This is a genomic window from Streptococcus oralis (assembly GCF_019929345.1).
Lineage (GTDB): Bacteria > Bacillota > Bacilli > Lactobacillales > Streptococcaceae > Streptococcus.
The window spans coordinates 1-57,671 of sequence record NZ_JAHZPJ010000002.1 but is presented as its reverse complement, the minus strand read 5'-3'; the positions used below and the strand labels follow the sequence as shown (position 1 = coordinate 57,671).

Sequence of the window (57,671 nt, the reverse complement as noted above, 5' to 3'; positions counted from 1 at the left end):
GGTCAACTACTAAATCTGAATAAATGAAAAAAAGAAGATCAACTGGTCTTCTTTTTGCTATTTTTACGAATAGATAGATGAGTAGCAAAAGAAATGGAGTTGTATATGAAGATCACAAACTATGAGATTTACAAATTGAGAAAAGCTGGCCTGACCAATCAACAGATTCTAACTGTCCTTGAATATGACGAGAGTGTTGATCAGGAGCTCTTGCTAGGTGATATTGCAGAAATTTCAGGATGTCGTAATCCTGCTGTCTTTATGGAACGTTATTTCCAGATAGATGATGCACAGTTGGAGAAGGAGTTTCAGAAATTTCCATCCTTCTCGATTCTTGATGACTGTTATCCTTGGGATCTGAGTGAGATTTATGATGCTCCAGCGCTCTTGTTTTATAAAGGAAATCTAGACCTGTTGAAGTTTCCAAAGGTTGCTGTTGTAGGGAGTCGTTCATGTTCTAGTCAGGGAGCAAAGTCGGTTCAGAAAGTCATTCAAGGTTTGGAAAACGAGTTAATCGTGGTCAGTGGTTTAGCCAAAGGGATTGATACGGCTGCCCATATGGCTGCACTCCATAATGGTGGAAAAACGATTGCAGTGATTGGAACAGGTTTGGATGTGTTTTATCCTAAAGCCAATAAACGTTTGCAAGACTACATTGGCAATGACCATCTGGTTCTCAGTGAATATGGACCTGGCGAGCAACCTCTGAAATTTCACTTTCCAGCTCGAAATCGTATCATTGCAGGACTTTGTCGTGGGGTTATTGTAGCAGAGGCAAGAATGCGTTCTGGTAGTCTTATTACTTGTGAGCGAGCTATGGAGGAAGGTCGTGATGTCTTTGCCATTCCGGGAAACATTTTAGACGGCCATTCAGATGGCTGTCACCATCTGATCCAAGAGGGAGCAAAGCTGATTAGCAGTGGCCAAGATGTGTTGGCTGAGTTTGAATTTTAAGGAGAAATTTGTTCACACAGATAAACTTTTCTTCTATATATAGGAGTTAAGTCTTGACAGCTATAGAAAAATGGTTTACACTTTATAAAGTTTATTACTTTGAAAAGGTGTGATAGTGTGGCTACGGCAACAAAAAAGAAAAAATCAACAGTTAAAAAAAATCTAGTCATCGTGGAGTCGCCTGCTAAAGCGAAAACGATTGAGAAATATCTAGGCCGAAATTACAAGGTTTTAGCTAGTGTCGGGCATATCCGTGATTTGAAAAAATCCAGTATGTCAGTCGACATTGAAAATAACTATGAACCGCAGTATATCAATATTAGAGGAAAAGGTCCTCTCATCAATGATCTGAAAAAAGAAGCTAAAAAGGCCAATAAAGTTTTTCTTGCGAGTGACCCGGACCGTGAAGGAGAAGCGATTTCCTGGCACTTGGCTCACATTCTCAACTTGGACGAGAATGATGCCAACCGTGTAGTCTTTAATGAAATCACCAAAGACGCGGTAAAAAATGCCTTTAAAGAACCGCGCAAGATTGACATGGACTTGGTCGACGCCCAACAAGCTCGTCGAGTCTTAGACCGCTTGGTAGGTTATTCGATTTCGCCTATTTTGTGGAAAAAGGTCAAGAAGGGCTTATCAGCAGGACGCGTGCAGTCGGTTGCCCTTAAGCTCATCATTGACCGTGAAAATGAAATCAATGCCTTCCAACCGGAAGAATACTGGACAATTGATGGTGTCTTTAAGAAGGGAACCAAGCAATTTCAGGCTTCATTCTATGGTATGAATGGCAAAAAGATGAAATTGACCACCAATGAAGAAGTCAAAGAAGTCTTGTCCCATTTGACTAGTAAAGATTTTACAGTAGACCAAGTAGATAAGAAAGAACGCAAACGCAATGCGCCCCTACCTTATACGACTTCAACCATGCAGATGGATGCTGCTAACAAAATCAATTTCCGTACTCGAAAGACTATGATGGTGGCTCAACAGCTCTATGAAGGGATCAATATCGGATCAGGTGTGCAAGGTTTTATTACCTATATGCGTACAGACTCGACTCGTATCAGTCCTGTGGCTCAGAATGAAGCGGCAAGCTACATTAACGACCGTTTTGGTAGCAAGTATTCCAAGCATGGTAGCAAGGTCAAGAATGCCTCAGGTGCTCAAGATGCCCACGAAGCCATTCGTCCATCAAGTGTCTTTAACACACCTGAAAGCATCGCTAAGTACTTGGACAAAGACCAGCTCAAACTTTATACCCTTATCTGGAACCGTTTTGTGGCTAGCCAGATGACAGGCGCTATCTTTGATACCATGGCTGTTAAGCTCTCTCAAAATGGCGTTCAGTTTGCGGCAAATGGAAGTCAAGTTAAGTTTGATGGGTATCTTGCTATTTACAATGACTCTGACAAGAACAAGATGTTGCCAGATATGGCAGTAGGAGATGTAGTCAAGCAGGTGAATAGCAAGCCAGAACAACATTTCACCCAACCACCTGCTCGCTATTCGGAAGCGACTCTTATCAAGACCTTGGAAGAAAATGGAGTTGGACGTCCGTCAACCTACGCTCCGACCATTGAAACCATCCAAAAACGTTACTACGTTCGTCTGGCTGCTAAACGTTTTGAACCGACAGAACTGGGAGAAATTGTCAATAAGCTCATCGTTGAATATTTCCCAGATATCGTAAACGTGACCTTCACAGCTGAGATGGAAGGAAAACTGGATGATGTCGAGGTTGGTAAAGAGCAGTGGCAACGTGTCATTGATGAATTTTATAAACCATTCTCTAAAGAGGTAGCCAAGGCTGAATCCGAAATGGAAAAAATCCAGATCAAGGATGAGCCAGCTGGATTTGATTGTGAAGTTTGTGGCAGTCCGATGGTCATTAAGCTCGGTCGTTTTGGTAAATTCTATGCTTGTAGTAATTTCCCAGACTGCCGTCACACACAAGCAATTGTCAAAGAGATTGGAGTCGAGTGTCCAAGCTGTCATCAAGGACAAATCATCGAACGCAAAACCAAGCGCAATCGTATCTTCTATGGTTGCAATCGTTACCCAGAATGTGAATTTACTTCCTGGGACAAACCAATTGGCCGTGACTGTCCAAAATGCGGACACTTCCTAGTGGAGAAAAAAGTCCGTGGTGGTGGCAAGCAGGTTGTATGTAGTAATGGCGACTACGAAGAGGAAAAAATTAAATAAAATGCAGAGTCCTGAAAATGAATTTCAGGCTCTTTTTTGTTGATGCTTGACAAATTTCCCCCTTGTATGCGAAACTAGAGGAAGAGTAATTTATCTAGGAGAAATCATGCGTATCATTTATCTCAGTATTGGCTTTATTTCACTGGCTTTAGCTGTTATTGGAGTTGTCTTACCACTTTTACCAACAACACCCTTTCTTTTGTTAGCTATCGCTTGCTTTTCAAAATCTTCTAAGCGTTTTGAAGACTGGCTTTATCATACAAAGCTTTATCAGACCTATGTAGCTGATTTTCGAGAAACCAAGTCAATCGCGCGTGAACGAAAGAAAAAAATCATCGTATCTATCTATATCTTGATGGGGATTTCTATTTATTTTGCCCCTCTTTTACCAGTCAAAATCGGTCTGGGAGCCCTGACTATCTTTATCACCTACTATCTCTTTAAAGTCATTCCTGACAAAGAATAGATAAAAATAGTAGTTATTTGCCTTGATAAAAATGAAAGCATATTTAAAACAATATGATATAATAAATTTAAAGAAAACATCAAGGAGAATCAAATGATTTACGAATTTTGTGCTGAAAATGTGACCCTGCTTGAAAAAGCGATGCAGGCTGGAGCTCGTCGAATCGAACTCTGTGACAATCTAGCAGTTGGTGGAACAACACCAAGCTATGGAGTGACCAAGGCAGCGGTTGAACTGACAGCTAACTACGATACGACCATTATGACGATGATTCGTCCACGTGGTGGCGATTTTGTCTATAATGATATGGAAATTGCTATTATGCTAGAAGATATTCGGATGACTGCTCAGGCTAGAAGTCAGGGGGTTGTATTTGGTGCTTTAACTGCTGATAAGAAGTTGGATAAGCCTAATCTTGAGAAGCTGATTGCCGCATCTAAAGGAATGGAAATTGTCTTTCACATGGCCTTTGATGAATTGAGTGATAAAGACCAGTTGGAAGCCATTGACTGGCTCAGCCAAGCCGGTGTCACTCGTATCTTAACTCGTGCTGGTGTGTCTGGTGATTCGCTAGAAAAACGTTTTGCCCACTATCATAGAATTTTGGAACATGCTGCTAGTAAAATTGAAATTCTACCAGGTGGGGGGATTGACTTGGACAACCGTCAAACCTTTATCGACCAACTTGGTGTGACACAGCTTCACGGTACCAAGGTTGTCTTTTAAAAAAATAGAAAGGAACTGCTAGCTTTTGGTAGCAGTTTTCACTTATGTTTGAAATTTTTAAATCCTATCAGTTTAATCGAGAAAAGGCACGTGTCTATGGTTTTGTAGAAAATGAGGAAGTCTGGACCCACAGTTTCCAAATTTTGGATGGAGACTTTGCCATGACTGTGTCCATCACGACGGATAATGTAAGCTTTCAAGTTTTTGATCAAGAGACGGGTGACCTCTATCCTCAAGTCCATATGGAAAGTATGAGGGGAAGTTTTGTCGGAAGTGTCCGTGAGGCTTGTTTGGAGATTCTTTACCAGATTCGCAAGGCCTGCTTTGATGTACAGGATTTTATCTGCCCTCAGACTAAGCGTATCATGGCTCAAGTTCAGAAAAAATATGGTAATCAATTGGAGTATCTTTGGGAGAAATCGCCTGATACTGCTGTATTGCGCCATGAAGGCAATCAAAAGTGGTATGCTGTTATGATGAGAATTCCATGGAATAAGCTGGAAAAGGGCAGAGAAGGGCTAGTCGAAGCAGTTAATATCAAACACGATCAAGTGGCTGACTTGCTTTCACAAAAGGGCATTTATCCAGCCTTTCATATGAACAAACGCTACTGGCTTAGTCTGGCACTTGATGATAGTTTGCAAGATGAAGAAGTGATAGAACTCATCGAAAGAAGTTGGAACTTGACTGTGAAAAAATAAAGAAATTCGCTTGAGTTTTCAAATACTTTCAATTAGCAAAATATTCTTTACTGAAGAAATTTTCAGAAAATAATGGATTTTTTCTTGACAAGTGTTTTTAGCTATGCTAAAATACTAAACAAGATATCAAACGAAGGAGAAAGTCAAACATGAAAACAGCTAAGTTTAATCAATTTGCTTTGTTGTTGAGGTACTCGGGCTAGTGCAAAAGCATTAGTCCTGTTTGGCTTACCAAGCGGGAGTAAATCAACATCTCGCTTGGGCTTCTGAGCGAGATGTTTTTTTAAAACCACATTTGGAAAAGGGGAAATCTTATGCGTAAAGTTGAATTTTTTGATACAAGCCTTCGTGATGGGGAACAAACACCTGGTGTTAACTTCTCAATAAAGGAAAAAGTTTCCATTGCAAGGCAGCTGGAGAAATGGGGAATTTCTGTAATTGAAGCTGGTTTTCCGGCTGCTAGTCCAGATTCATTTATAGCTGTTCAAGAAATTGCTAAAGCCATGAAAAAAACAGCAGTGACAGGATTAGCTCGTTCTGTAAAATCTGATATTGATGCTTGTTATGAGGCTCTTAAGGATGCCAAGTATCCACAGATTCATGTCTTTATCGCTACCAGTCCGATTCACCGCAAGTATAAGCTCAATAAAAGCAAGGAAGAGATTTTAGAAGCTATCAAGGAACATGTTTCTTATGCTCGTTCTAAGTTTGAAATCGTCGAATTCTCTCCTGAAGATGCGACTAGAACAGAGTTGGATTTCCTCTTGCAAGTCGTTCAAACAGCGGTTGATGCAGGTGCATCTTATATCAATATCCCTGACACTGTTGGCTTTACGACTCCAGAAGAGTTTGCACGTATCTTTGATTACTTGACTGAAAATATTAAATCAGATCATAAAGTTGTCTTTGGTGTCCACTGTCACGATGATCTCGGTATGGCAACTGCAAATACTTTGACAGCAATTAAACACGGTGCTGGACGTGTCCAGGGAACTATTAATGGTATCGGTGAACGCGCAGGTAATGTTGCTCTTGAAGAAGTAGCTGTTGCTTTGAAGATTCGTGAGGATTTCTTCCAAGCAACTAGTGATATTGTTTTGGATGAAACAATGAATACGTCTGAAATGGTTTCTCGCTTCTCGGGTATTCCAGTTCCTAAAAACAAGGCTGTCGTTGGTGGTAATGCCTTTTCTCACGAGTCTGGTATTCACCAAGATGGAGTTCTTAAGAATCCTCTCACTTATGAGATCATCACACCTGAATTGGTCGGTGTTAAGAGTAATAGCCTTCCGCTTGGAAAATTGTCTGGACGTCATGCTTTTGTTGAGAAACTAAGAGAATTAGCCCTAGATTTTACAGAAGAGGATATCAAACCACTCTTTGCTAAGTTCAAGGCACTAGCGGACAAGAAACAAGAAATTACAGATGCAGATATTCGAGCTCTGGTAGCTGGAACCATGGTTGAAAATCCAGAAGGCTTCCACTTTGATGATTTGCAACTTCAAACCCATGCAGACAATGAAATTGAAGCGCTCGTTAGCCTAGCCAATATGGATGGTGAGAAAGTCGAATTCAATGCGACAGGGCAAGGTTCCGTTGAAGCGATCTTTAACGCTATCGATAAGTTCTTTAACCAATCTGTCCGCTTGGTGTCCTATACCATTGATGCTGTGACAGATGGAATTGATGCTCAAGCTCGTGTCCTGGTTACTGTTGAAAACAGAGATACAGAAACGATCTTTAACGCAGCAGGTCTCGATTTCGATGTATTGAAGGCTTCGGCTATTGCTTATATCAATGCTAATACCTTTGTTCAAAAAGAGAATGCAGGTGAGATGGGGCATAGCGTTTCCTACCGAGACATGCCTAGTGTGTAAAGGAGTTGGCTATGACAAAGAAAATAGTAGCTCTAGCAGGGGATGGAATCGGTCCAGAAATCATGGAAGCTGGTTTAGCAGTTCTAGAAGCCCTAGCTTCAAAAACAGGTTTTGACTATGAGATAGATAGATGCCCCTTTGGAGGTGCAGGTATTGATGCTGCAGGGCATCCCTTACCTGATGAAACCCTCAAGTCATGTAGAGAAGCAGACGCTATTCTCCTTGCGGCTATCGGTAGTCCTCAGTATGATGGGGCAGCGATTCGGCCTGAACAAGGCTTGCTAGCTCTTCGTAAGGAACTCAATCTCTATGCCAATATTCGGCCTGTGAAAATCTTTGATAGTCTCAAGCATTTATCACCACTTAAACCAGAACGAATTGCTGGTGTAGACTTTGTCGTGGTGCGTGAGTTGACAGGTGGGATTTACTTTGGAGATCATATCCTTGACGAGCGAAAAGCGCGTGATATCAATGACTACAGCTATGAGGAAGTAGAGCGGATTATTCGCAAGGCCTTTGAAATTGCAAAAAATCGGAGAAAAATCCTTACTAGTATCGATAAGCAAAATGTTCTAGCGACATCAAAACTCTGGCGCAGAGTAGCTGAGGAAGTCGCGCAAGATTTCCCAGATGTGGCCTTGGAACACCAGTTGGTGGACTCAGCTGCTATGCTTATGATTACCAATCCTGCCAAGTTTGATGTCATTGTGACGGAGAATCTTTTCGGAGATATCTTATCTGATGAATCAAGCGTTCTATCAGGCACACTTGGGGTTATGCCATCAGCCAGTCATTCTGAAAAGGGACCAAGTCTTTATGAGCCTATTCACGGTTCAGCGCCTGATATTGCTGGTCAAGGAATTGCCAATCCTATCTCCATGATTTTGTCAGTTGCCATGATGTTGAGAGATAGTTTCGGACGTTATGAGGATGCAGAGTGTATCGAGCGTGCTGTTGAAGCTAGTTTAGCGGCTGGCATTTTAACGAGAGATATTGGAGGACAGGCTTCGACCAAGGAAATGACAGAAGCTATTATCGCAAGGTTATGAAGTTAGACGAAAAAATTACTCTAGCCCTCTTGATTTGGAATCTGCTGATTTTCTTGATTTATGGCATTGACAAATCCAAGGCAAGAAGAGGTGCTTGGCGCATTCCAGAGAAAATATTACTCATTTTAGCCTTTACTTGTGGTGGTTTTGGTGCCTGGTTGGCAGGAATCACCTTTCACCACAAGACTAGAAAATGGTATTTTAAAACAGTTTGGTTTCTCGGGATGGTGACCACACTAGTGGCCTTATATTTTATTTGGAGGTAATGGATGGCAGGAAAATCGATTTTTGATAAATTATGGGACCGCCATGTCATCACAGGAGAAGAGGGGCAGCCCCAACTCATGTATGTGGACCAGCACTATATTCATGAGGTGACCAGTCCCCAAGCTTTTCAAGGATTACGAGATGCAGGTCGCAGATTGAGACGACCAGACTTGACATTTGGAACCTTTGATCATAATGTTCCGACTGTCAATATCTACGATATTCGAGATGTCATTTCTAAGGCTCAAATTGATAAGCTAGCTGAAAATGTTGAGGAATTTGGGATTGAACATGCTGCCCACGGTTCTGAAAAGCAGGGTATTGTTCACATGGTTGGTCCAGAGACAGGACGGACCCAACCAGGAAAATTCATCGTCTGTGGAGACAGCCACACAGCTACTCACGGAGCTTTCGGAGCTATCGCCTTTGGGATTGGGACCAGTGAAGTCGAGCATGTTTTTGCTACCCAGACCCTCTGGCAAGTTAAACCTAAGAAAATGTTGGTAGAATTCACTGGTGTTCCTCAAAAAGGAGTTTATTCTAAGGATTACATTCTCGCCTTAATTGCCAAGTACGGCGTTGCTTGTGGTGTTGGCTATGTGGTGGAATATCGAGGACAGGCGATTGATGCTCTGACCATGGAAGAGAGAATGACCATCTGCAATATGTCCATCGAGTTTGGCTCCAAGATGGGGATTATGAATCCAGATCAGACTACCTATGACTATCTCAAGGGACGAGAATGTGTTCCAGAGGACTTTGAGGAGGCAGTTTCCGACTGGAAGACGCTTGTAAGCGATAGTGATGCCGTTTATGATAAGGTTATCCAGATGGATGTCTCTGGCTTGGCTCCTATGGTGACCTGGGGAACCAACCCTGCTATGGGCGTTGACTTTGACAGTAGCTTCCCAGAAATTAAGGATATGAACGATGAACGAGCTTATCATTACATGGACTTGGAACCAGGTCAAAAGCCAGCGGACATTGAACTAGGCTATATTTTTATCGGGTCTTGTACCAATGCTCGGCTCAGTGACTTGCAACTGGCTGCGCGGTTTGTTGAAGGGAAGAAAATAGCTCCCAATCTAACAGCAATCGTAGTACCGGGCTCTCGTCCTGTGAAACGAGCTGCTGAGAAGTTGGGCTTGGACAAAGTCTTTCTAGATGCTGGTTTTGAGTGGAGAGATCCAGGTTGCTCCATGTGTTTAGGGATGAATCCAGATAAGGTACCTGATGGTGTCCACTGCGCTTCAACTAGCAACCGTAACTTTGAGGACAGACAAGGTTTTGGTGCTAAGACCCATCTCTGCAGTCCAGCCATGGCAGCTGCGGCAGCTATCGCAGGGCGCTTCGTAGATGTTCGACAGATGCCAGAAGCCCAGTAAGGAGAGGATATGGAGAAATTTACAGTTTATACGGGAACGACCGTTCCTCTTATGAATGATAACATTGATACTGACCAAATCCTTCCCAAGCAGTTTCTCAAGTTAATTGATAAGAAAGGTTTTGGTAAGTACCTTATGTACGCTTGGCGTTATCTGGACGACAAGTATACTGAGGATCCAGACTTTGTCTTTAACCGACCAGAATACCGTACAGCCAGTATTCTCATCTCAGGGGATAACTTTGGGGCAGGTTCTTCGAGGGAACACGCAGCCTGGGCTTTAGCTGACTATGGTTTTAAAGTCGTGATTGCAGGTTCTTTCGGGGACATTCATTACAATAATGAACTCAATAATGGCATGTTGCCTATTGTCCAGCCCAGAGAGGTTAGAGAGAAACTAGCTCAGCTACAACCAACTGACCAGGTAACGGTGGACTTGGAACAACAGAAAATCATCTCACCAGTTGGAGAATTCACTTTCGGAATTGATAGCGAATGGAAACACAAGCTCTTAAATGGTTTGGATGATATCGGTATTACGTTGCAGTATGAAGATTTGATTGCTGCCTATGAAAAACAACGTCCAGCCTACTGGCAGGATTAGAAAAAATAGAAAAGGAAATAGAACTATGACAAAACACATTCAATGGAACGGAACACTTTCACAAGAAGGCTATGATATTTTAAAAGGTGAGGGCGGTTGTATCGTTTGTCCTACCAAAGTTGGTTACATCATCATGACTAGCGATAAGGCAGGACTTGAACGCAAGTTTGCAGCCAAAGAGCGTAACCGTAACAAGCCAGGTGTTGTTCTCTGTGGTAGCATGGATGAGCTTCGCGCTTTGGCACAACTCAATCCAGAAATTGAAGCCTTCTACCAAAAACATTGGGATGAAGATATTCTTCTTGGTTGTATCCTTCCTTGGAAACCAGAGGCCTTTGAAAAACTCAAAGCTTATGGTGATGGCCGTGAAGAACTTATGACAGACGTTCGTGGTACTAGTTGTTTTGTCATCAAGTTTGGGAAAGCAGGAGAACAATTGGCTGCCAAACTTTGGGAAGAAGGAAAGATGGTCTATGCTTCATCAGCTAACCCATCTGGAAAAGGTAACCGTGGTAAGGTAGAAGGTATCGGAGAACGAATCGAAGGGGCAGTGGACCTTGTCATTGAAGCAGACGACTATGTGGCATCCATCCAACCTGACAAAACGATTGAAACCCGCTACGAGCAAGGTGTGATGGTCTCTATGGTTGATAAAGACGGCAAACTAATCCCAGAACAAGGAGGAGCACGTTCAACTTCACCAGCACCAGTCGTTATCCGTAAAGGGCTTGACATTGATAAAATCATGATGCACTTGTCAGATACCTTTAACTCATGGGACTACCGTCAGGGTGAGTATTATTAAGATAAAAAGAGTCTAGTGTTATGAGGTAATAAAGCTCTCTACACTGGGCTTTTTCTTTAGAAATTCTTTTCTTTTTTAAATAGATATGATATGCTAGATGCAGAATATATTAATAGAATGTAGTTTCTGCAAAGTAAAATATCTTACTTTGAACGAAACAAATATAATTTAAGTCTAACAATAAATTTTTTATAAGCAAGGAAAACACAATGGTTTCAAAACAAACTTTCATTGACAAGATAAAAAAAGAATTCCCAGATGCAATTGAAAATAAAACAAAAAGTTATATTTCTTTTCAGGTTATGAATAGAAAAGGGAAATTACAAAATTTTATAGAGATCAATTTTCAGAATAAAGGAATAAAGATCGCTGTTCTTTCGAAGAGCCTTTGTGATTCAGATATATTGTTGTTTAATAAGAAACCTGATTCATTTGGTTGGACACTTGATGCTGAGTATTTTATTAAGGACGAGAATTCATTGAATGAGATTTTACCTTTTGTAAATAAATCTTATGAGTTTGTAAAAGGTGGAAATAACTCAGAGTGTTATAAAGTCTTCAGAGAATTTTTGGCTAAATTTGTGAATCAAGCAAATATCTATAATTCGAAAGATATAAAAATTAAACGTTCTCAAAAATTAGATGGAGCTAAACTTATTTATCCTGCTGTTACAATTGAGGATATTCCATACAAAGTTGAAATGCTTAACACAGGTCAGTGTGGTCCAAAAAATGGTGAAGGATATAGAAAACTACCTTACTTTGGTTATCAATTAAATAAAATTGATAATTCATGGATAAATATAAGGTGTGGTTTTGAGAGATTTAAACTCACAGAATTTAAAATTGTAAAATGGTATAGTAATAATCTAGATGAAGATTTAGGGTATAAATACCTTGTCAAGGACTTAGAGTTGGAATCAACTGCTGAACCCAATGAAATTTTAAAAGACTTTTATGACAATTTTACTAGTTTTTATAGAGAAGCAGAAAAGGAAGATATAAACATGTTAGAAAATATCAACGAGTATAAAAATATCTTATTAAAATCCAAAAACCTCATCCTTCGTGGTGCTCCTGGCACAGGAAAAACTTATCTTGCTAAAGAAATTGCCAAAGAATTAACGGATGGCAACGAAGACCAAATCGAATTTGTACAGTTTCACCCTTCCTATGATTATACGGATTTTGTAGAGGGGCTGAGACCAATCCTAGTAAATGATGGACAGATTAACTTTGGCTTACAGGACGGTATTTTTAAGAAATTCTGCCAATTAGCTAAAGAAGCTCAGAAAACTGGAGGACAAGATAATTTTGATGAAGCTTGGGATCTTTATCTTGAATATGTAAATAGCAGAGATGAAAAAGAATATTTGACAGAATTTTCCTATCTCACAGTAAATAGTAGAAATAATTTTAATATCAATTATGAAACTAAAGCTCAAGGAACTTGCTTAACAAAATCTTATGTTTATGAACTCTATAAAGATGAAAAATATCTGAAACAGCCCTATTATCGTAATCAAGGAAAAAAAGTCCTAGAAACTTTAAAGAAAAGATTTGGTCTGAAAGATTATATTTCTCCAACAGAAATTAACACAGACAAGAAATTCGTTTTCATCATCGATGAAATCAACCGTGGGGAGATTTCTAAGATTTTTGGGGAACTCTTTTTCTCTATCGACCCTGGTTATCGTGGTGAAAAGGGGAGTGTTTCTACTCAGTATGCTAATTTACATGAGACTGATGACAAATTTTATATCCCTGAAAATGTCTACATCATCGGAACAATGAATGATATTGACCGTTCAGTGGACACCTTTGATTTTGCTATGCGTCGTCGTTTCCGTTTTGTTGAAGTTACTGCTGAAAGCCAAGTTGCTATGTTGGATAAAGAACTAGATATCCATGCAGAAGAAGCAAAACTTCGTCTAAGAAATTTGAATGCAGCTATCGAAAACGTTCAGGAGCTAAACAGTCATTATCATATCGGACCAAGTTATTTCCTTAAGTTGAAGGATGTAGATTTTGACTATGAATTACTTTGGTCTGATTACCTTAAACCGCTTTTGGAAGATTACTTACGAGGTTCTTATGAAGAGACTGAAACTCTGGATACATTGAAAAAAGCATTTGATCTGACAAATAACGGGGAAACAGATCTGCAAGATACTGGTGATGATAATGCGAATAACTGATAATCAGCATAGAATTGCTAAAGAGGACTTTGTCGTAGAATATCCCAACCTAAGTCAAGCACTTCTTGATAGAACACTAGATAGCCTTTCTCGAGAGGACCGTATCTTTATTTTCCCAAATGATTTGATGAATTCTCCTGATTTAGACAAGGACCAAAAGATTTTTGAAACAGTTAATCAGAAAATCAAGACAGGAAATGTGATTGGTTTTCTGGGCTGTGGTCAGGAAAGATTGACGATTTCCTCTCGTTTTTCTGATGAAAGTAACGACCATTTTTTGCATTATCTCTTACAAAAAGTTCTCAATATCAATCTGACTAGTTTGGATGTCGGTCTATCTCCTGAAGATAAACTCTATCAACTCTTGGTTTACCTCTTTCCCAAATATCTGCATGCTGCTCTCCGAAAAGGTCTGTATAAGGAATACCAGCGATTTTCTCATAACGACAGTCATGTAAAGGGAGTGTTAGATGTAGGAAACCATCTGAAAAAAAATCTTCCTTTTACGGGAAATATTGCCTATACCACTAGGGAGTTTACCTATGATAATCCACTCATGCAATTGATTCGGCATACGATTGAGTACATAAAGATTCAAAAAAGTTTTGGAGCACTACTCGATAGTAATCGTGAAAATGTATCTGAAATCGTACGTGTAACGCCCTCTTATAAACTAGCTGATCGTGCCAAGATTATTCGGGGAAATCAATCTAAACCTGTACGTCATGCGTACTTTCACGAGTACAGGAAGTTACAAGAACTTTGCCTGATGATCCTAAACCAAGAAAAGCACGGTTTAGGGTATCAGGAACAAAAAATTCATGGTATTCTTTTCGATGTTTCCTGGCTCTGGGAAGAGTATATTTACACCCTGTTGCCAAAAGATTTCATCCATCCACGAAATAAGGTTAAGACGGACGGAATTTCAGTATTTTCTAATCGTGAAAGAAAAGTATTTCCAGATTTTTATCATAAAGAGTTAAAAATAGTTCTAGATGCAAAATATAAAAAACTGGAGTTTACTGAAAAAGGGATCAATCGCGAGGACTTGTTCCAGTTGATTTCCTATTCTTATATTTTAGAAGCTGGGAAAACTTGGAAAGCAGGATTGATTTTTCCTAGTATGGAGCAGTCAGTAAATAGTGAAATAGGAAAACTAGCTGGCTATGGAGCTCAATTGAAGAAGTGGTCTATCCAAATTCCTCAGAAGGCTTTATCCTACAGTGTGTTTTGTAAAATAATGGAAAATTCTGAAGAAATTTTTAAAAGGAATATTGATAATGAAGTGGAGTGAAACTACTCTCTCCACTTTACTTCTCGATTCCTCAAGTAAAAACCGAACGATATAATTTGATTATTAAAAATATTTGACAAAAACTGTACTTTGGTTTATAATAAATTAAGGAAACGTCGGAAAAAGGCGTAGGGATGCGCAAGCATAGGTAGGTCATTACAAAAGAAACGAGACATCGATATGTTAAATGAATTTCCAATTTTTGATTACGAAGATATTCAGCTAATCCCAAATAAATGTGTCATTAAAAGCCGTGCAGAAGCAGACACGAGTGTCACACTTGGAAGTCACACTTTCAAACTACCCGTTGTACCTGCAAATATGCAGACGATTTTGGATGAGAACGTAGCAGAGCAACTTGCTAAGGGTGGGTACTTCTATATTATGCATCGTTTTGACGAGGCTGGGCGCATTCCTTTTATCAAACGCATGCACGATCAAGGGCTCATTGCTTCCATTTCTGTTGGTGTCAAGGATTACGAGTATGACTTTGTTAGCAAGCTCAAGGCTGATGCTCCTGAGTATATCACGATTGATATTGCCCATGGTCATGCGGATAGCGTGATTTCTATGATTCAACACATCAAGAAAGAGTTGCCAGATACTTTTGTCATTGCTGGAAATGTGGGGACACCAGAAGCTGTGCGTGAATTGGAAAATGCTGGAGCGGATGCTACTAAGGTTGGAATCGGTCCTGGTAAGGTTTGTATCACCAAGGTCAAGACTGGTTTTGGTACAGGCGGTTGGCAATTGGCTGCCCTACGCTGGTGTGCCAAGGCTGCGCGTAAACCTATCATCGCTGATGGAGGGATTCGTACACACGGTGACATTGCCAAGTCTATCCGTTTCGGTGCTAGCATGGTCATGATTGGTTCCCTTTTTGCTGGACACATCGAAAGCCCAGGAAAGACGATTGAAGTCGATGGGGAACAGTTCAAAGAATACTATGGTTCAGCTTCCCAATACCAAAAGGGTGCTTATAAAAATGTAGAAGGAAAACGCATTTTGCTTCCTGCTAAAGGACATTTGCAAGACACCCTTACTGAGATGGAGCAGGATCTGCAAAGTGCCATTTCCTACGCAGGTGGACGCAAGGTTGCTGACCTCAAGCACGTTGATTATGTTATCGTGAAAAATTCTATCTGGAACGGGGATGCGTCCCACTAGTGGACGCTTAGTCTACCCATAAAAAACTTGTTATTAGAGCAAATTTCTGTTATAATAAAACAAGTTTCCACCCTTAGTGTAATGGATATCACGTAAGATTCCGGTTCTTAAGATGGGGGTTCGATTCCCTCAGGGTGGATGTAAACAGCCTAAAAAGCCTTTAAATAAGGCTTTTTTCTTTATATTTCCTCCAAAATTGGAAATCTTTTTTCAAAAACTACCCAAATCTTTCCTAGTCCCGTTTTAAAGTGACTCAGAGGGCTTTTTTTGTTATAATAGAAAGGATCGTAATTATTAGAAAGAGGTCAGTATGAAAGAATTACAAACTGTACTGAAGAAGCGTTTTGCAATCGAATTTGCAGACAAAAACTTACTGGAAACGGCCTTTACTCATACGAGTTATGCCAATGAGCACCGCCTCTTAAAAATTTCACACAATGAGCGCTTGGAATTTTTAGGAGACGCTGTTCTGCAATTATTGATTTCGGAATATCTGTATAAAAAATATCCTAAGAAACCAGAGGGAGATTTGTCTAAACTCCGTGCCATGATTGTCCGTGAGGAGAGTTTGGCTGGTTTTGCGCGTGATTGTCAGTTTGATCAATTTATCAAGCTAGGAAAAGGGGAAGAGAAGTCTGGTGGGCGCAATCGTGACACCATTCTTGGAGATGCCTTTGAAGCCTTTTTGGGAGCGTTGCTTTTAGACAAGGATGTTGCTAGAGTAAAAGAGTTTATCTATCAGGTCATGATTCCCAAGGTTGAGGCAGGTGACTTTGAGATGATTACGGATTACAAGACACACTTGCAAGAGTTGCTCCAGGTCAATGGAGATGTGGATATTCGCTACCAGGTGACTTCTGAGATGGGACCTGCCCATGATAAGGTTTTTGATGTAGAAGTTCTGGTTGAAGGCAAGAGTATCGGAAAAGGACAAGGACGATCCAAAAAATTAGCAGAGCAGGAAGCCGCGAAAAATGCAGTTGAGAAAGGGCTGGATTCATGTATTTAAAGGAAATTGAGATCCAGGGATTCAAGTCCTTTGCTGATAAGACCAAAGTCGTCTTTGACCAAGGTGTGACAGCTGTCGTTGGGCCAAATGGTTCTGGAAAGTCAAATATTACAGAAAGTCTGCGATGGGCCTTGGGAGAGTCCAGTGTCAAAAGCCTCCGTGGTGGCAAGATGCCCGACGTTATCTTTGCTGGAACTGAAAGCCGCAAACCACTCAATTATGCCTCTGTTGTCGTGACCTTGGACAATGAAGATGGTTTTATCAAGGATGCAGGGCAAGTCATTAAGGTAGAACGTCATATCTATCGTAGTGGGGATAGCGAGTATCGAATTGATGGCAAGAAAGTGCGCTTGCGTGATATTCATGACCTCTTCTTGGATACCGGTTTGGGACGGGATTCCTTCTCCATCATTTCCCAAGGGAAGGTTGAGGAGATTTTTAACTCCAAGCCTGAAGAGCGCCGTGCTATTTTTGAAGAAGCTGCTGGAGTTTTAAAATACAAAACACGCAGAAAAGAAACAGAGAGTAAACTGCAACAAACTCAAGACAATCTAGACCGCCTAGAAGACATTATCTATGAGTTGGATAATCAAATCAAGCCCCTTGCAAAACAAGCCGAGAATGCCCGTAAGTTTTTAGACTTGGATGGTCAACGTAAGGCAATTTACTTGGATGTACTGGTTGCCCAAATCAAGGAAAACAAGACTGAACTAGAGCTAACAGAAGAAGAGCTAACGCAGGTTCAGGAACTCTTGACTAGCTATTACCAAAAACGTGAAGAGTTAGAAGAGGAAAATCAAACTCTTAAAAAGAAACGTCAGGATCTGCAAGCTGAAATGGCCAAGGATCAAGGAAGTTTGATGGATTTGACTAGTTTGATCAGTGACTTAGAGCGAAAACTAGCCCTATCCAAACTGGAATCCGAGCAAGTAGCCCTCAATCAACAAGAAGCGCAAGCCCGTTTAGCGACTCTGGAAGATAGAAGAAAGGCTCTAAGTAAGGAAAAGGCTGAAAAAGAAGCGAACTTGGAACAGTTAGAGAAAAGTCTAGCTGAAAACAACAAGGAACTCAATCGTTTAGAAGCAGAATTGTTGGCATTTTCAGATGATCCTGACCAGATGATTGAGCTCTTACGTGAACGTTTTGTGGCGCTCTTACAAGAAGAAGCGGATGTCTCAAACCAACTGACCCGCATCGAGAATGAACTGGAGAACAGCCGTCAGCTGTCTCAAAAACAAGCTGATCAACTTGAGAAATTGAAAGAACAACTGGCTACAGCTAAAGAGAAGGCCAGTCAACAGCAGGATGAGCTTGAAACTGCCAAGGTGCAGGTTCAGAAATTATTGGCAGACTATCAAGCTAGTGCCAAGGAACAAGAGGAGCAGAAAGTTTCTTACCAAGCCCAGCAGAGCCAACTCTTTGATCGTCTAGACAGTCTCAAAAACAAGCAGGCTAGAGCCCAGAGTTTGGAAAACATCCTAAGAAATCATAGTAATTTTTATGCGGGTGTTAAGAGTGTTCTTCAAGAAAAAGCCCGTCTTGGTGGGATCATTGGTGCAGTCAGTGAACATTTGACCTTTGATGTGCATTATCAAACTGCCCTAGAGATTGCGCTTGGAGCTAGCAGTCAGCATATCGTCGTAGAAGATGAAAACGCGGCAACCAAGGCGATTGATTTCCTAAAACGTAACAGAGCTGGTCGTGCAACCTTTCTTCCATTGACGACTATCAAGGCTCGTACGATTTCTAGTCAGAATCAAGATACTATCGCAGCAAGTCCAGGATTTCTGGGAATGGCAGATGAGTTGGTGTCGTTTGACAAGAGACTAGAAGCCATTTTCAAGAACTTGCTAGCAACGACAGCAATTTTTGATAATGTAGAACATGCGCGTGCAGCGGCTCGTCAAGTTCGTTATCAGGTTCGTATGGTGACACTGGATGGGACAGAGTTGCGTACAGGTGGTTCCTACGCGGGTGGTGCCAATCGTCAAAATAACAGTATTTTCATCAAGCCAGAGCTGGAGCAATTACAAAAAGAAATTGCTGAAGAAGAAGTTGACTTGCGGTCAGAAGAAGCGAGTTTGAAGACCTTGCAAGATGAGATGGCGGTATTGGCAGAAAGGTTAGAAGCTATCAAATCTCAGGGTGAGCAAGCTCGTATTCAGGAGCAAGGCTTGTACCTTGCTTATCAACAAACCAACCAGCAAGTGGAAGAGTTAGAAACTCTTTGGAAACTTCAAGAAGAGGAATTAAATCGTCTTTCTGAAGGAGATTGGCAAGCGGACAAGGAAAAATGCCAAGAGCGTCTTGCTACCATTGCCAGTGAAAAGCAAAATCTGGAAGCTGAAATTGAAGAAATTAAGTCTAACAAAAACGCTATTCAAGAACGTTATCAAAACTTGCAGGAACAGATTTCTCAAGCGCGCTTGCTTAAGTCCGAACTGCAAGGACAAAAGCGGTACGAAGTGACTGATATTGAACGCTTAGGCAAGGAACTGGATAATCTGGATATCGAACAAGAGGAGATTCAGCGCCTTCTCCAAGAAAAGGTTGATAATCTTGAGAAAGTTGATACGGATTTGCTAAGTCAGCAGGCAGAAGAAGCCAAAACTCAGAAAACAAATCTCCAACAAGGTCTGATTCGCAAGCAGTTTGAATTGGATGATATTGAAGGTCAGCTAGATGATATTGCCAGTCATTTGGATCAGGCTCGTCAGCAAAATGAGGAGTGGATTCGCAAGCAAACACGTGCTGAAGCTAAGAAGGAAAAAGTCAGCGAACGCTTGCGCTATCTACAAGCTCAATTAACAGACCAGTACCAGATTAGCTACAATGAGGCTCTAGAAAAGGCTCATGAACTGGAAAATCTCAATCTGGCGGAGCAAGAGGTTAAGGATTTAGAGAAGGCTATTCGCTCACTGGGACCTGTCAACTTGGAAGCTATTGACCAGTACGAAGAAGTTCACAGCCGTCTGGATTTCCTCAATAGCCAGCGTGATGATATTTTGTCAGCGAAAAATCTGCTTCTTGAGACCATCACAGAGATGAATGATGAGGTTAAGGAACGCTTTAAATCAACCTTTGAGGCTATTCGTGAATCCTTTAAAGTGACCTTTAGACAGATGTTTGGCGGTGGTCAGGCAGACTTGATTTTGACTGAAGGAGACCTGCTGACGGCTGGGGTTGAGATTTCTGTCCAACCACCAGGTAAGAAAATCCAATCTCTCAACCTCATGAGTGGTGGGGAAAAAGCCCTATCAGCTCTGGCTCTGCTCTTCTCAATCATCCGAGTTAAGACCATTCCTTTCGTCATCTTGGACGAGGTAGAGGCGGCGCTGGACGAAGCCAATGTCAAACGTTTTGGGGATTACCTCAACCGCTTTGACAAGGATAGTCAGTTTATCGTCGTAACCCACCGTAAGGGGACGATGGCGGCAGCGGACTCTATCTATGGAGTTACCATGCAAGAATCAGGTGTTTCTAAGATTGTTTCGGTTAAATTAAAAGATTTGGAAGAAACAGTAGACTAGTTACCAAATGATAGCATCTCTTAGGAGGTGCTATTTTTTAAAACTAAAGTGCTAAATTTTCTCTTAAGGTCAGTTCAGGCGCAAAAAACGACATTTGGGATTTCCTCTTAGCGAAAAGACTTGCTCTATGATATAATAGTTTCATGATTACAACAGTACCTATTAAGAACGAAAAAGATATTGCAGTACCGAGTAAAACAGTCCTTGTACTAGGTTATTTTGATGGCATCCACAAGGGGCATCAGAAACTTTTTGAAGTGGCCAGTAAGGCTTCTATGAAGGATTATCTGCCAGTTGTCGTGATGACCTTTACAGAGTCGCCAAAACTTGCCTTACAACCTTACCAACCTGAGCTCATGCTTCACATCGTCAATCACGAAGAACGGGAGCACAAGATGAAGTGGCACGGAGTAGAGGCTCTTTTCTTACTGGACTTTAGTAGCAAATTTGCTAGTTTAACGGGTCAAGAGTTCTTTGATACTTATGTTAGAGCTTTAAAACCAGCAATTATCGTAGCAGGATTTGATTATACATTTGGTTCAGATAAGAAAACTGCGGATGACCTGAAGGATTATTTTGATGGAGAGATTATCATTGTTCCTCCGGTTGAGGATGAGAAGGGCAAGATCAGTTCCACACGGATTCGCCAAGCTATTCTTGATGGAGATGTCAAGGAAGCCAATCATCTACTCGGCACACCGCTTCCAACCCGTGGGATGGTCGTTCACGGAAATGCCCGCGGGCGCACTATCGGGTATCCAACAGCTAATCTGGTTCTAAGAGATCGAACTTATATGCCAGCAGACGGTGTTTACGTAGTCGATGTAGAAGTACAACGTCAGAGATTTCGTGGCATGGCAAGTGTTGGAAAAAATGTTACTTTTGATGGAGAAGAGCCGCGTTTTGAAGTCAATATTTTTGACTTTTCAGATGATATTTACGGAGAGACAGTCATGGTCTACTGGCTAGACCGTGTCCGCGATATGGTCAAGTTTGACTCTGTAGAGGAACTGGTAGACCAACTCCAGAAAGACGAAGAGATTGCTCGAAACTGGAAGGATGAAGATTCTGTCATTCAAAGGTCTCAGGTATAGAAAACGTCTGAATAAGCTAATGGAAGGTTTAGTTTATTTGATTGTAGTTTTGAAAGAGTGATATATTTCTCTTTCAGTTCCCATAATTCCCAATTTTAGCAACTATATATGTTCAGAATATAGACGAGGATTTATTATGCAAACACAAGAAGAAATGAATGTTCTGGTACCTGAAAAATTAGCAGAAATTGAGCGTGATTATGGTGTCACAGTTTTGTGGGCTATCGAGTCTGGTAGTCGTGCATGGGGTTTTGAGTCTCCTGATAGTGACTTTGATGTACGATTTATCTACAAACACAAGCGAGATTTTTATCTCCGTTTAAATGAACAGCGTGATGTTATCGAGTTACCAATTGACGATACTTGGGATGTGAATGGTTGGGATTTAGACAAGACTTTAAAACTCCTTTATAAGTCGAATCCAACACTGTTTGAATGGTTACAGTCACCAATTGTCTATCAACAAACGGATTTTATTGAACGCCTACGTCCTCTTGCCAACCAGTATTTTTCTGAGAAAAAGATGCTCCACCATTACTTGAACACTGCTAGAACTCAAATGAATAAGTATCTTTCAGGAGACAAGGTCAAACCTAAAAAGTATTTCTATGCGCTGCGTCCTATTTTGGCTTGTCGTTGGATTGAAAAATACCATTCTATTCCGCCGATTTTATTTGATGATTTGGTCAAAGAATTACTTCCGTCCCAAATGCAGGAGCATGTTTCAAAATTGCTAGACATTAAAATAAACGGACCTGAAGACATGGAAATTGAGCCTATAAAGCCAATTCAAGATTATATTTTAGATAATATCCAAGAGCTCGATGCCTACATCCAAAACGTTACTGAGGAGAAAAAAGAGTGGGAAACCCTAAATCAATTTTTCGTTGAAGAATTGAGAAAATGATGCATTGGTATGATCAATTAATAAATGCTAACCCGTTATTAATTAAATAAAAATTTTAGAAGCATTAGCATTTTAATCTAATTGAAAAGAGACTAAAGATTTTGATTTTTAAAAATAATTTTCAATGTAAAGAAAATAGTGAATACCATATACCTTTTGGAAATATTACTAAAGACCACTATCAGGCTGAAGCAAAATTTCGTGAAAATACTGATTTTGAACTAGCTACAATTGTATTGACGGGGGAGAAGCGCAGACTACGGATACGGTTTCTTTTTAGTCATTGTTATCAAATTATAGATAGAAATTTAGCTTCGGTACTTTAGGATATTCCACTCATTCCAAGAAAAGGCGGTGAATATCCTCTCTACAGAATTGGAAATAGTTTTTTAATTGAGCAAATTGTTCATAGAGCAGGGGGAATATTAGCTAAAGAAGAACTTGAGCACTATCGGGTTCTTACTAAAAATTTACTTATTGACATCATTCTCTATGAAGATCAAAGTCGTGAAATCCAGATAGAAGCGGTGGTGAAAAATGAAGTGGAACAAGATTGATAATGAGATTGAGTATGATTGGTATGAATTGCGATGTCAACTATCCCTAGACAATCACCTCGCAGTTTACTTATATGGTTTAAAAAATCAAAAGAATATTTATTATCTTGATTTTGGAAAAGTATTATTTTGCAGAGCAATAGATGAGGGATGGAATTTGAATCCCTATGAAAAAAAGTTTGAAAGTGATGAAAAACAGTCTCATATATCTGATGGAGTTTTGTTGGAAGTCACTAATAGCAATTTTAAGAGGCACATTAAAAGGCACTGTACTCAATCGATTCATCATTTTCAAATTCTTGGTATTAATTTTGGGCTGGATGTAATTTCAGAAAAACTTCCACTTGTTATAAAAGAATGACTGTAAGTATTTTGTAATTCTTACAGTCTTTTTCTTGCTAATATAGTATAATAGGTTTGAATCCTTATTCTACAAATTACTCATATTTCTAGTAGAGAATGAATTATTCTTCTTAGCTGTATGTAATTCATTCTCTAAATTACTAGTTAAAAAATTCAAAAAGGAGAATTGCATGAAACGAACGAGAAAAGTAGTAGCCTTGGGACTGTGTTTACCCTTATTACTTGGATTGGCTGCTTGTCACCAAAATAATACGAGGACTGAAGCTACAAATCAAGCACAGACCAGTTCAGATAAAGTTCCTTGGATAGCTTCATATACCAATCTAAACAATCAGATAAGTACCGAAGAGGTCAAATCTCTCTTATCAGCTCACTTGGATCCAAATAGTGTTGAGGCATTTTTCAATCTTGTTACAGACTATAATGCGACTGTCGGCTCCACCGGCTTAAGTGGTGATTTTGCCTCCTTTACAAAAACGGAATACGACGTAGAGAAAATCAGTAATCACTGGAATCAAAAAAAGGGTGACTTTGTCGGGACCAACTGCCGTATCAATAGTTATGCGCTATTAAAAAATTCAGTCACAATCCCAAAAATTGAAAAGAATGATCAGCTACTTTTTGTGGATAATGACGCTATTGATAAGGGAAAGGTGTTTGATGCAAAAGATAAGGAAGAGTTTGATATTCTTTTTTCTAGAGTAGAGACGGAAGCAACGACGGATGTAAAAATTCACGCGCAGAAGATGGAGAAATTCTTCTCCCAATTTCAATTCAATGACAAAGCTCGAATGCTGTCAGTTGTGTTGCATGATAATTTGGACGGAGAGTATCTTTTTGTCGGGCACGTTGGTGTTTTAGTGCCAGCTGATGATGGTTTCTTATTTGTAGAGAAACTGACTTTTGAAGAACCTTATCAAGCTATTAAGTTTGCGAGCAAGGAAGATTGTTACAAGAATTTATCCACCAAGTATGCGGATTACACAGGTGACGGCCTAGCTAAGCCTTTCATCATGGATAATGAAAAGTGGGTTGAAGGTTATTAAGCTGGGAAAAGGAGAATCAAATTGGAAACAGTAATAGCGCTTTTAGTTGTCATTCTTATCGGATTCTGGGCTGTAAGCATTCTCAAGCCTCGTAAGTCAAATAAAAAGGAAAGATTTATGGGCTATACTCAGCGCTATGATATTGACGGCGAGGGCTATCAGTCAGAAGTTTGGGAAGCGACAGAAGACGATGATTAGAAATAAGGAGGAGAGTCCAAAAACAGTATTATGCCTTTTCAAGAAAGGTAACTAGTAAAATCAGTGTTATCCTAAGAAATGAATAGGAGGAAACATTATGGGAATGATTGCAAATTATCGATATTTAACTGACAAAGAATTAAGCCAAGTAATGCGAGCTTCTCGGCAGGAAGGGGATTTGCTTGACGTAGTAGAGGATTCAACTATGGAAAATGATACGTCAATAGATATTGACAAAATGTGGGACGCCTTACTCTTTGTTATGACGGGCTTTAGTAGTTCAGAATTTATGGATGACGATCCTTTGAGAGAAGCTGTCTTGGGAGTGACCCCTTTAGAAAATGTGTCAGAATATATAGCCTATACTGAAAAGCCAAAGATAGCTGAGATTGTTCAAGCTTTAGATAATTTTGACATGGATAGGGCTCTGGCAGACTTTAGCATGGAAGCATGCAAGAAGGCAGATTTATACCCCGATATTTGGGATTATCTTGATGAAGAGGAAGAAATCAAGGATGATATTCGAACCAGCTTTATAAAAATGAAAGACTTTTACAAGAAAATCTTAACTCTCAGAGGGAATGTCTTAGTGACTATTTGCTAAGTGCTTTTACCAACTGTTAGTCAGGTGCGTGATGAATGCACATCTAGAAAATCGTACACCCGATGATTTGTCTGGTGAAGGAAATATTCCACCGTGTAGTCGGACGGGATAGATAGAAATTGGTTATAGAATTTGTGATCTTAATAAATTTTAAATATTTAACATGGAGGTTTTAAGAGATGGAAAAAATTGAATGGGACAAGGTTAAGACTCGCTTAGATGCTTTGCTCGTCATTGATGAGTATCGAACAGATCCAGACAATGACTGGCTTCGATTGATAGTTAAGACTGAGGAAAACTGTGGAATCCGTTACCTTATCGACAACTGTTCTGGCGATTCTCTAGATGTGATCTTTACTGATAAAATAATCCTTATAAAAGGCTTTGATCATGAAAGCAATTTAAGTCAGTTTGCTGCGGACGAGTGGAATCAGGACATCATAGACGGATTTTATAAAGGACTGGATGAAAAGTATCAAAACCTATACTCAGAAGAGCAAAAAGATGAAACAACTTTCTTTATCTGGTATGACGGTCAAATGCATCAAAATAAGGACCAAGATCAGGATGGTGGAGAATGGTTATTATCCTATTTCTTTGAAAGTTTTGAGCGATTTCATGAGTTTGTGACGGATTACTATTCAATTACCGTAGATGAGGACTTACTTAGAAAACTTTACAATCAAGGACAGCTTTCAGAAGTAGAATTGGAGCAGTTGATTCATACTTCCTAGACTGAGGCTTTTATGAAACGAGACAGAAAAAGTTAATTATAGCGATTTTTAGCTTATTAAGATGAAAATCGGCTTAGCAAGACCGCTAGTCTAAATCTAATGATTGTAGTTCATCTTTCTTGTAGCTATAAGACTTTAAAACGATTTCTTTCTATCGTCACATAACATTTCACGAACAAAAAATGAAATTCTTTAAAAAACTTTCACAAAAACCTTTACAAGCTCTTGTAAACATGATATAGTTATAAGGCTTAGAAAATGAGATGATGTTTTCTAGCAAATATAAACCCGAGTAAAAAATGCCTACGGACAGGCAGGGTTGAATGCCGAAGCGTGGTTGAAAAGCCACATTATTGATAGGGTTAAAAGCCTACTTTTATAAGTTGATGTTAGGACACTTGTCCTAATTCATAAATTTTAGTGTGGTGAAAGCACACGTCATCTTGTGAAACGATCAATAAAGTACGTAATATTTGCTACTAGAGAGTTAGGAAACATCAGGAACAGACATACTCAACAGAAACCAAAATAAACACGTCAGAAGATTGCAGAGCAGGTGAAAACCTGCTCTTTTTTCATAAGTCAACCTTTGGTCGCACTCATTTTTGAGGCGCTACAAATACTGTAAAGGAGTATGTTTTGAAAAAGTTAGATCAGAATCAAGCCCCTATTTATGAAGGTCTGATTAAGCTACGAAAAAAAAGGATCGTTCCCTTTGATGTACCTGGTCACAAACGAGGAAGGGGAAATCCAGAACTTGTTGAATTGTTGGGAGAAAAATGTGTTGGCATTGATGTCAATTCGATGAAATCCTTGGATAATCTAGGACATCCTATTTCGATTATTCGGGATGCAGAGGAGCTGACTGCGGATGCTTTTGGAGCCAGCCATGCTTTTCTAATGATTGGTGGAACCACTTCATCTGTTCAAACTATGATTCTTTCCACCTGCAAGGCGGGAGATAAGATTATTCTACCACGTAATGTCCACAAATCTGCTATCAATGCGCTGGTTCTATGTGGCGCCATTCCCATCTATATCAAGATGAGCGTAGATCCTAAAATCGGCATCGCCTTAGGTCTTGAAAATGACCGTGTAGCACAAGCTATAAAGGAACATCCTGAGGCCAAGGCAATTTTGATTAACAATCCTACTTACTACGGAATCTGTTCAGACCTAAAGGGGTTGACAGAAATGGCTCATGAAGCTGGCATGCTTGTTTTAGTGGACGAAGCCCATGGGGCTCATCTGCATTTCACTGATAAACTTCCAATTTCTGCTATGGACGCAGGAGCTGATATGGCAGCAGTTTCCATGCATAAGTCTGGAGGGAGTTTGACCCAAAGCTCAGTTCTTTTAATCGGAGAGCAGATGAATCCTGAGTACATTCGTCAAATCATCAACCTGACCCAGTCAACATCCGCCTCATACTTGTTGATGGCTAGTTTGGATATTTCACGTCGCAATCTAGCCCTTCGTGGTAAAGAGTCTTTTGAGAAGGTCATTGAGCTATCCGAGTATGCTCGTCGTGAAATCAATGCTATCGGTGGTTACTATGCCTACTCAAAAGAGTTAATAGACGGAGTGTCCGTTTGTGATTTTGACGTGACAAAGCTGTCAGTTTACACTCAGGGTATTGGTTTAACAGGTATCGAGGTTTATGACCTCTTACGAGACGAATACGACATTCAGATCGAGTTTGGTGATATTGGCAATATCTTGGCCTATATTTCAATCGGTGACCGCATCCAAGATATCGAGCGTTTGGTTGGTGCTTTGGCTGATATCAAGAGACTTTATTCACGAGATGGGAAGGACTTGATAGCTGGAGAATATATTCAGCCCGAGTTAGTGCTGTCTCCACAAGAAGCATTCTATTCAGAGAGAAGAAGTTTGACCCTGGACCAGTCTGTTGGACAAGTCTGTGGGGAATTTGTCATGTGTTACCCTCCAGGCATTCCTATCTTGGCTCCTGGTGAACGCATTACACGTGAAATTGTAGACTATATCCAATTTGCCAAGGAACGTGGTTGCTCTCTCCAAGGGACGGAAGATCCAGAGGTCAATCGCATCAACGTCATTAAGAGAAAGGAGAACTAGATGGATTTATGGTTTTCTGAAGTTCATACTCCAGATGTGAAATTATCCCTAAGAACAGCCAAGCAACTCTACGCTGGTAAAAGTGAATGGCAGGATATCGAAGTCTTGGATACACCAGCTTTTGGGAAAATACTGATTTTAAACGGGCACGTCTTGTTTTCAGATGCAGATGATTTTGTTTACAATGAAATGACCGTTCATGTTCCCATGGCTGTGCATCCCAATCCAAAGAAAGTCTTGGTTATTGGTGGTGGTGACGGTGGTGTTGCCCAAGTATTAACCCTCTATCCTGAACTGGAGCAAATCGATATTGTGGAACCAGATGAAATGTTGGTTGAGGTCTGTCGTGAGTATTTCCCAGACTTTGCTGCAGGGCTAGATGATCCTCGTGTTACCATTTACTATCAAAATGGGCTACGCTTTTTGCGAAACTGTGAAGATGATTACGATATTATCATCAACGATGCGACAGATCCATTTGGACATACGGAAGGGCTCTTTACCAAGGAATTTTACGGAAACAGTTACAGAGCCTTGAAAGAAGACGGCATCATGATCTATCAGCATGGGAGTCCCTTCTTTGACGAGGATGAGTCAGCTTGCCGAAGCATGCACCGCAAGGTAAATCAAGCCTTTCCAATCAGTCGGGTTTATCAGGCCCATATCCCAACCAGTCCAGCTGGCTATTGGTTGTTTGGATTTGCATCGAAAAAATACCACCCTGTCAAAGATTTTGACAAGGAAGGCTGGAAAAAACGTCAGCTTTTCACAGAATACTACACTGCAAACTTACATGTAGGAGCCTTTATGTTGCCCAAGTATGTTGAGGACATTTTAGAAGAAGAGGAAGGAAAAAAATGAGTCGTTTATTAGTTATCGGATGTGGGGGCGTTGCCCAAGTTGCCATTTCAAAGATTTGCCAAGATAGTGAAACCTTTACAGAGATTATGATTGCTAGCCGTACCAAGTCAAAATGCGATGACTTGAAAGCTAAACTGGAAGGCGAAACAAGTACAAAGATTGAGACAGCTGCCCTTGACGCTGACAAGGTAGAAGAAGTGATTGCCCTGATCGAAAGCTACAAACCAGAAGCCGTTTTGAACGTAGCTCTACCTTATCAAGATTTAACCATTATGGATGCTTGTTTGGCGACTGGAGTACACTATATCGATACTGCAAACTATGAGGCAGAGAACACAGAAGATCCTGAATGGCGTGCTATTTATGAGAAACGCTGTAAGGAGCTTGGTTTTACAGCTTACTTTGACTACTCATGGCAATGGGCTTATCAGGATAAATTCAAAGAAGCTGGATTGACTGCACTTCTTGGTTCTGGTTTTGACCCCGGTGTGACTAGTGTCTTTTCAGCTTATGCTCTCAAACACTATTTTGATGAAATCCACTATATCGACATTTTAGACTGTAATGGTGGGGACCACGGTTATCCATTTGCGACAAACTTTAATCCAGAAATCAATCTCCGCGAGGTTTCTGCGCCAGGTTCTTACTGGGAAGATGGAAAATGGGTCGAAGTCGAAGCTATGTCTATCAAGCGTGAGTACGATTTCCCTCAGGTTGGTCAAAAAGACATGTATCTCCTTCACCATGAAGAAATCGAATCATTGGCGAAGAACATTCCAGGCGTCAAACGGATTCGTTTCTTTATGACCTTTGGTCAATCTTATCTCACGCACATGAAATGCTTAGAAAACGTTGGTCTCCTTCGTACGGATGCTATTAACTTTAACGGCCAAGAAATTGTGCCAATCCAATTCTTGAAAGCCTTGCTTCCAGATCCTGCAAGCCTTGGTCCACGCACTGTTGGTAAAACCAATATCGGATGTATCTTTACAGGTGTCAAAGATGGCGTCGAGAAGACCATCTACATCTACAATGTTTGCGACCATCAGGAATGCTACGCAGAGGTTGGTTCACAAGCTATTTCTTACACTACAGGCGTTCCAGCTATGATTGGGACAAAATTAGTTATGAACGGTACTTGGAAACAACCTGGAGTTTACAACCTTGAAGAATTGGATCCAGATCCATTCATGGAAGCTTTGAATGAGTATGGCTTGCCTTGGGTTGTGGTTGAAAATCCACAAATGGTGGACTAATGAAGCTAGAACAAGTACCAACACCAGCTTATGTCATTGACTTGGCAAAGTTAGAAGCCAACTGCCGCATTCTACAATATGTGCAAGAAGAAGCCGGTTGCAAGGTTTTGCTTGCCCAGAAGGCATATTCTCTTTACAAAACCTATCCCTTGATTAGCCAGTATCTGTCAGGTACGACGGCTAGTGGACTCTATGAGGCCAAGCTAGCTAGAGAAGAGTTTCCTGGTGAAGTCCATGTATTCGCGCCTGCTTTTAAGGATGCGGACTTAGAGGAATTGCTTGAGATAACAGACCATATTGTTTTTAACTCGGAGAGACAGTTGCGTAAACATGGGGCTCGTTGTCGAGAGGCTGGTATCAGTGTCGGTTTGCGTATCAATCCTCAATGTTCAACCCAAGGAGATCACGCGCTCTATGACCCTTGTGCTCCTGGATCTCGTTTTGGAGTAACACTAGATAAAATCCCTAGTGATTTGTTGGATTTAGTGGACGGACTTCATTTTCATACCCTTTGCGAGCAAGGGTCAGATGATTTAGAGACAACTTTGAAAGCAGTGGAAGCGCAGTTCGGTTCGTACTTACATCAAGTCAAATGGCTCAATATGGGTGGAGGACACCACATCACAAGAGAAGACTACGATGTGGATTTACTGATTTCTGAAATCAAGCGTATCCGAGAAACTTACAATCTTGAAGTCTATATCGAGCCGGGTGAAGCCATTGCGCTCAATGCCGGTTATCTAGCAACTGAGGTATTGGATATTGTAGAAAATGGTATGGAAATCTTGGTTTTAGATGCCTCTGCGACCTGTCATATGCCTGACGTACTGGAGATGCCCTATCGTCCACCTTTGAGAAATGGCTTTGAGGCGCAGGAAAAAGCCCATACCTACAGACTTTCTTCCAATACCTGCCTGACGGGTGATGTGATTGGCGATTATAGCTTTGAAAATCCAATCCAAATCGGTGATAGACTTTATTTTGAAGACATGGCTATTTACTCCTTTGTTAAAAATAATACCTTTAACGGTATTGGATTGCCAAGTCTCTATCTTATGGACGAGCAGGGAGACTGCAACTTAGTCAAAACCTTCGGCTATCAAGACTTTAAAGGGAGATTATCATGATAGAAACTCCGAAAAAAGCTGGCTATCGTATGCCAGCAGAGTACGAACCGCACCATGGTACCCTCATGATATGGCCGACTCGACCAGGATCATGGCCTTTTCAAGGAAAGGCTGCTAAAAGAGCATTTACTCAGATCATCGAGACCATAGCAGAAGGGGAAAGGGTTTACCTTTTGGTAGAGCAGAACCATCTATCTGAAGCCCAATCTTATCTTGGAGACAAGGTCATTTATTTAGACATTCCCACCAATGATGCCTGGGCGCGTGATACTGGTCCGACCATTCTTGTTAATGACAAAAGAGAAAAGTTGGCAGTTGATTGGTCATTCAATGCCTGGGGTGGTGCTTTCGATGGTCTTTATCAAGATTATGAAGATGATGACCAAGTAGCTAGTCGTTTTGCTGAGACCTTGGGAATGCCTGTTTATGATGCCAAACCTTTTGTACTGGAAGGCGGAGCGATCCATAGCGATGGTCAAGGAACCATTCTTGTGACTGAAAGTTGCCTTCTGAGCGCCGGTCGTAATCCCCACCTGACTAAAGAGGAAATCGAGAATACCTTATTAGAAAGTCTTGGAGCTGAAAAAGTTATTTGGCTTCCTTATGGTATTTATCAAGATGAAACCAATGAACATGTTGACAATGTTGCTGCCTTTGTAGGTCCTGCAGAGCTTGTCTTGGCTTGGACAGATGATCAAAACGATCCTCAGTATGCCATGTCTGCAGCTGACCTTGCCCTTTTAGAGAAGGAAACGGATGCAAAAGGGCGTCCCTTTACTATTCATAAGTTTCCTATCCCAGCTATTCGTCAGGTTGTCACTAAAGAAGATTTACCAGGCTATACCTATGAAGAGGGGGAAGAGGAGCGTTATGAGGGCGAGCGCCTTGCTGCTTCCTATGTCAATTTCTATATTGCCAACAAGTCTGTCTTGGTTCCCCAGTTTGAGGATGTCAATGACCAAGTTGCCCTAGATATCCTCAGCAAGTGTTTTCCAGACCGTAAAGTCGTAGGAATACCAGCCAGAGATATTCTCTTAGGTGGTGGCAATATTCACTGTATCACCCAACAAATCCCAGAATAGGAGAAAAAGATGAGAAATGTTAGAGTTGCAGCGATCCAGATGCAATGTGCCAAGGATGTAGCAACAAATATCCAAACAGCGGAGCGTTTAGTACGTCAAGCTGCAGACAAAGGCGCACAAATCATTCTCTTACCAGAGTTATTTGAACGTCCTTATTTCTGTCAGGAACGCAAGTATGACTATTATCGGTATGCCCAGTCGGTGACAGAAAATACAGCTATTCAGCATTTTAAGGTGATTGCTAAGGAGCTAAAGGTCGTTTTACCCATTAGTTTCTATGAAAAAGATGGCAATGTCTTGTATAACTCTATCGCCGTCATTGATGCTGATGGGGAAGTGTTGGGCGTTTATCGAAAGACCCACATACCAGATGACCATTATTATCAAGAAAAGTTTTATTTTACGCCTGGTAACACAGGTTTCAAGGTCTGGGATACTCGCTATGCTAAGATTGGTATCGGTATCTGTTGGGATCAATGGTTTCCTGAAACAGCGCGCTGTCTTGCATTGAATGGTGCTGAATTACTCTTTTATCCAACAGCCATCGGTTCAGAGCCGATTTTGGATACAGACAGTTGTGGTCACTGGCAACGTACTATGCAAGGTCATGCAGCAGCAAATATTGTTCCAGTCATTGCGGCCAATCGTTATGGATTAGAGAAAGTAACTCCAAGTGAGGAAAATGGTGGACAGAGTTCCAGTCTTGACTTCTACGGTTCGTCCTTTATGACGGATGAAACGGGAGCTATTCTAGAGCAAGCCGAAAGACAAGGTGAAGCTGTTCTGTTAGCAACTTATGACCTTGACAAGGGAGCAAGTGAACGCCTCAACTGGGGCCTGTTTCGTGATAGAAGACCAGAAATGTACCAACGAATTACGGACTAGAAGGTAACTTTCATAATAAACTTTTGATATTCACGCCTGTCTTACAAAAATGTAAGATAGGCTTTTTAAATGTAAGATGGGTGTACGATTATACGTGGAAATGTATGCTATACTCTATGTAGATCAAAAAGAAAGAGGTTTATTATGAAAAAATGGAATGCGACGCAGTTGAAGTATCTGATGGCTGCAATAATGGTTTTAGACCATATTCCTCATATCACCGGAATTGTTTCTCCTATGTGGGAAGGTATTCTTCACGCCTTGACCCGTTGTGTGGGAGTTTGGTTTGCCTATATGGCTATGGAAGGATTCATCCATACTCGAAATTTGAAAAACTACCTCATTCGTCTCTGGAGTTGGGCGCTTATCATGTTTGCTGGAAATAGCCTCCTCAACGCCCTATTTGCATCTAAAGGAGTAATGGTAAATAATAACATTTTCTTTACTTTAGCCATCGGTGTTACCATGCTTTGGCTTGGATTTCCCAGAAAAGAGTTGGATCAAAAAGAGAAGTTATGTCGTCGAATTGGAGTTGCTGGTCTCTTGATTTTCGGTTGTCTTTTTACTGAGGGTGGCATCACTATGCTACCATTTCTCTTAATTAGTTACTCTTGTCGAAATCGCAAGGGATTGCGAAATCTTCTCTATACTCTCCTTTGGGCCTTCCTATTAGTAACTTCCATCCAAATCTATGACACTTGGGACCAAACACTGGAAATGATGCTTTACAACTCTGACTGGCTTTTTATCACTGTCTTTCCTTTTATGGCCTTGTATAATGGGGAACGTGGTGAACAAACTATATGGAATAAGTATTTCTTTTATATTTTCTACCCGGCTCATCTATGGATTATAACCTTGATTGCTTATTTGGTTAAGTAGATTCAATTTCCATTAGCTCCATCTTGCTTAAAATGTGAGAGGAGCTTTTCTGTATCTGGAATTCCTAATAAAACATGTTATAATAGTTTTAGAAAGGACGAGGTTTATGACTAAGATATTGGTTATTGAAGATAATAATGAAATCCAGGAAATTTTAAGAACCCTTCTTGCAGAGGAACACGAGGTGATACAAGCCTTTTCTGGCACAGAAGGTATCATGCAATTTGACAAAGGTGGCATTGATCTCGTTCTGCTAGATATCATGCTCCCTGGGAAAAATGGTGACCAAGTCTTGCAAGCTATTCGACAAACTAGTCAGACTCCGGTCATCATGCTCACTGCTTTGGGTGATAAAAAGCTCATCAGCCAATATCTCCTAGATGGTGCCAATGATTATGTAGTAAAACCTTTTGATTTGAACGAAGTTTTTGCCAGAGTCACTGTACAGTTACGCCAAAATGGTGAACATCAGTCAGAAAACCGCAGGGAAACTGAAAACCTCGTACAAAATTTAAAAAATATCCAGTTTGATGCGGATAGTTTTGAAATAAGTAGCGCAACTGAAACTATTCGCCTTGCAAAGAAAGAGTGTCAAATTCTCCAAATGTTGCTCCATCATCCTAAAAAAATCTTCACCAAGGAAGAACTCTATGAATTGATTTGGGAAGAAAGTTACCTGCCTGGAGACAATACGCTCAACACCCATCTAAGCAATCTCCGTAAAAAACTGCATCAACTGGATCCAAATCACGAATACATTGAAACCATTTGGGGAGTTGGTGTTCGATTAAAAGGAGACAAATAATGAATTACATTTTGATATCAATATTACTCCTCGTTAACATCATTTTATCAGTCTCTTTGATTCGCTATTATATAGCAATTAGAGATTTAAGCAGACAAATTGAAGAAAAGATTCGCTCTGGTAGCATGAAAAGAATCGGGGTAAACTTCTTTTCAAAGACCATTTTGCGTCTACATAACCAAATTGAGAATCTATTTCAAGAAGTGGAACAGAATCAGCTCATCATGAAGCAGGAAAAACGCACCCTAGATATGGCAATCAGTAACATCGCTCATGATATTCGAACACCTTTAACAATCGCTTCAGGATATACTCAGCAACTAATAAAAAATCCTGAACCTAATCCAGAAACGTTAAACAAGATAGCCCATCACCTTGATTTGGTTTCCAAACGTTTGGAGGCTCTCCTTGAATACCGTCATTTGATGGAAGGAGCAGTCAAACCGAAACTGGAAGAACTTGATTTATCAACTTTTATAACGAAAAAGACTTTAGCTTATTACGATGTTTTTCAATCTTCACAGATTGTTCTTGATTTTAACGTTGAACCAGGATTGAAAACGGCGACTGATGAGGACTTGCTTGATCGAATTATACAAAACCTGCTTGGAAATGTTCTCAAGCACGGCAAGGAGAAGGCTCGACTTTCTTTGAAAAAGGGAGAAAAAGGGCTTGTTTTGGAAATTGATAATCTTGTCAAAAAACCAATCAAGAATATAGACAATCTCAGCAATCGTTTTTATTCTGAAAATCTATCAGACACAGAAGAATCCTCTGGTTTAGGTCTCTATATTACCGAGGAATTGGTTCATCTTCTTGGAGCGGATATGAAGCTAGTTGCTGATGGAGAATGGTTTTCGGTCTTTATCTATTTTTAACAGAAGAAACCTCCTCTATATCCTAGAGGAGGTCTTTTTTATAAGCTTTTCTTCTTGAAAATAATCAGTCCACTGAAAGAGAAGAAAAGTATGACCGTTACGCAAACCGTGATGGTATAGAGAATAGCTTGACTATTAGTAGTCATAGCATAGGCAAAATCTAGAATTAAATATCGTAGAATTTCAATGTCTGGGAAAACAAGCATTGGAATAGAAATGACGATAGAGCTAATCAGATAACCAATAAATACGGCAAGATAAGAATGAGTTAGGTAGAGAATAAAGGAAACAATCGAAAGCCAAGCTAGAAGGCAGAGAAATTGAAGGGAAATCGTCAAGAGGAGATTAGTAACAAAACCATCAGGCATTGTACCAAGTCCGTTTAGTAGAGTCGCGGGAATAAAGGCAATCACAAGACTGGTAATGAGTTGTAAGAGAGCGATACTTGCTAGAACAAAGAATTTAGCAAGGAAAAATTCTGTACGAGAAACACCGACTGTCAAACTATTTTTATAAAGCTTGCCGATTAGATCAACCCCAAGAACTAAACATACTAGAATAATACAGAGGAAAACGAGGTTTGAGCCGTTATTTGACACGTTGATTAGAGCTTCTATCCCATTCCAACCATGGGTAGGAGTCTCAGGTGGTGCTGTTTGAACGGACATTAGATGTCCTGTAGCGCCAATAGTAGCACCCAGTAACATAAGTACAAAGAGAATGAATTCTGTAATCCAGAATCCTTTGGAGCGGAAAAGACGGTAAAAATCTGCTTGAATGGTGTGTATCATGATTTTTCTCCTATTCTACCAATTGTGTGAAGTATTCTTCTAGGTTTTGACGGGCAAAGTAAATCTCTTCAATAGAAACATCTGCCAAAGTTAGTTGCTTGAGGATCTGTTTGACATCTTGTTCATTTCCAAAGATATGGATTTCATTTTCAGGATTGACAACCTTAAACTGGAGCTGGATTTGTTCTTTCAATACCTGACAAGCTCTTTCTTTGTCGCTTGTTTTAAGCACAATATAATCCTCACTCAGTGTTTCAAATTCAGTTTTACTGATTTCACGGATAATCTTACCTTGATCCAGAATACCAAAGCGATTAGCTAAGAGATAGAGTTCTGACAAGATATGGCTAGAGATGAGGATAGTTATTCCTTTTTCTTGATTGAGCCGCTGAATCATGAGACGAAATTCTTTGATCCCAATAGGATCCAGACCGTTAATGGGTTCATCAAGAATCAGGAAATCAGGTTTAGATAGAAGGGCAATGGCGATACCAAGTCTTTGTTTCATTCCTAGCGAGAAATCACGAAAGACTTTTTTCCCTGTATCTGACAACCCAACATAGTCCAAGGTCTCATGAATCACCCTATCAGCATTTGGAATATGACGAATCATACAATAATATTTCAGATTTTGATAAGCTGTTAAATGATTATGGGCTACAGGTGATTCGATAACCGAACCCACTCGAGATAAAGCCTTGGTCCACTCATTTTCCGATTGACTAGAAAAGAGGGAAATAGTTCCTTTATCCGCAAACAGTAGTTGTGTAATTATTTTGATAAGAGTGGTTTTACCTGCTCCGTTTTTCCCAATTAGACCATAAATATCTCCCTCTTTTATCGTTAGATTAAGATCTTGAAGAATAGCTTGTTTACCAAATTCTTTGGTCAGTCCATGAATTTCGAGTACTGTTTTCATGATTTTCTCCTTTTGATTTATTTTTCTAACTTTAGTATAAGCTATAGAAATCAAAGAAAGCTCAAGTATTTCTAAAGAGTTTCTAAAGTTTTGTGATTCTTAAAAAAAACAAAACCCAGTTGACATGAACTGGGCTTCTCAATTATAAAATATACTTCTCAATGGCACGCGCGACGCCGTCTTCTTCATTGCTGGATGTAACGTCATTGGCAAGGGATTTGACATGCTCACTAGCATTTCCCATAGCAATGCCAAGGCCTGCAAACTGGAGCATTTCGATATCATTATTAGCATCACCCATGGCCATAATTTCTGATGGCTCAATCTGCAAAATATCAGCTAGTCGTGAAAGAGCAGTAGCTTTTGTGGTTCCAAGTGGCATGGCTTCATAAATGACAGGCTGCGAACGAACGCCACTAAATCGTTGGCAGAGTTCCTCCGCGAACCGTTGCTCAAAATCGTCTGTTTGCTCTTTTGTTCCTAAAAACATGCCTTGGAACATTCGATATTTTCCACTGGTGGCTTCCTCAAGAGAAATTTCAGTCAGGTCTGAAAAGACTAGTTTGGCATCATTTTGAACAATTTGATTAGGCTTACCACCGAGGACAAAATAATGTTTCTCATCAAAAAGAGTTAACTGGACGTCGCTTTTTTCTGCTAGGTCATAGAGGTATCCGATGTCAGCTGGACTGAGTTCTTGCCAGTCAACTAGCCCCCAGTCACTGGTCTGGTGAGTTGAACAACCATTATTGACAATGACGTACTCGTTCTGGAGGTCAAGTCCTAGTTGTTTATAGTAGGGGAGAACACCGAAAAGCGGGCGACCCGTACAGAGAACCAGTTTGACACCTTTTTCTATGGCCTGATGAATGGCAGTGATGTGGGCTTGTGGGATTTCCTTGGCTTCGTTAAGGAGGGTTCCGTCCATATCCAAGGCTAGTAGTTTAATCATAAGACTTCCTTTTCTATGTGTTTTGCTTTTATTATAGCATATAGACTATAAAATGTCTGACAGAATTGTAACATTTCACTTTCCTTTTCTTGAAAAACAAAATAAATTCTTATATAATATGTATACTTAATATTTAAGGAGAAATAATGTCAAAGTATCACTTTAATTCAATTTACAAAAATAATGAAACAGAGTCTACAGGTCTTCTTTTCATTAAAGTTTACAACAAGTGGGAAAGCAACTTAAAAAGAGTCTTGAAATCAGTTAGCCTCACTTTGCCCCAATTTATCGTTTTGACCTCACTCTTGTTTTTGTCTAATAGAGAGGAATATGTAACACAAGTTGATATTGCTCATTTCACAGGTATGGATGTAATGACGGTTTCTCAGATTGTCCGGTTACTAGAGAAGAAAGACTACATTAGTCGCGATCAACATCCAAAGGATAGTCGGGCAAAACTGGTCTTAGTGACGAAGTCTGGTGTGGAGAAAGTCAATCAAGCTTTACCCTTAGTAGAAGGGGTTGATGAAGATTTTTTTGAAAAACTTTCTAACGATAGAGAAAGTTTCAATCGCATATTAGCAGAGTTGGAGGATAAAAATGCCTAGATATTGGGTCGGAGTTGTTTCAAAGAATCATGTTTTAAGAGGAGTTGAGGGAAATTTTTGTCAAGTCTGTCACGGAAAGGGCGGCCCCTTAAACCGTATGAAAAAAGGCGATTATTTTTTATACTATAGCCCAAAATACGATATGAATGGTCAAGATAAGTTACAGGCTTTTGTGGCCGTAGGTAAAATTATAGATGACAAAGCCTATCAAGTAGAGCAGTTTGAAGGATTCTTTCCCTTTAGACGAAATATCGAGTATTATCTACCAGTAAAATATTGCTCAATAGAAATAGCCAGACAACATCCTGAATGGAAAGACTATGCTTCTAGGCTTCGTTATGGGCATTTTGAAGTTTCCAAAGACTTTTTCCTCTATATCTTTCATCATATGAAAGTGGATGATGAAGCTTGATTGATTTGCTAGTTAAATGATTGTCAACAAGAATTTTGGATTTGGACTGTGAAGCGAACTTTGCTATAATAGAGTAAGAAACTTTGAGAAACCAAACGAGGCAGAGATGAAATTACTTTATACTGATATTCGGACTTCTTTGACAGAAATTCTAACTAGAGAGGCAGAAGAGCTGGTTGCTGCTGGCAAACGGGTCTTCTACATTGCCCCCAACTCTCTTTCATTTGAAAAGGAACGTGCCGTGCTGGAATGCTTGTCCCAGCAGGCTTCTTTTGCTATTACCGTCACGCGCTTTGCTCAAATGGCTCGTTACCTGGTTTTAAATGACTTGCCTACAAAGACCAGTCTTGATGACATCGGTCTTGGGATGGCCTTCTATAAATGCCTTGCTGAACTTGATCCCAAAGAGTTACGAGTTTATGGTGCTATTAAACAAGATCCTCAATTTATCCAGCAGTTGATTGAACTTTATCACGAGATGACGACTGCTCAGATGAGCTTTTTGGACTTGGAAAGTTTGACCGATGAGGACAAGCGGGCAGACTTACTCTTGATTTTTGAGAAAGTGGCTACCTATCTCAATCAAAACCAGTTGGCTCAGGGAAGTCAGTTATCACATTTGATTGAGGCTATTGAGAATGATAAGGTAAGTAGTGATTTCAGTCAGCTTGCCTTGATCATTGACGGTTTTACCCGTTTTTCTGCCGAGGAAGAGCATGTGGTGGATCTACTCCATCGCAAAGGTGTTGAGATTGTCCTTGGTGCTTATGCAAGTAAAAAGGCTTATACCAGTCCTTTCACTGAAGGGAATCTCTACCAAGCCAGTGTGGAATTTCTTCATCATTTAGGTGCTAAATACCAAACACCTGCTCAAGACCGTTCTCACACTCATGCGTACATGGATAGTTTTGACAAGGCCTCTCGTTTGCTGGAGTCTTCTTATGACTTTTCAGAACTTACTTTGGATGTCGCTGAGAAGGACCGTGAAAACTTGCAAATCTGGTCTTGTTTGACGCAAAAAGAAGAGTTGGAGTTGGTAGCCCGTAGCATTCGTCAGAAATTACATGACCATCCAGAACTGAGTTACAAGCATTTCCGAATTCTGCTGGGGGATGTGACTTCTTATCAGTTGTCCTTAAAGACCATTTTTGACCAGTACCAGATTCCATTCTATCTTGGTAAAAGCGAATCCATGGCTCATCATCCCTTGACCCAGTATGTGGAGTCTATTTTACGATTAAAACGCTACCGTTTCCGTCAGGAGGATTTGATTAATCTCCTCAGAACTGGTTTGTATACTGACCTTAGTCAGGCTGATATTGATGCTTTTGAGCAATATCTCCGCTATCTTGACATCAATGGCTTGCCAGCTTTTCAGCAAACCTTCACCAAATCCCACCATGGAAAGTTTGATTTGGAACGCTTGAATGCCATTCGTTTGCGAGTTTTGGAGCCCCTTGAAACTTTGTTTGCCAGCCGGAAACAGAAGACCGAAAATCTCTTGCAAAAGTGGAGTACTTTTCTAAAAAATGCTGCTTTAAGCAAGCAGATGCAAGGTTTAACATCCACTATGGAAGCTCCTGAACAGGAAAGACAAGCTGAAGTTTGGAAAGCTTTCTGTCACGTTTTAGAACAATTTGCGACCGTTTTTGATGGTTCACAAGTTAGTCTGGAGGACTTCCTAGCCTTGCTCCACTCTGGGTTGAGCTTGTCTCAGTATCGCACCATTCCAGCGACAGTGGACACTGTTCTGGTGCAGAGTTACGATTTGATTGCACCACTGACTGCTGACTTTGTCTATGCCATTGGACTAACTCAGGATCATTTACCAAAAATCGCGCAAAATACTAGCCTTTTGACAGATGAAGAAAGACAAAGCCTAAACCAAGCGACAGAAGAAGGAGCACGATTGCTGATTGCAAGCAGTGAAAACCTCAAGAAAAATCGCTATACCATGCTTTCTTTAGTCAATGCTGCCCGTAAGCAGTTGATTTTGTCAGCACCCAGTCTTCTCAATGAAAATGAGAGCAAGGAATCTGCCTATCTTCATGAACTGGTAAGTTTTGGATTTAGCCGAAGAGAAAAGAGAATGAACCATAAAAATCTTAGCAAAGAAGATATGAGTTCTTATCACAGTCTCTTGTCTAGTCTGGTTGTCTATCATCAGCAAGCTGCTTCTAGTAAAAATGAACAAGATTTAACTTTTGTCACGGTCTTAGCGCGTGTCATGGGTAAAAAACTAGATCAAAAAGACCTTGCGAATCCTGCCCTTCCAACTAGTCCAAGTAGCAAGCCATTAGCAAAGGATACCTTGCAGGCTCTCTATCCTGCTGACAAAGAGTTTTACCTGTCTACCTCTGGTTTGACGGAGTTTTACCGCAATGAATATAGTTATTACCTCCGTTATGTTCTAGGCTTGCAGGAAGAATTGCGCCTGCGCCCAGATGCTCGCAGTCACGGGAATTTCTTGCACCGTATTTTTGAACGTGCCTTGAAGCTGCCTGCTGAAAATCCATTCGACCAACGTCTGGAGCAAGCTATTAAGGAAACCAGCCAAGAACGGGAATTTGAAGCCATTTATCAAGAAAGTTTGGAAGCCCAGTTTACCAAGGAAGTTCTGCTCGATGTCGCGCGGACTACTGGGCACATCCTTCGTCATAATCCAGCCATCGAAACCATCCAAGAGGAAGCAACATTTGGCGGCAAAGATCAAGCCTTTATTCAATTGGATAATGGTCGCAGTGTCCATGTGCGAGGCAAGGTTGACCGTATTGACCGCCTGAAAGCTGATGGTGCGATAGGAGTGGTGGACTATAAGTCTAGTTTGACCCAGTTCCAGTTTCCTCATTTCTTCAATGGGCTCAATTCCCAACTGCCAACCTATCTTGCTGCCCTAAAAAGAGAAGGGGAGCAGAACTTTTTCGGTGCCATGTACTTGGAAATGGCTGAACCTGTCCAATCTCTGTTGACCGTTAAAAGTCTGGCAGGAGCAGTAGTAGAAGCCAGCAAATCAATGAAATACCAAGGACTCTTTTTAGAAAAAGAAAGCAGTCACTTGGGCGAATTTTACAACAAAAACAAGGCTAATCAGCTGACAGACGAGGAGTTCCAGCTCTTACTAGACTATAATGCCCATCTGTACAAGAAGGCAGCTGAGAAGATTTTACAAGGCCAGTTCGCCATCAATCCCTATACCAAAAATGGCAGAAGCATTGCCCCGTACGTTCAGCAGCATCAAGCAATCACAGGTTTTGAAGCTAATTACCATTTAGGTCAAGCTCGTTTCCTAGAGAAATTAGACTTATCTGATGGCAAACGACTGGTCGGAGAAAAACTCAAGCAAGCTTGGTTTGAGAAAATGAGAGAGGAGTTGAATCGATGAAGCCCATTTCCTTTTTAACTGAGGAAGAGATTCAAAAACTGCAAGAAGCAGAAGCGAGTTCGAGCAAGGAACAGAAGAAAACAGCTGAGCAAATCGAAGCCATTTATACGGTAGGGCAAAATATATTAGTTTCAGCGTCTGCTGGTTCAGGGAAGACCTTTGTCATGGCAGAGCGCATTCTGGACCAGTTAGCGCGTGGTGTGGAAATCAGCCAACTCTTTATCTCGACTTTTACTGTCAAGGCTGCTACTGAACTCAAAGAGCGCTTGGAGAAAAAAATCAGCCAACAAATCCAAGAAACCGATGATGTCGATCTCAAACAACACTTGGGACGTCAATTGGCAGATCTACCAAACGCTGCCATCGGAACCATGGACTCTTTCACACAAAAATTCCTTGGCAAACATGGCTATCTGATTGATATCGCACCGAACTTCCGTATTTTACAAAATGAAAGTGAACAGTTACTCTTAAAGAACGAAGTTTTTCATCAGGTTTTTGAAGAGCATTACCAAGGTGAGAATAAAGAGAAATTTAGTAGCTTGGTGAAGAACTTTGCTGGGCGTGGCAAGGATGAACGAGGTCTGCGCCAGCAAGTCTACAAAATCTATGATTTCCTTCAATCCACCAGCAGTCCCAAAAAATGGCTGAACGAGTCTTTCCTCAAAGGGTTTGAAAAGGCTGACTTTGCAAATGAAAAAGAGAAACTAACTGAGCAAATCAAGCAGGCGCTTTGGGACTTGGAAAGTTTCTTCCGTTATCATCTGGATAATGATGCCAAGGAGTTCCCAAAAGCTGCCTATTTAGAAGCTGTTCAACAGGTTCTGGATGTAATTGGCTCCTTAAATCAAGAGTCCGACAGTCAGGCTTATCAAGCAGTGCTTGCGCGTGTTGTCGCCACCTCGAAGGAGAAAAATGGTCGTGCTCTAGCCAATTCCAGTCGTAAGGCCGATTTGAAACCACTGGCTGATGCCTATAACGATGAGAGAAAGGTCCAGTTTGATAAACTAGGAAAACTGTCAGACCAGATAACCATTCTCGACTACCAAGAGCGTTATCATGAAGATACCTGGGATCTAGCTAAAACCTTCCAAACCTTTATGAGTGATTTTGTGGAGGCTTATCGAGAACGTAAACGCCATGAAAATGCTTTTGAATTTGCTGATATCAGTCATTTCACCATTGAGATTTTAGAGAATTTCCCGCAAGTTCGTAAGACTTATCAAGATCGCTTCCACGAAGTCATGGTCGATGAGTATCAGGATACCAACCACATTCAAGAACGAATGCTGGAATTGCTGTCGAATGGTCACAATCGCTTTATGGTGGGAGATATCAAGCAGTCTATCTACCGTTTCCGTCAGGCAGACCCGCAGATTTTCAATGAAAAATTCCAACGCTATGCGCAAAATCCTAAAGAGGGTAAATTGATACTCCTCAAGGAAAATTTTCGTAGTAGTTCAGAAGTGCTGTCAGCAACCAACGATGTATTTGAACGTCTCATGGACCAAGAGGTCGGCGAAATCAACTATGACAGCATGCACCAACTTGTTTTTGCCAATACCAAACTGACTCCTAATCCAGACAACAAGGCAGAATTTCTCCTCTACGATAAGGACGATAGTGTGCAAGAGGAAGAAGAGAACCAAACAGAAACAAAACTCACAGGAGAAATGCGCCTGGTCATCAAGGAGATTCTTACACTTCATCAGGAGAAAAGTGTTGCCTTCAAAGAAATAGCCCTTTTGACCTCTAGTCGCAGTCGAAATGACCAGATTCTCCTCGCCCTGTCTGAGTACGGAATTCCAGTTAAAACCGACGGCGAGCAAAATAATTATCTCCAATCCCTAGAAGTACAAGTCATGCTGGATACTCTTCGTGTCATCCACAATCCCCTGCAAGACTATGCTCTGGTTGCGCTGATGAAGTCTCCTATGTTTAGCTTTGATGAGGACGAGTTGGCACGCTTGTCCCTTCAGAAAGTAGAAGATAAGGTCCAAGAAAATCTCTATGAGAAACTGGTCAATGCTCAAAAACAGGCAACAAGCCAGAAAGAGTTAATTCATACAGCTCTAGCTGAAAAACTCAATCAATTCATGGATATTTTGGATTCTTGGCGCTTATATGCCAAAACCCACTCTCTCTATGACTTGATTTGGAAGATTTACAACGACCGTTTTTATTATGACTATGTTGGGGCTTTGCCCAATGGGCCAGCCAGACAGGCCAATCTCTACGCCCTAGCTCTGCGCGCTGACCAGTTTGAAAAGAGTAATTTCAAGGGCTTGTCGCGTTTTATACGTATGATTGATCAGGTTTTGGAATCTCAGCATGACCTCGCAAGCGTAGCCGTCGCGCCGCCTAAAGATGCCGTGGAGCTTATGACTATTCACAAGAGCAAAGGATTGGAATTTCCTTACGTCTTTATCCTCAACATGGATCAGGACTTCAACAAGCAAGACTCGATGTCAGACGTCATTCTCAGCCGTCAAAATGGGCTTGGTGTCAAATACACTGCCAAAGTGGAAACAGGAGCAGTGGAAGCACACTATCCTAAAACCATCAAACTTTCCATTCCTAGTCTAACTTATATCCAGAATGAGAAAGAACTGCAACTGGCTAGCTATTCAGAGCAGATGCGTCTGCTGTATGTTGCTATGACGAGGGCTGAGAAAAAGCTTTATCTTGTCGGTAAGGGCTCTCGTGAAAAGCTAGAAGCCAAGGAATATCCATCAGCTGAGAGCGGAAAATTAGATAGCAATACCAGACTGCAAGCAAGAAATTTCCAAGATTGGGTCTGGGCTATCAGTAAAGTATTTGCCAAGGAAGATCTCAACTTTAGTTATCGTTTTGTTGGCGAAGATCAGTTGACTAGAGAAGCTATCGGGGAGTTGGAAAACAAGAGCCCTCTCCAAGATAGCTCTCAAGCAGACAACCGCCAGTCTGAGACCATCAAAGAAGCTCTGGAAATGCTGAAAGAGGTGGAAGTTTATAATACTCTTCACCGCGCAGCCATTGAACTACCAAGTGTTCAAACCCCAAGCCAAATCAAGAAATTCTACGAACCGGTTATGGATATGGAAGGGGTAGAAATTGCTAACCAAACTCAATCAACTGATAAGAAAATCAGCTTTGATTTGCCAAATTTTTCAACTAAAGAAAAAGTCACTGGAGCTGAGATTGGTAGTGCCACCCATGAACTGATGCAGAGAATTGACCTCAGTCAGCAACCAACACTTGCTAGCCTGACAGAAACTCTCAAACAAGTTCAGGCTAGTCCAGCTGTCAGAGACAAGATCAATCTTTCTAAAATTCTAGCATTCTTTGACACACCACTTGGTCAGGAGATTCTCGCTAATACCGACCATCTCTATCGCGAGCAACCTTTCTCCATGCTCAAAAAAGATCAAAAGAGTCAGGAAGACTTTGTTGTTCGTGGGATTTTGGACGGCTATCTACTTTACGAGGACAGAATTATTCTTTTTGACTATAAGACAGACCGTTACGATGAACCAAGACAACTCATAGACCGCTATCGTGGTCAGTTAGCCCTATACGGAGAGGCTTTATCTCGAGCTTATTTGATTGAAAACATAGAAAAATACTTGATTTTGCTCGGCAAAGATGAGGTTCAAGTTGTAAAAGTATAATTTAGAAAGGAAACCTCATGTCACTTCCAGTTAGAAAATCCCTGCACGATGCGGTTTTACAGGCTTCAAAAGCTGATACTTGGGAACAAGCTACCAAGGAATGGAATGAAGTTTCCTTGATTTTTAATGGTATTGGTCGTAGCAATTGCGTCTGTGGGAATGCCATTAAATACGCCTACGAACTCTTTAACTGCGTTACAGGCCAACGACTCTTTCCGATTGGCAGTGATTGTGTTCGCCATTTTCACCGACTGAGTTTAGACCAGCAACTGGAAGAGGAAGAAAAACTACTCAGAAAAGTTGAAAACCTAACCAGAAAGGCTCAGAAAAAGGAAAAAATCAAGGTTAATAAAAGCGACTTTGACGAACGACTTTTAAAATGGTTTTGGGAAAAAGGTGTTTTCAAAGCCAATCGTGGCAATCAATTCACGCCTGAGAAAGATTATCAGCTCTTCCTAGAGGTCTTTCAAGGCGGAAGTTGGACCAAGGCAGAGCCAAAGAAGAAGGCTCGTATGGAAGAAGTGCTGGAAAAGTGTATCAAACCTTTTTTACTTGGTAAGACAGATGACCAACTCTACCTTGTCAAACTAGGCAAGGAGAAAATTGACTACGAGCAGCATTTGCGGATTCAGGCAGAGAAAGAACGCAAGAAAAGAGATAAAATCGCCAAGCAATACGCTGACAACCTCATTCTTGCCATGGGACCTGCAGAGCGAGCCTATCAAGATTACTTTGGCTTTACAGAAACCTTGACTCAAGAAGAACGAAAGTGGGAGAAAATCCTCTTTGGAAAAAATAGAGACGAACGGGCTATCAAGGCTAAACAAAACCAGAAAGAGCTGGAAAAGGAACAGCGAATTGCAAATCAAGATCCTATTGAACGAAAGCAGAAGCAGACTTGGCTTCTTAATTCCTATTTTCGTGATTTACCTGATGAAAAAGCCAGATTTTCTCGACTCTTATTAGAATATCGAAAAAGTGGAGAAGTACGCTTTTCAGATGAATATTTATCTGAGCATCTCATCGACTTTTTCTACAAGATGAAAGCCTTTGAGTTTGAAATTGCACCAGAACAAGTCCGTGATTTTCTAAAAGAATGCCTTCAGCTAGAACATCTATCATCTGCACAAGAAAGCTGGATTAGAGGAATTCTCCTCAATTGCCTTCACCCATTTTTAGATAGGTTACTCATATAGAAAAAATCCTACCTTGTCTATGCATGGTAGGATTTATGTATCTTCAAAAATGTATTGGTAAAGTTGGACGACTTTCTGAAAACACTGCGTGTCCATTCTTGTTATTTTTTGAGCATTGCGCATCCTAAAATCAAAGGTATACAGTTGAAATGGATTGACAGCACCATCTACCTTATCCGACGAGACAGGAACGAGCAGGCCTTTTTCTGCTAAATGCTTTTGACCATGGGTAATGGGACAGACAGCCACAAAACCAGTTTGCAAGGCATATTCTCTCCTAGAAACAACCAAGGCAGGACGCCGTTTCTGAATCTCCCGACCAACTGATGGATCAAAATCGAGCCAAATGATATCCTGCTTTTCAGGAATATACTCAGATTTCGCTATCAATGATTTTTACCCCTTCAAAATCGTTTGTCATTCTTAAGTCAGCAATCCCATCAAAAGGATCTTTCAGTTTTGGAGCTAAGACAATGACTCCATCAACTCCTTTGTAGACAACCATTTCTTGACCTTCCGTCATACCCAAATTTTTAGGAATGGTCACAGTGAGAGAATTTCCCACCTTCCGAGTCTTTACTGTATTCATCACTCTACCTCCACGAAATCGTATATACAAAGTATATACCAAACGGCAAATAAAGTCAAGCAAACGTTTAATTACATAAATTAAGTTATGTGCTATAGTGTGGTTTTATTTTAGTCAAAGCCTGTGCAAAAGCACCTAATTTATGATAGAATAGATGGTGAGAAAGAAAACGTTTTTACTACGTTTTTTTAGTCGGAAGGGGAAAATATTATGGCTACTATTCAATGGTTTCCGGGTCACATGTCTAAGGCTCGGCGACAGGTTCAGGAGAATTTAAAATTTGTTGATTTTGTGACGATTTTGGTGGATGCTCGGCTACCTTTATCTAGTCAAAATCCTATGTTAACCAAGATTGTGGGTGATAAACCAAAGCTTTTGATTTTGAATAAGGCAGATCTTGCTGACCCCGCAATGACCAAAGAATGGCGTCAGTATTTTGAATCACAGGGAATCCAAACTCTGGCTATCAACTCCAAAGAGCAAGTGACTGTAAAAGTTGTGACAGATGCGGCTAAAAAGCTCATGGCTGATAAGATTGCACGCCAGAAAGAACGCGGTATCAAAATCGAAACCTTGCGGACCATGATTATCGGAATTCCAAACGCTGGTAAGTCAACTCTCATGAACCGTTTGGCTGGGAAAAAGATTGCAGTTGTCGGCAATAAACCAGGTGTTACCAAGGGGCAACAGTGGCTCAAAACCAACAAAGACCTGGAAATATTAGACACGCCAGGTATTCTATGGCCTAAATTTGAAGACGAAACCGTTGCTTTGAAACTAGCCTTGACTGGAGCTATCAAAGACCAGTTGCTTCCTATGGATGAAGTGACCATTTTTGGTCTCAATTATTTCAAAAAACATTATCCAGAAAAGCTAGCTGAACGCTTCAAACAAATGAAGATAGAAGAAGAAGCGCCTGTTATTATTATGGATATGACCCGTGCCCTTGGATTCCGAGACGACTACGACCGCTTTTACAGCCTCTTCGTCAAGGAAGTCCGTGATGGCAAACTCGGTAACTACACCTTAGATACATTGGACGACATCGATGACGATGATTAAAGAAATCAAAGACCTTCTTGCTACTGTCAAAGAATTAGACAATCCCCTTTTTCTTGAACTGGGAAAGGATCCTCGTTCTGGAGTTCAAAAGGAAATCAGCAAGCGTAAAAAAGCCATTCAGGCTGAACTGGATGAAGACCTTCGTTTGGAATCTATGCTTTCCTATGAAAAAGAACTCTATAAGCAAGGATTGACCCTAATTGCAGGTGTTGATGAGGTCGGACGTGGTCCTCTTGCTGGCCCTGTAGTCGCTGCAGCTGTTATTTTACCTAAAAATTGTAAGATTAAAGGCCTCAACGATAGCAAGAAGATTCCTAAAAAGAAACATCTGGAAATTTATCAAGCTGTTCAAGATCAAGCCTTGGCAATAGGTATTGGTATCAAGGATAATCACATCATCGACCAAGTCAATATCTATGAAGCTACCAAACTGGCCATGAAGGAAGCAATCGCCCAGCTCAGTCCGCAACCTGAGCACCTCTTGATAGATGCCATGAAACTGGAGTTACCAATTTCACAAACCTCCATTATCAAAGGAGATGCTAACTCCCTCTCAATCGCAGCAGCATCTATAGTAGCCAAGGTGACACGGGATGAATTGATGAAGGAATACGATCAGCAATATCCTGGCTATGATTTTACAGCTAATGCAGGCTATGGAACAGCTAAACATCTAGAAGGGCTTGAAAAACTAGGTGTCACCCCAATTCACCGAACCAGTTTTGAACCAGTCAAAACACTGGTTGCAACAAATAAAGAAAGCTAAGTTGGAGGAAATGATTATGGAGGAACAGTCAGAAACACTTAGTTCCAAGAAAGAATTTGCCTTTGCCTCAAGCACCATATTATCCCAAGTTGGACGAGGAATCATTGTTGGTCTCGTCATCGGGCTAATCGTCGGATCTTTTCGTTTCTTAATCGAAAAGGGTTTTCATCTGATACAAGGGCTCTATCAAGATCAAGCGCACCTAGTGCGCAATCTTTTTATCATTGGCCTATTTTATTTAATCGTTTGCTGGCTTAGTGCGAAACTAACTCGGTCAGAAAAAGATATCAAGGGTTCAGGAATTCCTCAAGTCGAAGCCGAACTAAAAGGACTCATGGCTCTTAACTGGTGGAGTGTCCTCTGGAAAAAATATGTCCTAGGGATTCTTGCTATTGCCAGTGGACTTATGTTAGGACGAGAAGGGCCAAGCATTCAACTTGGAGCTGTTGGTGGTAAAGGTATTGCCAAGTGGCTAAAATCTAGCCCAGTTGAAGAACGTTCCCTGATTGCCAGTGGAGCTGCTGCAGGTTTAGCCGCTGCCTTTAATGCACCAATCGCAGGTCTCCTCTTTGTTGTAGAAGAAGTCTATCACCATTTTTCCCGCTTTTTCTGGGTCTCAACTCTAGCAGCCAGTCTCGTAGCAAACTTTGTTTCTCTGCTCATATTTGGCCTAACACCCGTACTGGATATGCCAGACAACATTCCTCTCATGACCCTAGACCAGTATTGGATTTACCTCTTTATGGGAGTTTTTCTCGGACTTTCTGGTTTTCTCTATGAGAAGGCTGTACTCAATGTTGGTCGAATTTATGACTGGATTGGTCAAAAAATCCATTTGGATAGAGCTTATTATCCAATCCTAGCCTTTATCCTTATCATACCAGTCGGGATTTTCTTGCCACAAATCCTTGGTGGTGGAAATCAGGTCGTTCTTTCTTTGACTGAGCAAGATTTTAGTTTTCAGGTTTTATTAGCTTACTTTTTGATTCGATTTGTTTGGAGCATGATTAGCTATGGAAGTGGTCTCCCAGGAGGAATTTTCCTTCCCATTTTGGCGCTTGGTTCCTTACTTGGTGCCCTAGTTGGTGTTATTTGTGTGAATCTTGGACTTGTCAGTCAGGAACAATTCCCTATATTTGTCATTCTGGGAATGAGTGGCTACTTTGGGGCAATATCCAAGGCTCCCTTAACCGCTATGATACTCGTAACCGAGATGGTTGGAGATATTCGCAACCTCATGCCACTTGGCTTAGTGACCTTGGTTGCTTACATCATCATGGATCTACTCAAGGGCGCTCCAGTTTATGAGGCCATGCTGGAAAAAATGCTACCAGAAGAAGCAACAGATGAAGGAGAAGTCACCCTCATTGAAATCCCTGTATCAGATAAGATCGCTGGAAAACAGGTTCACGAGCTCAACCTGCCACATAACGTACTCATCACCACACAAGTCCATAATGGCAAAAGTCAAACAGTGAATGGCTCAACCAGAATGTATCTGGGTGATATGATTCACCTAGTGATACCAAAAAGTGAAATTGGCAAAGTAAAAGATTTGTTGTTGTAGATGATATTTACATAATATGAATTATGTAAATAAAGATTGTAATTTAATACTTTTAAAAACCGTTTTCAGCAATGAGATCGGTTTTTACTTCTTATATCGTTAAAATTAATTAAAATATAGTATAATAAGAAAAAGGGGAAAAGCTTAAATGAATAATTCCAGCAATAAAAAAAGCCATAAAAGGCTACTAATCGTTTTGTCACTCGCAATTATCACAGCAGGAGGTATATTTATGTTTAGCATGTTAGGGAAATCCCAAGAAGAGCGTCGAAATAGAGAGTATGAAGTTAGTCTGGTTGAAACTTTAAAAGATAGTTATGAGGGTATTGAAGAAATTAGATTTTCTAATGCAAACTACACAAATCCTCCAGGAAGTTGGACTTGCGTAGTTGAACTATATTTTAACGAGAGAAGCATAAAATATAAAATTAATTATTCAAAAAAAGATAAACGTATTTCTGATGTATCTTTAGAGAGAGAGGATAGAAAAGAGGACCGAGAATTTTTAAATAGTCACTTGGGTAAGACTAGTAAACTCACAAAAATTATTTATTCAGATGGTTCAGAAGGAGAATATTAATGGTATACACTTATACTGATAAACAACTCAATGAATTAAATCACGGAAAAAATGTTTATAGTGTAAATTTTGAATATGCTGAAAGGGAAGTTGAAAAGAAAGTTGTAGCCAAAACAAATGATAAGTTATCTTCGGATGAAACTAACACTATAACCACCTCTGATGGTCAAGAATTCCGTGTTGTTGCGACTAAGTCTCACCGAATATCGGGATTTGATGCAGTATCTGTGACAATTGACTTGATTTTCTCTATTCTACTGTTATTTATCTTTAAATTATAGTAGAATAGAGAAAAGGAGAAAAGCTTAAATGAATATTTCCAGCAATAAAAAAAGATATATAAGACTACTAATCGTTTTGTTACTCGTAGCCATCACAACAGGAGGTGTTTTTGTGTTTAGCATGTTAGGGAAATCCCAAGAGGAGCGTCGAAATAGAGAGTATGAAGTTAGTTTGGTAAACGCCTTAAAGAATTCCTATGAAGGGATAGAAGAGATCAAGATTACAAATCCTGATTATACAAACCCGCCGGGATCATGGTCTTGTGATGTTGAAATTAAGTTTATTGATGAAAAAACTATTAAATATGGGATTGGATATTCTTTAGACACCGAAGAAATAACAGATGCTTCATTGGAATGGGAAGGAAGAATAAAAGATAGACAATTTTTGAATGAAAACAAGGGTAAAACCACTTCGAAAATCAGGGTAACTTATTCTGATAACGACGAAGGAGAGCAATAATGACATTTAATTATACAGATAAACAGCTTAATAATTTAAATAGAGATACTGCAGTTTACAGTGTGAATCCAGAGTTTGCTAGACGAAAACATAAAAAGCTTGTTGTTAATAAACCTGATTCTGAATTAGCTAGCTATGAAACCAACACTATAACCACCTCAGATGGTCAAGAATTCCGTGTCGTTGCCACTAAGTCTGACACTGAAACAGGTTTTGATGGACTGGCAGTTGCGCCAATTATCAATGGCAAACCGGATTATAAAAGTATAGCTGTGATTGCTCCTGGGACAGATCCAGGGAGTCCCACTAAGATTGACAGTTGTAAAACAACTTTTTCTTATTATAGTGTAATATAGACTAATCTTATAGTATAATAAGAAAAAGGAGGAAATCTTAAATGAATAATTCCAGCACTAAAAAAAGTTATAAAAGGTTACTAATCGTTTTGTCAATCGCAATTATCACAGCAGGAGGTGTTTTTATGTTTAGTATGTTAGGGAAGTCTCAAGAAGAGCGTCGAAATAGAGAATATGAAGTAAGTCTGATTAATGCCTTAAAAAATTCATATGAAGGGATAGAAGAAATCAAAATTTCCAATCCAACATATACGAACCCTCCTGGTGACTGGTCTTGTAAGGTTGATATTTTGTTTGAAGATGGGGAAAAAATATTCTATGGAATTCCACATAACTTAGATGAGATAGAAAATTACAATGGTCGTATGACTTATGGACAGCGAGATTTTCTTAACCGAAGAAAAGGAATAACAACTAATACAGTTACAGTTACATACTCTAACAAAGAAAGAGGGGAACAGTAATGGTATTTAATTATACTGATAAACAACTTAATGAATTAAACCACGGGAAGAATGTATACAGTGTCAATGCTGAATACGCTGAGAGAAATAATAAACCTTTGGTTACAGAAGCTCCTAATCCGAATCCTTCTTCATCTGATTTTGAAGAAACCAACACTATTACCACCTCCGATGGTCAAGAATTTCGTGTTGTTGCGACTAAGTCTGACCCAGGAACTGGTTTTGATGGGCTGGCGGTAGCTCCTATAGTCAATGGCAAACCAGATTATAAAAATGTAGCTGTGATTGCTGCTGGAACGGATCCTGATAGTCCGGTGAATAAAACTATGTTCAGCTCACGCGACGTCAATAGTGCCATAATTGCAAGGCAAACTTATTTATCTCCACAATATAAAGTTGCTGACCAATTCGTAAAAGAGATTATGGATGATCCCAGATATGAAGTTAGTCAACTATCTGGTTATTCACAAGGATCTTATATGCTAAAAGTAGGGGCTAAATATCATATACCTACGACTACCTTTAATGCTTGGTTTAAATATGGAGCCCTTTCATTGAAAGAAAAAGCATTTATTGAAAGTAGCCCTTCTATGTTTATAGATTACCGTAGAAAAAATGATGACGTAGTAGTCTGGAATGATTTTAACCATCCAGAATGGTATAATACTACCACTACAAATTCTATGCCTAGTACGATTCACTGGCTTGATGGTTCGAGTCATAAAATTGGTGACTGGGAGTTTGATCCTGTAACTGGTCAACTTGTAGATGGCAAAGGAGGAAAACCCTTAATCAGTGGCGTTTATCGAGCGTATGCCAACAGTCTCCGAGGAATGGCTCATTACAAGGACTTGAAGTCAAAATGGTCATCAGGTGGCATTAGTAGCTCTGAGGAAATATACTTAGATGCAGCTCAGGGTTCTATCTTATCATCATCTATGGCTACGGCAGCAAGAACTGGAGCTGATGAAGTGAGCGCCTTAGCCAAAAAAGCCAATCAAGAATTACAAGAAATTTGGTCAAAAATCGATTTTACAAGCTACACAGCATTAGCTCCTTATGAGGTTGAGACCCTTTTTGCTAGCCAAGGTATTACTCAAGCACAGTTTATCGATACTTTTCAGGCAGAAACAAAACAAACAGCCACTCTGATGAATGCTTCCGCTCAAGCATTTGAAAATATGGATAAACAATTACAGGAAGTCATCGAAAAAACAGTAGCAACAGACAAGCAATTAGGCAAGGAGTTTCGACAATGGAAAGAAAAGATGTAAAATGGGAGGAAATCAGAGAGAAAGAAAGAGAACTGTTTACTCTAGAAGAACAATATTATCAAGAAAAGAAGAAACTTGATAACAAAGCGCTTGATCTAGAAGAACGAAATGCAAACTTAGAAAAACTAATTTCCGAAGAAGTTGATAAAATGTATCAAATCTTGAGAAAATTTTCGTCAACGGCTGATGATGTTAGAGACTATTTTATAGAAATAGAAAATTTGAGACACTTTTCGAATCAAGTATACAGAGATCATAGGATTAAACTTGAAGATGAGAGAGAAAAATACGATAACGAGTTTCGCAAAAAAAGAAATGATTTAGACGAAGAATTTCACAAACTAAGGAGAGATTATGCAAGCACCAATGAATGAATACTACACTGATGAAGAATATCAATATGCACTGAAACAAATGTATCGAATGATGGAAAGAAACCGAATTATTACGGAAGCAAGGTTAGCGATATCAGCAAAAAATAAATTAAAAGAAAACTTTAATAAGGTAGCTGAAAAAATTGCTACAGAAACCAAATCAACTATCACAAGCATAAACAGCCAAATGGATACTGCAATTCAAGGTAAGGTTCGCAAGAGTCTTGAAGCAAAGATTTCGAATATGTTGCTCAAGTATGATGAAATTTAATAAAGTAGTTCAGAATAAATGGAATAAAGTTAGACTTCTGTTTTAAGTTTCTTATTATATCTTTCCGAAAAACTATAATTTTCTTGAAAAATATATAAGTCTATGCTATACTACTAGTAGACTTATATATGGAGAGAACACATGAAACGTGATATTTTACTGGAACGAATCGACAAACTAAAACAAATCATGCCCTGGTATGTTCTGGAATACTACCAATCTAAGCTTGCTGTCCCCTATAGTTTTACAACCTTGTACGAATACCTTAAGGAATATGATCGATTTTTCAGCTGGGTTTTGGAGTCTGGTATTTCAAATGCTGATAAAATGTCTGACATTCCTTTATCAGTCTTGGAAAATATGTCTAAGAAAGACATGGAATCCTTTATCCTATATCTACGAGAACGACCTTTGCTGAATGCCAATACAACCAAACAAGGTGTCTCTCAGACGACTATCAATCGGACCTTGTCAGCACTCTCTAGTCTTTACAAGTATCTAACCGAGGAAGTTGAAAACGACCAAGGGGAACCTTATTTCTATCGTAATGTAATGAAGAAAGTTTCAACTAAGAAAAAGAAAGAAACCCTTGCTGCTAGAGCTGAAAACATCAAGCAAAAACTCTTTCTAGGTGATGAAACAGAAGGTTTTCTGACTTATATCGACCAAGAGTATCCACAACAGCTCTCAAATCGCGCTCTCTCGTCATTCAATAAAAATAAAGAACGTGATTTGGCCATTATCGCCCTTCTCCTAGCATCTGGTGTTCGCTTATCTGAAGCTGTTAATCTGGATCTAAGAGACCTTAATCTCAAAATGATGATTATTGATGTCACTCGTAAGGGGGGAAAACGTGACTCGGTCAATGTCGCTGCCTTTGCCAAGCCTTATCTAGAGAATTATCTAGCCATTCGAAATCAACGCTATAAGACGGAAAAGACGGATACAGCTCTCTTTTTGACCTTATATCGTGGCGTTTCCAATCGTATCGATGCTTCTAGCGTTGAAAAGATGGTTGCTAAGTACTCTGAGGACTTCAAAGTCCGTGTAACTCCCCACAAACTACGCCATACGCTGGCTACTAGGCTCTATGATGCAACTAAATCGCAAGTTTTGGTCAGCCATCAGCTAGGGCACGCTAGTACACAAGTCACTGACCTCTATACCCATATCGTCAATGATGAACAAAAGAATGCTTTGGATAGTTTGTAAAATACATAGAATTAATTATGTAAATTAAAGATTACTTAAAAACGAAAGACCAATTCCTATTATCTTTCGTTTTTTGTTTATTTAAACTCAATCCAGTAGTTACGATGGGGCTCGATTATTACTGGATTACCCCAAAAGGCTTTCAGATAAGCTAAATTTGCGTGGCTTACTGGTCTTTTTGCATCATTATATTGCTCAGCGCTCTCTTTAGTTAGAAAGCATTTTACTGCTTCATAAAAAGTTCCATCAGCTGATTCTCTTTCGATTCCCATATACGAAATTTCGTCACCTTTTTTAAGACTGTCAGTCAACAGTTTACCAATAAAATACACTGTCTTATCCTTCATCAGTTCATAAGCTTTACCATTTTCCAGTCGGTTATTTGCTGCAGCGTACATAATACAAAAACTATCAACAATGTCTTTCAAAGGCATTAAGTCCTCTTTCTTTACTTTGATTTCATCGGGAAGAAGACCGCCAATTATAAGATTTTGGAAATAGGCTTGCTGGATTACATTATCTAAAGCCATTCCTAAAGGTATTTGAACAGCTTGGTATCCTAAAGGCTGCAGCTCTTTATTTTTCTTATCATAATGTTCTTGTGTGATACTTATATTTAAACTTTCTGTTTGGGAAATTTCTTCATTTCTATAAAAAGCAACAACATTGCGGTCTAACTGTTCAAATAGATTAAGACTTTCTACTGGAATTTCTAACATTAATGAATAACTCCTTTTCATTTTTCCTCTCTATTATACTCTAATCAGCTTGATTATCAAGTCTAAATGTAATAAAAGAATCCATCTTAAATGAACTGCACCCCAAAAGTTAGACAGAAAAAATCTAACTTTTGGGGTGTTTTATTATGAAATTGAGTTATGAAGATA

General features: G+C 40.1%; 56 protein-coding genes and 1 tRNA gene (1 of these 57 running past the window's edge). 51 read left to right on the top strand and 6 right to left on the bottom strand.

The annotated features are described in order from the left end of the window. The 34 genes from K1I97_RS02410 to K1I97_RS02245 form a co-directional block, all read left to right on the top strand. On the top strand, positions 1-23 hold the 3' portion of the coding sequence (locus K1I97_RS02410) for a hypothetical protein (protein WP_223331433.1). Its footprint begins 601 nt before the window's first position; the window shows 23 of its 624 coding nt (coding positions 602-624); its start codon lies off the left edge, out of view; the stop codon is at positions 21-23. Between the two features lie 82 nt (positions 24-105). Beyond that, complete coding sequence (dprA, locus tag K1I97_RS02405) at positions 106-954, top strand: DNA-processing protein DprA (RefSeq protein WP_223331432.1); 849 nt, start codon at positions 106-108, stop codon at positions 952-954. Positions 955-1,071: 117 nt separating this feature from the next. After that, complete coding sequence (topA, locus tag K1I97_RS02400) at positions 1,072-3,159, top strand: type I DNA topoisomerase (RefSeq protein WP_223331431.1); 2,088 nt, start codon at positions 1,072-1,074, stop codon at positions 3,157-3,159. Between the two features lie 106 nt (positions 3,160-3,265). Next, the gene (locus K1I97_RS02395) at positions 3,266-3,625 is read left to right on the top strand and encodes a YbaN family protein (RefSeq protein WP_007516860.1); all 360 of its coding nucleotides are present in this window, start codon (positions 3,266-3,268) and stop codon (positions 3,623-3,625) included. Between the two features lie 93 nt (positions 3,626-3,718). Next, positions 3,719-4,351 (top strand): copper homeostasis protein CutC, encoded by a 633-nt coding sequence (locus K1I97_RS02390; RefSeq protein ID WP_223331430.1) that lies wholly within the window; start codon positions 3,719-3,721, stop codon positions 4,349-4,351. A 44-nt stretch (positions 4,352-4,395) separates the two neighbouring features. After that, on the top strand, positions 4,396-5,052 hold the full coding sequence (locus K1I97_RS02385; RefSeq protein ID WP_223331429.1) for an MmcQ/YjbR family DNA-binding protein: 657 nt from the start codon (positions 4,396-4,398) through the stop codon (positions 5,050-5,052). Between the two features lie 314 nt (positions 5,053-5,366). Continuing rightward, positions 5,367-6,929, top strand: coding sequence for a 2-isopropylmalate synthase (locus tag K1I97_RS02380; RefSeq protein ID WP_223331428.1), 1,563 nt, complete (start codon positions 5,367-5,369; stop codon positions 6,927-6,929). 11 nt (positions 6,930-6,940) lie between these two features. After that, a complete protein-coding gene (gene leuB / locus K1I97_RS02375; protein ID WP_223331427.1) occupies positions 6,941-7,978 on the top strand; it encodes a 3-isopropylmalate dehydrogenase in 1,038 nt (345 codons plus the stop codon). After that, the gene (locus K1I97_RS02370; protein ID WP_223331426.1) at positions 7,975-8,244 is read left to right on the top strand and encodes a DUF1294 domain-containing protein; all 270 of its coding nucleotides are present in this window, start codon (positions 7,975-7,977) and stop codon (positions 8,242-8,244) included. The genes leuB and K1I97_RS02370 overlap by 4 nt, the downstream gene beginning before the upstream one ends. Positions 8,245-8,247: 3 nt before the next feature. Then, the gene (leuC, locus tag K1I97_RS02365; protein ID WP_223331424.1) at positions 8,248-9,630 is read left to right on the top strand and encodes a 3-isopropylmalate dehydratase large subunit; all 1,383 of its coding nucleotides are present in this window, start codon (positions 8,248-8,250) and stop codon (positions 9,628-9,630) included. Positions 9,631-9,639: 9 nt separating this feature from the next. Then, positions 9,640-10,233, top strand: coding sequence for a 3-isopropylmalate dehydratase small subunit (gene leuD / locus K1I97_RS02360; RefSeq protein ID WP_223331423.1), 594 nt, complete (start codon positions 9,640-9,642; stop codon positions 10,231-10,233). 25 nt (positions 10,234-10,258) lie between these two features. Next, a complete protein-coding gene (locus tag K1I97_RS02355) occupies positions 10,259-11,038 on the top strand; it encodes an L-threonylcarbamoyladenylate synthase (protein ID WP_000160498.1) in 780 nt (259 codons plus the stop codon). Between the two features lie 209 nt (positions 11,039-11,247). Further along, entirely contained in the window at positions 11,248-13,236 is a 1,989-nt protein-coding gene (locus K1I97_RS02350; RefSeq protein WP_223331421.1) for an McrB family protein, read from the top strand. Next, a complete protein-coding gene (locus K1I97_RS02345; RefSeq protein ID WP_223331420.1) occupies positions 13,223-14,530 on the top strand; it encodes an McrC family protein in 1,308 nt (435 codons plus the stop codon). The genes K1I97_RS02350 and K1I97_RS02345 overlap by 14 nt, the downstream gene beginning before the upstream one ends. Positions 14,531-14,710: 180 nt before the next feature. Beyond that, complete coding sequence (locus tag K1I97_RS02340) at positions 14,711-15,697, top strand: GMP reductase (RefSeq protein ID WP_223331419.1); 987 nt, start codon at positions 14,711-14,713, stop codon at positions 15,695-15,697. 67 nt (positions 15,698-15,764) lie between these two features. After that, a tRNA-Arg gene (locus K1I97_RS02335) sits at positions 15,765-15,836 on the top strand. 171 nt (positions 15,837-16,007) lie between these two features. After that, a complete protein-coding gene (rnc, locus tag K1I97_RS02330) occupies positions 16,008-16,706 on the top strand; it encodes a ribonuclease III (protein ID WP_125848556.1) in 699 nt (232 codons plus the stop codon). Then, positions 16,697-20,236, top strand: coding sequence for a chromosome segregation protein SMC (gene smc, locus K1I97_RS02325; RefSeq protein ID WP_223331418.1), 3,540 nt, complete (start codon positions 16,697-16,699; stop codon positions 20,234-20,236). Before rnc ends, smc begins: the two co-directional genes overlap by 10 nt. A 143-nt stretch (positions 20,237-20,379) precedes the next feature. Further along, positions 20,380-21,330, top strand: a complete 951-nt coding sequence (locus K1I97_RS02320; protein WP_223331417.1) for a bifunctional riboflavin kinase/FAD synthetase — start codon at positions 20,380-20,382, stop codon at positions 21,328-21,330. A 136-nt stretch (positions 21,331-21,466) separates the two neighbouring features. Beyond that, positions 21,467-22,237, top strand: a complete 771-nt coding sequence (locus tag K1I97_RS02315; RefSeq protein ID WP_223331416.1) for a nucleotidyltransferase domain-containing protein — start codon at positions 21,467-21,469, stop codon at positions 22,235-22,237. A gap of 537 nt (positions 22,238-22,774) precedes the next feature. After that, positions 22,775-23,155: a hypothetical protein gene (locus K1I97_RS02310; protein WP_223331415.1), complete on the top strand. Its 381-nt coding sequence runs from the start codon at positions 22,775-22,777 to the stop codon at positions 23,153-23,155. A 172-nt stretch (positions 23,156-23,327) separates the two neighbouring features. After that, on the top strand, positions 23,328-24,203 hold the full coding sequence (locus K1I97_RS02305) for a DUF4300 family protein (RefSeq protein WP_223331414.1): 876 nt from the start codon (positions 23,328-23,330) through the stop codon (positions 24,201-24,203). A gap of 21 nt (positions 24,204-24,224) precedes the next feature. Then, positions 24,225-24,401, top strand: coding sequence for a hypothetical protein (locus K1I97_RS02300; RefSeq protein ID WP_223331413.1), 177 nt, complete (start codon positions 24,225-24,227; stop codon positions 24,399-24,401). Positions 24,402-24,498: 97 nt separating this feature from the next. Further along, the gene (locus tag K1I97_RS02295) at positions 24,499-25,005 is read left to right on the top strand and encodes a YfbM family protein (RefSeq protein WP_223331412.1); all 507 of its coding nucleotides are present in this window, start codon (positions 24,499-24,501) and stop codon (positions 25,003-25,005) included. 179 nt (positions 25,006-25,184) lie between these two features. Beyond that, positions 25,185-25,739, top strand: coding sequence for a hypothetical protein (locus K1I97_RS02290; protein ID WP_223331410.1), 555 nt, complete (start codon positions 25,185-25,187; stop codon positions 25,737-25,739). A 639-nt stretch (positions 25,740-26,378) separates the two neighbouring features. Continuing rightward, positions 26,379-27,839: an aminotransferase class I/II-fold pyridoxal phosphate-dependent enzyme gene (locus K1I97_RS02285; RefSeq protein WP_223331409.1), complete on the top strand. Its 1,461-nt coding sequence runs from the start codon at positions 26,379-26,381 to the stop codon at positions 27,837-27,839. Further along, positions 27,840-28,700, top strand: a complete 861-nt coding sequence (speE, locus tag K1I97_RS02280) for a polyamine aminopropyltransferase (protein WP_000366713.1) — start codon at positions 27,840-27,842, stop codon at positions 28,698-28,700. Further along, on the top strand, positions 28,697-29,956 hold the full coding sequence (locus tag K1I97_RS02275; protein ID WP_223331408.1) for a saccharopine dehydrogenase family protein: 1,260 nt from the start codon (positions 28,697-28,699) through the stop codon (positions 29,954-29,956). The genes speE and K1I97_RS02275 overlap by 4 nt, the downstream gene beginning before the upstream one ends. Beyond that, positions 29,956-31,083 carry a carboxynorspermidine decarboxylase gene (nspC, locus tag K1I97_RS02270; RefSeq protein ID WP_223331407.1) on the top strand — a complete coding sequence of 376 codons (1,128 nt, stop codon included), beginning with the start codon at positions 29,956-29,958 and terminating at the stop codon, positions 31,081-31,083. Before K1I97_RS02275 ends, nspC begins: the two co-directional genes overlap by 1 nt. Continuing rightward, on the top strand, positions 31,080-32,165 hold the full coding sequence (aguA, locus tag K1I97_RS02265) for an agmatine deiminase (protein WP_223331406.1): 1,086 nt from the start codon (positions 31,080-31,082) through the stop codon (positions 32,163-32,165). Before nspC ends, aguA begins: the two co-directional genes overlap by 4 nt. A gap of 9 nt (positions 32,166-32,174) precedes the next feature. Beyond that, entirely contained in the window at positions 32,175-33,050 is an 876-nt protein-coding gene (gene aguB, locus K1I97_RS02260) for an N-carbamoylputrescine amidase (protein ID WP_223331405.1), read from the top strand. 144 nt (positions 33,051-33,194) lie between these two features. Beyond that, positions 33,195-33,932 (top strand): TraX family protein, encoded by a 738-nt coding sequence (locus K1I97_RS02255; RefSeq protein WP_223331404.1) that lies wholly within the window; start codon positions 33,195-33,197, stop codon positions 33,930-33,932. 106 nt (positions 33,933-34,038) lie between these two features. Beyond that, the gene (locus K1I97_RS02250; RefSeq protein ID WP_223331403.1) at positions 34,039-34,737 is read left to right on the top strand and encodes a response regulator transcription factor; all 699 of its coding nucleotides are present in this window, start codon (positions 34,039-34,041) and stop codon (positions 34,735-34,737) included. Next, positions 34,737-35,615 carry a sensor histidine kinase gene (locus tag K1I97_RS02245; RefSeq protein WP_223331401.1) on the top strand — a complete coding sequence of 293 codons (879 nt, stop codon included), beginning with the start codon at positions 34,737-34,739 and terminating at the stop codon, positions 35,613-35,615. Before K1I97_RS02250 ends, K1I97_RS02245 begins: the two co-directional genes overlap by 1 nt. 38 nt (positions 35,616-35,653) lie before the next feature. Here the strand turns inward: K1I97_RS02245 and K1I97_RS02240 are convergent, their stop codons facing one another. The 3 genes from K1I97_RS02240 to K1I97_RS02230 form a co-directional block, all read right to left on the bottom strand. After that, the gene (locus tag K1I97_RS02240) at positions 35,654-36,406 is read right to left on the bottom strand and encodes an ABC transporter permease (RefSeq protein ID WP_223331400.1); all 753 of its coding nucleotides are present in this window, start codon (positions 36,404-36,406) and stop codon (positions 35,654-35,656) included. A 10-nt stretch (positions 36,407-36,416) separates the two neighbouring features. After that, on the bottom strand, positions 36,417-37,325 hold the full coding sequence (locus K1I97_RS02235; RefSeq protein WP_223331399.1) for an ATP-binding cassette domain-containing protein: 909 nt from the start codon (positions 37,323-37,325) through the stop codon (positions 36,417-36,419). Between the two features lie 142 nt (positions 37,326-37,467). After that, positions 37,468-38,277, bottom strand: a complete 810-nt coding sequence (locus K1I97_RS02230; protein WP_223331398.1) for a Cof-type HAD-IIB family hydrolase — start codon at positions 38,275-38,277, stop codon at positions 37,468-37,470. Positions 38,278-38,423: 146 nt separating this feature from the next. Between K1I97_RS02230 and K1I97_RS02225 the strand changes: the two genes are divergently transcribed. The 5 genes from K1I97_RS02225 (at position 38,424) to K1I97_RS02205 (ending at position 47,525) form a co-directional block, all read left to right on the top strand. After that, on the top strand, positions 38,424-38,885 hold the full coding sequence (locus K1I97_RS02225) for a MarR family winged helix-turn-helix transcriptional regulator (RefSeq protein WP_223331397.1): 462 nt from the start codon (positions 38,424-38,426) through the stop codon (positions 38,883-38,885). Beyond that, entirely contained in the window at positions 38,878-39,297 is a 420-nt protein-coding gene (locus tag K1I97_RS02220; protein WP_223331395.1) for an EVE domain-containing protein, read from the top strand. Before K1I97_RS02225 ends, K1I97_RS02220 begins: the two co-directional genes overlap by 8 nt. 106 nt (positions 39,298-39,403) lie before the next feature. Next, positions 39,404-42,679 carry an ATP-dependent nuclease subunit B gene (gene rexB, locus K1I97_RS02215; protein ID WP_223331394.1) on the top strand — a complete coding sequence of 1,092 codons (3,276 nt, stop codon included), beginning with the start codon at positions 39,404-39,406 and terminating at the stop codon, positions 42,677-42,679. Next, a complete protein-coding gene (gene addA, locus K1I97_RS02210; protein WP_223331393.1) occupies positions 42,676-46,329 on the top strand; it encodes a helicase-exonuclease AddAB subunit AddA in 3,654 nt (1,217 codons plus the stop codon). The genes rexB and addA overlap by 4 nt, the downstream gene beginning before the upstream one ends. 17 nt (positions 46,330-46,346) lie before the next feature. Continuing rightward, positions 46,347-47,525 (top strand): hypothetical protein, encoded by a 1,179-nt coding sequence (locus K1I97_RS02205; protein WP_223331392.1) that lies wholly within the window; start codon positions 46,347-46,349, stop codon positions 47,523-47,525. A 33-nt stretch (positions 47,526-47,558) separates the two neighbouring features. On the opposite strand, the gene K1I97_RS02200 is transcribed toward K1I97_RS02205, so the two are convergent. Next, the gene (locus K1I97_RS02200) at positions 47,559-47,915 is read right to left on the bottom strand and encodes a type II toxin-antitoxin system PemK/MazF family toxin (RefSeq protein WP_038806108.1); all 357 of its coding nucleotides are present in this window, start codon (positions 47,913-47,915) and stop codon (positions 47,559-47,561) included. Beyond that, complete coding sequence (gene mazE / locus K1I97_RS02195) at positions 47,899-48,114, bottom strand: type II toxin-antitoxin system PemI/MazE family antitoxin (protein WP_038806109.1); 216 nt, start codon at positions 48,112-48,114, stop codon at positions 47,899-47,901. The genes K1I97_RS02200 and mazE overlap by 17 nt, the downstream gene beginning before the upstream one ends. A gap of 210 nt (positions 48,115-48,324) precedes the next feature. Here mazE and ylqF point away from each other — a divergent pair, with 210 nt between their 5' ends. From ylqF to xerS, 12 genes are all read left to right on the top strand, one after another. Continuing rightward, positions 48,325-49,176, top strand: a complete 852-nt coding sequence (gene ylqF / locus K1I97_RS02190; protein WP_000201310.1) for a ribosome biogenesis GTPase YlqF — start codon at positions 48,325-48,327, stop codon at positions 49,174-49,176. Further along, positions 49,163-49,942 carry a ribonuclease HII gene (locus K1I97_RS02185; protein WP_223331391.1) on the top strand — a complete coding sequence of 260 codons (780 nt, stop codon included), beginning with the start codon at positions 49,163-49,165 and terminating at the stop codon, positions 49,940-49,942. The genes ylqF and K1I97_RS02185 overlap by 14 nt, the downstream gene beginning before the upstream one ends. 16 nt (positions 49,943-49,958) lie before the next feature. Further along, positions 49,959-51,509: a ClC family H(+)/Cl(-) exchange transporter gene (locus K1I97_RS02180; RefSeq protein WP_223331390.1), complete on the top strand. Its 1,551-nt coding sequence runs from the start codon at positions 49,959-49,961 to the stop codon at positions 51,507-51,509. Positions 51,510-51,657: 148 nt separating this feature from the next. Further along, positions 51,658-52,089: a hypothetical protein gene (locus tag K1I97_RS02175; protein WP_185774588.1), complete on the top strand. Its 432-nt coding sequence runs from the start codon at positions 51,658-51,660 to the stop codon at positions 52,087-52,089. Beyond that, the gene (locus tag K1I97_RS02170; protein ID WP_223331389.1) at positions 52,089-52,370 is read left to right on the top strand and encodes a hypothetical protein; all 282 of its coding nucleotides are present in this window, start codon (positions 52,089-52,091) and stop codon (positions 52,368-52,370) included. The genes K1I97_RS02175 and K1I97_RS02170 overlap by 1 nt, the downstream gene beginning before the upstream one ends. 28 nt (positions 52,371-52,398) lie before the next feature. Next, entirely contained in the window at positions 52,399-52,833 is a 435-nt protein-coding gene (locus K1I97_RS02165; RefSeq protein WP_223331388.1) for a hypothetical protein, read from the top strand. Further along, positions 52,833-53,189: a hypothetical protein gene (locus K1I97_RS02160; RefSeq protein WP_223331387.1), complete on the top strand. Its 357-nt coding sequence runs from the start codon at positions 52,833-52,835 to the stop codon at positions 53,187-53,189. Before K1I97_RS02165 ends, K1I97_RS02160 begins: the two co-directional genes overlap by 1 nt. Before the next feature lie 41 nt (positions 53,190-53,230). After that, positions 53,231-53,653 (top strand): hypothetical protein, encoded by a 423-nt coding sequence (locus K1I97_RS02155; RefSeq protein ID WP_223331386.1) that lies wholly within the window; start codon positions 53,231-53,233, stop codon positions 53,651-53,653. Next, complete coding sequence (locus tag K1I97_RS02150) at positions 53,653-54,927, top strand: hypothetical protein (RefSeq protein WP_223331385.1); 1,275 nt, start codon at positions 53,653-53,655, stop codon at positions 54,925-54,927. Before K1I97_RS02155 ends, K1I97_RS02150 begins: the two co-directional genes overlap by 1 nt. Then, positions 54,909-55,301, top strand: a complete 393-nt coding sequence (locus K1I97_RS02145) for a hypothetical protein (protein ID WP_125416716.1) — start codon at positions 54,909-54,911, stop codon at positions 55,299-55,301. The genes K1I97_RS02150 and K1I97_RS02145 overlap by 19 nt, the downstream gene beginning before the upstream one ends. After that, positions 55,282-55,572, top strand: a complete 291-nt coding sequence (locus K1I97_RS02140; protein WP_125416718.1) for a hypothetical protein — start codon at positions 55,282-55,284, stop codon at positions 55,570-55,572. Before K1I97_RS02145 ends, K1I97_RS02140 begins: the two co-directional genes overlap by 20 nt. A 141-nt stretch (positions 55,573-55,713) precedes the next feature. Further along, complete coding sequence (xerS, locus tag K1I97_RS02135) at positions 55,714-56,784, top strand: tyrosine recombinase XerS (protein ID WP_223331384.1); 1,071 nt, start codon at positions 55,714-55,716, stop codon at positions 56,782-56,784. A 77-nt stretch (positions 56,785-56,861) separates the two neighbouring features. Here the strand turns inward: xerS and K1I97_RS02130 are convergent, their stop codons facing one another. Continuing rightward, the gene (locus tag K1I97_RS02130) at positions 56,862-57,503 is read right to left on the bottom strand and encodes a hypothetical protein (RefSeq protein WP_223331382.1); all 642 of its coding nucleotides are present in this window, start codon (positions 57,501-57,503) and stop codon (positions 56,862-56,864) included. Positions 57,504-57,671 lie beyond the last annotated feature (168 nt).

What these genes read in the sequence shown, in the direction of transcription:
- K1I97_RS02345 (WP_223331420.1), top strand. Translation starts at nt 13,223, where the DNA reads ATGCGAATAACTGATAATCAGCATAGAATTGCTAAAGAGGACTTTGTC.
- K1I97_RS02290 (WP_223331410.1), top strand. Translation starts at nt 25,185, where the DNA reads ATGGAAAAAATTGAATGGGACAAGGTTAAGACTCGCTTAGATGCTTTG.
- K1I97_RS02275 (WP_223331408.1), top strand. Translation starts at nt 28,697, where the DNA reads ATGAGTCGTTTATTAGTTATCGGATGTGGGGGCGTTGCCCAAGTTGCC.
- K1I97_RS02130 (WP_223331382.1), bottom strand. Translation starts at nt 57,503, where the DNA reads ATGTTAGAAATTCCAGTAGAAAGTCTTAATCTATTTGAACAGTTAGAC.
- K1I97_RS02175 (WP_185774588.1), top strand. Translation starts at nt 51,658, where the DNA reads ATGAATAATTCCAGCAATAAAAAAAGCCATAAAAGGCTACTAATCGTT.
- K1I97_RS02220 (WP_223331395.1), top strand. Translation starts at nt 38,878, where the DNA reads ATGCCTAGATATTGGGTCGGAGTTGTTTCAAAGAATCATGTTTTAAGA.
- leuC (WP_223331424.1), top strand. Translation starts at nt 8,248, where the DNA reads ATGGCAGGAAAATCGATTTTTGATAAATTATGGGACCGCCATGTCATC.
- addA (WP_223331393.1), top strand. Translation starts at nt 42,676, where the DNA reads ATGAAGCCCATTTCCTTTTTAACTGAGGAAGAGATTCAAAAACTGCAA.
- K1I97_RS02305 (WP_223331414.1), top strand. Translation starts at nt 23,328, where the DNA reads ATGAAACGAACGAGAAAAGTAGTAGCCTTGGGACTGTGTTTACCCTTA.
- K1I97_RS02385 (WP_223331429.1), top strand. Translation starts at nt 4,396, where the DNA reads ATGTTTGAAATTTTTAAATCCTATCAGTTTAATCGAGAAAAGGCACGT.
- K1I97_RS02340 (WP_223331419.1), top strand. Translation starts at nt 14,711, where the DNA reads ATGTTAAATGAATTTCCAATTTTTGATTACGAAGATATTCAGCTAATC.
- K1I97_RS02255 (WP_223331404.1), top strand. Translation starts at nt 33,195, where the DNA reads ATGAAAAAATGGAATGCGACGCAGTTGAAGTATCTGATGGCTGCAATA.
- K1I97_RS02170 (WP_223331389.1), top strand. Translation starts at nt 52,089, where the DNA reads ATGGTATACACTTATACTGATAAACAACTCAATGAATTAAATCACGGA.
- K1I97_RS02230 (WP_223331398.1), bottom strand. Translation starts at nt 38,277, where the DNA reads ATGATTAAACTACTAGCCTTGGATATGGACGGAACCCTCCTTAACGAA.
- dprA (WP_223331432.1), top strand. Translation starts at nt 106, where the DNA reads ATGAAGATCACAAACTATGAGATTTACAAATTGAGAAAAGCTGGCCTG.
- aguA (WP_223331406.1), top strand. Translation starts at nt 31,080, where the DNA reads ATGATAGAAACTCCGAAAAAAGCTGGCTATCGTATGCCAGCAGAGTAC.
- K1I97_RS02380 (WP_223331428.1), top strand. Translation starts at nt 5,367, where the DNA reads ATGCGTAAAGTTGAATTTTTTGATACAAGCCTTCGTGATGGGGAACAA.
- K1I97_RS02390 (WP_223331430.1), top strand. Translation starts at nt 3,719, where the DNA reads ATGATTTACGAATTTTGTGCTGAAAATGTGACCCTGCTTGAAAAAGCG.
- K1I97_RS02155 (WP_223331386.1), top strand. Translation starts at nt 53,231, where the DNA reads ATGAATAATTCCAGCACTAAAAAAAGTTATAAAAGGTTACTAATCGTT.
- ylqF (WP_000201310.1), top strand. Translation starts at nt 48,325, where the DNA reads ATGGCTACTATTCAATGGTTTCCGGGTCACATGTCTAAGGCTCGGCGA.
- K1I97_RS02235 (WP_223331399.1), bottom strand. Translation starts at nt 37,325, where the DNA reads ATGAAAACAGTACTCGAAATTCATGGACTGACCAAAGAATTTGGTAAA.
- K1I97_RS02205 (WP_223331392.1), top strand. Translation starts at nt 46,347, where the DNA reads ATGTCACTTCCAGTTAGAAAATCCCTGCACGATGCGGTTTTACAGGCT.
- nspC (WP_223331407.1), top strand. Translation starts at nt 29,956, where the DNA reads ATGAAGCTAGAACAAGTACCAACACCAGCTTATGTCATTGACTTGGCA.
- K1I97_RS02370 (WP_223331426.1), top strand. Translation starts at nt 7,975, where the DNA reads ATGAAGTTAGACGAAAAAATTACTCTAGCCCTCTTGATTTGGAATCTG.
- K1I97_RS02310 (WP_223331415.1), top strand. Translation starts at nt 22,775, where the DNA reads ATGAAGTGGAACAAGATTGATAATGAGATTGAGTATGATTGGTATGAA.
- K1I97_RS02320 (WP_223331417.1), top strand. Translation starts at nt 20,380, where the DNA reads ATGATTACAACAGTACCTATTAAGAACGAAAAAGATATTGCAGTACCG.
- K1I97_RS02350 (WP_223331421.1), top strand. Translation starts at nt 11,248, where the DNA reads ATGGTTTCAAAACAAACTTTCATTGACAAGATAAAAAAAGAATTCCCA.
- rexB (WP_223331394.1), top strand. Translation starts at nt 39,404, where the DNA reads ATGAAATTACTTTATACTGATATTCGGACTTCTTTGACAGAAATTCTA.
- K1I97_RS02185 (WP_223331391.1), top strand. Translation starts at nt 49,163, where the DNA reads ATGACGATGATTAAAGAAATCAAAGACCTTCTTGCTACTGTCAAAGAA.
- xerS (WP_223331384.1), top strand. Translation starts at nt 55,714, where the DNA reads ATGAAACGTGATATTTTACTGGAACGAATCGACAAACTAAAACAAATC.
- K1I97_RS02140 (WP_125416718.1), top strand. Translation starts at nt 55,282, where the DNA reads ATGCAAGCACCAATGAATGAATACTACACTGATGAAGAATATCAATAT.
- K1I97_RS02225 (WP_223331397.1), top strand. Translation starts at nt 38,424, where the DNA reads ATGTCAAAGTATCACTTTAATTCAATTTACAAAAATAATGAAACAGAG.
- K1I97_RS02245 (WP_223331401.1), top strand. Translation starts at nt 34,737, where the DNA reads ATGAATTACATTTTGATATCAATATTACTCCTCGTTAACATCATTTTA.
- K1I97_RS02355 (WP_000160498.1), top strand. Translation starts at nt 10,259, where the DNA reads ATGACAAAACACATTCAATGGAACGGAACACTTTCACAAGAAGGCTAT.
- K1I97_RS02295 (WP_223331412.1), top strand. Translation starts at nt 24,499, where the DNA reads ATGGGAATGATTGCAAATTATCGATATTTAACTGACAAAGAATTAAGC.
- K1I97_RS02150 (WP_223331385.1), top strand. Translation starts at nt 53,653, where the DNA reads ATGGTATTTAATTATACTGATAAACAACTTAATGAATTAAACCACGGG.
- speE (WP_000366713.1), top strand. Translation starts at nt 27,840, where the DNA reads ATGGATTTATGGTTTTCTGAAGTTCATACTCCAGATGTGAAATTATCC.
- mazE (WP_038806109.1), bottom strand. Translation starts at nt 48,114, where the DNA reads ATGAATACAGTAAAGACTCGGAAGGTGGGAAATTCTCTCACTGTGACC.
- K1I97_RS02165 (WP_223331388.1), top strand. Translation starts at nt 52,399, where the DNA reads ATGAATATTTCCAGCAATAAAAAAAGATATATAAGACTACTAATCGTT.
- K1I97_RS02160 (WP_223331387.1), top strand. Translation starts at nt 52,833, where the DNA reads ATGACATTTAATTATACAGATAAACAGCTTAATAATTTAAATAGAGAT.
- K1I97_RS02250 (WP_223331403.1), top strand. Translation starts at nt 34,039, where the DNA reads ATGACTAAGATATTGGTTATTGAAGATAATAATGAAATCCAGGAAATT.
- aguB (WP_223331405.1), top strand. Translation starts at nt 32,175, where the DNA reads ATGAGAAATGTTAGAGTTGCAGCGATCCAGATGCAATGTGCCAAGGAT.
- K1I97_RS02145 (WP_125416716.1), top strand. Translation starts at nt 54,909, where the DNA reads ATGGAAAGAAAAGATGTAAAATGGGAGGAAATCAGAGAGAAAGAAAGA.
- smc (WP_223331418.1), top strand. Translation starts at nt 16,697, where the DNA reads ATGTATTTAAAGGAAATTGAGATCCAGGGATTCAAGTCCTTTGCTGAT.
- K1I97_RS02180 (WP_223331390.1), top strand. Translation starts at nt 49,959, where the DNA reads ATGGAGGAACAGTCAGAAACACTTAGTTCCAAGAAAGAATTTGCCTTT.
- K1I97_RS02240 (WP_223331400.1), bottom strand. Translation starts at nt 36,406, where the DNA reads ATGATACACACCATTCAAGCAGATTTTTACCGTCTTTTCCGCTCCAAA.
- rnc (WP_125848556.1), top strand. Translation starts at nt 16,008, where the DNA reads ATGAAAGAATTACAAACTGTACTGAAGAAGCGTTTTGCAATCGAATTT.
- K1I97_RS02315 (WP_223331416.1), top strand. Translation starts at nt 21,467, where the DNA reads ATGCAAACACAAGAAGAAATGAATGTTCTGGTACCTGAAAAATTAGCA.
- leuB (WP_223331427.1), top strand. Translation starts at nt 6,941, where the DNA reads ATGACAAAGAAAATAGTAGCTCTAGCAGGGGATGGAATCGGTCCAGAA.
- K1I97_RS02395 (WP_007516860.1), top strand. Translation starts at nt 3,266, where the DNA reads ATGCGTATCATTTATCTCAGTATTGGCTTTATTTCACTGGCTTTAGCT.
- leuD (WP_223331423.1), top strand. Translation starts at nt 9,640, where the DNA reads ATGGAGAAATTTACAGTTTATACGGGAACGACCGTTCCTCTTATGAAT.